The 55,681-nt window shown below is 68.8% G+C and carries 51 protein-coding genes, 1 tRNA gene, 2 pseudogenes and 1 riboswitch (2 of these 55 cut by a window edge); of the genes and pseudogenes, 16 read left to right on the forward strand and 38 right to left on the reverse strand.

What is annotated here, in order from left to right; all coding sequences use genetic code 11:
* The 6 genes from ABD927_RS08290 to ABD927_RS08315 form a co-directional block, all read right to left on the reverse strand.
* Positions 1-271, reverse strand: the beginning of a protein-coding gene (locus tag ABD927_RS08290; RefSeq protein WP_345248206.1) for an amidohydrolase family protein. 722 nt of this gene lie to the left of the window's left edge; only the first 271 of its 993 coding nucleotides appear in the window; the start codon lies at positions 269-271; the stop codon falls past the left edge of the window.
* The gene (locus ABD927_RS08295; protein ID WP_345248208.1) at positions 268-2,697 is read right to left on the reverse strand and encodes a xanthine dehydrogenase family protein molybdopterin-binding subunit; all 2,430 of its coding nucleotides are present in this window, start codon (positions 2,695-2,697) and stop codon (positions 268-270) included. Before ABD927_RS08295 ends, ABD927_RS08290 begins: the two co-directional genes overlap by 4 nt.
* 10 nt (positions 2,698-2,707) lie before the next feature.
* Positions 2,708-3,592: an FAD binding domain-containing protein gene (locus ABD927_RS08300; protein WP_345248210.1), complete on the reverse strand. Its 885-nt coding sequence runs from the start codon at positions 3,590-3,592 to the stop codon at positions 2,708-2,710.
* Positions 3,589-4,065, reverse strand: coding sequence for an SRPBCC family protein (locus tag ABD927_RS08305; protein WP_345248212.1), 477 nt, complete (start codon positions 4,063-4,065; stop codon positions 3,589-3,591). The genes ABD927_RS08300 and ABD927_RS08305 overlap by 4 nt, the downstream gene beginning before the upstream one ends.
* A 122-nt stretch (positions 4,066-4,187) precedes the next feature.
* Positions 4,188-4,703, reverse strand: a complete 516-nt coding sequence (locus ABD927_RS08310; protein ID WP_345248214.1) for a (2Fe-2S)-binding protein — start codon at positions 4,701-4,703, stop codon at positions 4,188-4,190.
* A 101-nt stretch (positions 4,704-4,804) separates the two neighbouring features.
* Positions 4,805-5,689, reverse strand: coding sequence for a helix-turn-helix domain-containing protein (locus tag ABD927_RS08315; RefSeq protein ID WP_345248216.1), 885 nt, complete (start codon positions 5,687-5,689; stop codon positions 4,805-4,807).
* 312 nt (positions 5,690-6,001) lie between these two features.
* Between ABD927_RS08315 and ABD927_RS08320 the strand changes: the two genes are divergently transcribed.
* Together ABD927_RS08320 and ABD927_RS08325 are read left to right on the forward strand one after the other, a co-directional pair.
* Positions 6,002-7,723: a thiamine pyrophosphate-requiring protein gene (locus tag ABD927_RS08320; protein ID WP_345248218.1), complete on the forward strand. Its 1,722-nt coding sequence runs from the start codon at positions 6,002-6,004 to the stop codon at positions 7,721-7,723.
* A gap of 38 nt (positions 7,724-7,761) precedes the next feature.
* Positions 7,762-8,733, forward strand: a complete 972-nt coding sequence (locus tag ABD927_RS08325) for a Bug family tripartite tricarboxylate transporter substrate binding protein (protein WP_345248220.1) — start codon at positions 7,762-7,764, stop codon at positions 8,731-8,733.
* Positions 8,734-8,743: 10 nt separating this feature from the next.
* Here ABD927_RS08325 and ABD927_RS08330 read toward each other — a convergent pair whose 3' ends face one another.
* From ABD927_RS08330 to ABD927_RS08365, 8 genes are all read right to left on the reverse strand, one after another.
* Positions 8,744-9,691 carry a Bug family tripartite tricarboxylate transporter substrate binding protein gene (locus ABD927_RS08330; RefSeq protein ID WP_345248222.1) on the reverse strand — a complete coding sequence of 316 codons (948 nt, stop codon included), beginning with the start codon at positions 9,689-9,691 and terminating at the stop codon, positions 8,744-8,746.
* 221 nt (positions 9,692-9,912) lie between these two features.
* Positions 9,913-11,349, reverse strand: coding sequence for an MmgE/PrpD family protein (locus ABD927_RS08335; protein WP_345248224.1), 1,437 nt, complete (start codon positions 11,347-11,349; stop codon positions 9,913-9,915).
* 178 nt (positions 11,350-11,527) lie between these two features.
* Positions 11,528-12,967 carry an FAD/NAD(P)-dependent oxidoreductase gene (locus ABD927_RS08340; protein ID WP_345248226.1) on the reverse strand — a complete coding sequence of 480 codons (1,440 nt, stop codon included), beginning with the start codon at positions 12,965-12,967 and terminating at the stop codon, positions 11,528-11,530.
* Positions 12,931-13,230, reverse strand: a complete 300-nt coding sequence (locus ABD927_RS08345; protein ID WP_345248228.1) for a (2Fe-2S)-binding protein — start codon at positions 13,228-13,230, stop codon at positions 12,931-12,933. Before ABD927_RS08345 ends, ABD927_RS08340 begins: the two co-directional genes overlap by 37 nt.
* Positions 13,211-14,359, reverse strand: coding sequence for an NAD(P)/FAD-dependent oxidoreductase (locus ABD927_RS08350; protein ID WP_345248230.1), 1,149 nt, complete (start codon positions 14,357-14,359; stop codon positions 13,211-13,213). Before ABD927_RS08350 ends, ABD927_RS08345 begins: the two co-directional genes overlap by 20 nt.
* 137 nt (positions 14,360-14,496) lie before the next feature.
* Entirely contained in the window at positions 14,497-15,423 is a 927-nt protein-coding gene (locus tag ABD927_RS08355) for a LysR family transcriptional regulator (protein ID WP_345248232.1), read from the reverse strand.
* A 70-nt stretch (positions 15,424-15,493) separates the two neighbouring features.
* Positions 15,494-17,239 (reverse strand): hydantoinase B/oxoprolinase family protein, encoded by a 1,746-nt coding sequence (locus ABD927_RS08360; RefSeq protein ID WP_345248234.1) that lies wholly within the window; start codon positions 17,237-17,239, stop codon positions 15,494-15,496.
* A complete protein-coding gene (locus ABD927_RS08365) occupies positions 17,229-19,277 on the reverse strand; it encodes a hydantoinase/oxoprolinase family protein (protein ID WP_345248236.1) in 2,049 nt (682 codons plus the stop codon). Before ABD927_RS08365 ends, ABD927_RS08360 begins: the two co-directional genes overlap by 11 nt.
* Before the next feature lie 322 nt (positions 19,278-19,599).
* Between ABD927_RS08365 and ABD927_RS08370 the strand changes: the two genes are divergently transcribed.
* The 3 genes from ABD927_RS08370 to ABD927_RS08380 are packed head-to-tail and all read left to right on the forward strand — an operon-like array spanning position 19,600 to position 21,921.
* Positions 19,600-20,463: a tripartite tricarboxylate transporter substrate binding protein gene (locus ABD927_RS08370; RefSeq protein WP_345248238.1), complete on the forward strand. Its 864-nt coding sequence runs from the start codon at positions 19,600-19,602 to the stop codon at positions 20,461-20,463.
* On the forward strand, positions 20,456-21,412 hold the full coding sequence (locus ABD927_RS08375; RefSeq protein WP_345248240.1) for a threo-3-hydroxy-L-aspartate ammonia-lyase: 957 nt from the start codon (positions 20,456-20,458) through the stop codon (positions 21,410-21,412). Before ABD927_RS08370 ends, ABD927_RS08375 begins: the two co-directional genes overlap by 8 nt.
* Before the next feature lie 17 nt (positions 21,413-21,429).
* Positions 21,430-21,921, forward strand: coding sequence for a RidA family protein (locus ABD927_RS08380; protein ID WP_345248242.1), 492 nt, complete (start codon positions 21,430-21,432; stop codon positions 21,919-21,921).
* On the opposite strand, the gene ABD927_RS08385 is transcribed toward ABD927_RS08380, so the two are convergent.
* The 7 genes from ABD927_RS08385 to tyrS form a co-directional block, all read right to left on the reverse strand.
* Positions 21,916-22,548: a riboflavin synthase gene (locus ABD927_RS08385; protein ID WP_345248244.1), complete on the reverse strand. Its 633-nt coding sequence runs from the start codon at positions 22,546-22,548 to the stop codon at positions 21,916-21,918. The two genes, ABD927_RS08380 and ABD927_RS08385, sit on opposite strands and share 6 nt — an antisense overlap.
* Positions 22,549-22,591: 43 nt before the next feature.
* A complete protein-coding gene (ribD, locus tag ABD927_RS08390; protein ID WP_345248246.1) occupies positions 22,592-23,737 on the reverse strand; it encodes a bifunctional diaminohydroxyphosphoribosylaminopyrimidine deaminase/5-amino-6-(5-phosphoribosylamino)uracil reductase RibD in 1,146 nt (381 codons plus the stop codon).
* Between the two features lie 12 nt (positions 23,738-23,749).
* Positions 23,750-24,235, reverse strand: a complete 486-nt coding sequence (nrdR, locus tag ABD927_RS08395) for a transcriptional regulator NrdR (protein ID WP_345248248.1) — start codon at positions 24,233-24,235, stop codon at positions 23,750-23,752.
* Positions 24,236-24,263: 28 nt separating this feature from the next.
* On the reverse strand, positions 24,264-25,508 hold the full coding sequence (gene glyA / locus ABD927_RS08400) for a serine hydroxymethyltransferase (RefSeq protein WP_345248250.1): 1,245 nt from the start codon (positions 25,506-25,508) through the stop codon (positions 24,264-24,266).
* A gap of 160 nt (positions 25,509-25,668) precedes the next feature.
* Positions 25,669-25,818, reverse strand: a riboswitch (ZMP/ZTP riboswitch).
* Positions 25,819-25,878: 60 nt separating this feature from the next.
* Positions 25,879-26,496 (reverse strand): histidine phosphatase family protein, encoded by a 618-nt coding sequence (locus ABD927_RS08405; protein ID WP_345248252.1) that lies wholly within the window; start codon positions 26,494-26,496, stop codon positions 25,879-25,881.
* A gap of 46 nt (positions 26,497-26,542) precedes the next feature.
* Complete coding sequence (locus tag ABD927_RS08410) at positions 26,543-27,172, reverse strand: YbhB/YbcL family Raf kinase inhibitor-like protein (RefSeq protein WP_345248254.1); 630 nt, start codon at positions 27,170-27,172, stop codon at positions 26,543-26,545.
* Positions 27,172-28,431 carry a tyrosine--tRNA ligase gene (tyrS, locus tag ABD927_RS08415; RefSeq protein WP_345248256.1) on the reverse strand — a complete coding sequence of 420 codons (1,260 nt, stop codon included), beginning with the start codon at positions 28,429-28,431 and terminating at the stop codon, positions 27,172-27,174. The genes ABD927_RS08410 and tyrS overlap by 1 nt, the downstream gene beginning before the upstream one ends.
* A gap of 270 nt (positions 28,432-28,701) precedes the next feature.
* On the opposite strand from tyrS, the gene ABD927_RS08420 reads away from it, so the two are divergent.
* Together ABD927_RS08420 and ABD927_RS08425 are read left to right on the forward strand one after the other, a co-directional pair.
* The gene (locus tag ABD927_RS08420) at positions 28,702-30,153 is read left to right on the forward strand and encodes a peptidoglycan DD-metalloendopeptidase family protein (RefSeq protein ID WP_345248258.1); all 1,452 of its coding nucleotides are present in this window, start codon (positions 28,702-28,704) and stop codon (positions 30,151-30,153) included.
* 35 nt (positions 30,154-30,188) lie between these two features.
* Positions 30,189-31,301 (forward strand): anhydro-N-acetylmuramic acid kinase, encoded by a 1,113-nt coding sequence (locus ABD927_RS08425; protein WP_345248260.1) that lies wholly within the window; start codon positions 30,189-30,191, stop codon positions 31,299-31,301.
* Here ABD927_RS08425 and ABD927_RS08430 read toward each other — a convergent pair.
* From ABD927_RS08430 to rplM, 6 genes are all read right to left on the reverse strand, one after another.
* Positions 31,298-33,244 carry an ATP-binding cassette domain-containing protein gene (locus ABD927_RS08430; protein WP_345248262.1) on the reverse strand — a complete coding sequence of 649 codons (1,947 nt, stop codon included), beginning with the start codon at positions 33,242-33,244 and terminating at the stop codon, positions 31,298-31,300. The two genes, ABD927_RS08425 and ABD927_RS08430, sit on opposite strands and share 4 nt — an antisense overlap.
* Before the next feature lie 163 nt (positions 33,245-33,407).
* Positions 33,408-33,776 carry an iron-sulfur cluster insertion protein ErpA gene (erpA, locus tag ABD927_RS08435; protein ID WP_345248264.1) on the reverse strand — a complete coding sequence of 123 codons (369 nt, stop codon included), beginning with the start codon at positions 33,774-33,776 and terminating at the stop codon, positions 33,408-33,410.
* 241 nt (positions 33,777-34,017) lie between these two features.
* Complete coding sequence (locus ABD927_RS08440) at positions 34,018-34,884, reverse strand: DUF6776 family protein (RefSeq protein ID WP_345248266.1); 867 nt, start codon at positions 34,882-34,884, stop codon at positions 34,018-34,020.
* The gene (gene argC / locus ABD927_RS08445) at positions 34,884-35,966 is read right to left on the reverse strand and encodes an N-acetyl-gamma-glutamyl-phosphate reductase (RefSeq protein ID WP_345248268.1); all 1,083 of its coding nucleotides are present in this window, start codon (positions 35,964-35,966) and stop codon (positions 34,884-34,886) included. The genes ABD927_RS08440 and argC overlap by 1 nt, the downstream gene beginning before the upstream one ends.
* Positions 35,967-36,164: 198 nt before the next feature.
* Positions 36,165-36,557 carry a 30S ribosomal protein S9 gene (gene rpsI, locus ABD927_RS08450; RefSeq protein WP_345248270.1) on the reverse strand — a complete coding sequence of 131 codons (393 nt, stop codon included), beginning with the start codon at positions 36,555-36,557 and terminating at the stop codon, positions 36,165-36,167.
* Positions 36,558-36,567: 10 nt separating this feature from the next.
* Positions 36,568-36,996 (reverse strand): 50S ribosomal protein L13, encoded by a 429-nt coding sequence (gene rplM / locus ABD927_RS08455; RefSeq protein WP_345248272.1) that lies wholly within the window; start codon positions 36,994-36,996, stop codon positions 36,568-36,570.
* A 364-nt stretch (positions 36,997-37,360) separates the two neighbouring features.
* Here rplM and ABD927_RS08460 point away from each other — a divergent pair, with 364 nt between their 5' ends.
* Together ABD927_RS08460 and ABD927_RS08465 are read left to right on the forward strand one after the other, a co-directional pair.
* Complete coding sequence (locus ABD927_RS08460) at positions 37,361-37,888, forward strand: hypothetical protein (protein ID WP_345248274.1); 528 nt, start codon at positions 37,361-37,363, stop codon at positions 37,886-37,888.
* A 179-nt stretch (positions 37,889-38,067) separates the two neighbouring features.
* Positions 38,068-38,490, forward strand: coding sequence for an OsmC family protein (locus ABD927_RS08465; protein WP_345248276.1), 423 nt, complete (start codon positions 38,068-38,070; stop codon positions 38,488-38,490).
* A gap of 38 nt (positions 38,491-38,528) precedes the next feature.
* On the opposite strand, the gene coq7 is transcribed toward ABD927_RS08465, so the two are convergent.
* Positions 38,529-39,209 (reverse strand): 2-polyprenyl-3-methyl-6-methoxy-1,4-benzoquinone monooxygenase, encoded by a 681-nt coding sequence (gene coq7, locus ABD927_RS08470; RefSeq protein ID WP_345248278.1) that lies wholly within the window; start codon positions 39,207-39,209, stop codon positions 38,529-38,531.
* A 280-nt stretch (positions 39,210-39,489) separates the two neighbouring features.
* Here coq7 and ABD927_RS08475 point away from each other — a divergent pair, with 280 nt between their 5' ends.
* Entirely contained in the window at positions 39,490-40,548 is a 1,059-nt protein-coding gene (locus ABD927_RS08475; protein WP_345248280.1) for a porin, read from the forward strand.
* Positions 40,549-40,872: 324 nt separating this feature from the next.
* On the forward strand, positions 40,873-41,907 hold the full coding sequence (locus tag ABD927_RS08480; RefSeq protein WP_345248282.1) for a porin: 1,035 nt from the start codon (positions 40,873-40,875) through the stop codon (positions 41,905-41,907).
* Positions 41,908-42,047: 140 nt separating this feature from the next.
* Here ABD927_RS08480 and ABD927_RS08485 read toward each other — a convergent pair whose 3' ends face one another.
* A complete protein-coding gene (locus ABD927_RS08485) occupies positions 42,048-42,995 on the reverse strand; it encodes a PDR/VanB family oxidoreductase (RefSeq protein WP_345248284.1) in 948 nt (315 codons plus the stop codon).
* A 79-nt stretch (positions 42,996-43,074) separates the two neighbouring features.
* Between ABD927_RS08485 and guaD the strand changes: the two genes are divergently transcribed.
* Complete coding sequence (gene guaD, locus ABD927_RS08490) at positions 43,075-44,397, forward strand: guanine deaminase (protein WP_345248286.1); 1,323 nt, start codon at positions 43,075-43,077, stop codon at positions 44,395-44,397.
* Between the two features lie 76 nt (positions 44,398-44,473).
* On the opposite strand, the gene ABD927_RS08495 is transcribed toward guaD, so the two are convergent.
* Positions 44,474-45,865, reverse strand: coding sequence for a chloride channel protein (locus ABD927_RS08495; RefSeq protein WP_345248288.1), 1,392 nt, complete (start codon positions 45,863-45,865; stop codon positions 44,474-44,476).
* 170 nt (positions 45,866-46,035) lie between these two features.
* Positions 46,036-47,913, reverse strand: coding sequence for a chloride channel protein (locus tag ABD927_RS08500; protein ID WP_345248290.1), 1,878 nt, complete (start codon positions 47,911-47,913; stop codon positions 46,036-46,038).
* A 72-nt stretch (positions 47,914-47,985) separates the two neighbouring features.
* Here ABD927_RS08500 and ABD927_RS08505 point away from each other — a divergent pair, with 72 nt between their 5' ends.
* Positions 47,986-48,450, forward strand: coding sequence for a MarR family winged helix-turn-helix transcriptional regulator (locus tag ABD927_RS08505; protein ID WP_345248292.1), 465 nt, complete (start codon positions 47,986-47,988; stop codon positions 48,448-48,450).
* 72 nt (positions 48,451-48,522) lie between these two features.
* Here ABD927_RS08505 and ABD927_RS08510 read toward each other — a convergent pair whose 3' ends face one another.
* From ABD927_RS08510 to ispB, 7 genes and pseudogenes are all read right to left on the reverse strand, one after another.
* Entirely contained in the window at positions 48,523-49,491 is a 969-nt protein-coding gene (locus tag ABD927_RS08510; RefSeq protein ID WP_345248294.1) for a Bug family tripartite tricarboxylate transporter substrate binding protein, read from the reverse strand.
* A 75-nt stretch (positions 49,492-49,566) separates the two neighbouring features.
* On the reverse strand, positions 49,567-50,388 hold the full coding sequence (locus ABD927_RS08515; RefSeq protein WP_345248296.1) for a TauD/TfdA dioxygenase family protein: 822 nt from the start codon (positions 50,386-50,388) through the stop codon (positions 49,567-49,569).
* Between the two features lie 167 nt (positions 50,389-50,555).
* A pseudogene (locus ABD927_RS08520) lies at positions 50,556-52,099 on the reverse strand (malonate--CoA ligase).
* 90 nt (positions 52,100-52,189) lie between these two features.
* Positions 52,190-52,405, reverse strand: coding sequence for a type II toxin-antitoxin system VapC family toxin (locus ABD927_RS08525; RefSeq protein WP_345248298.1), 216 nt, complete (start codon positions 52,403-52,405; stop codon positions 52,190-52,192).
* Between the two features lie 152 nt (positions 52,406-52,557).
* Positions 52,558-52,629 (reverse strand): annotated as a pseudogene (locus ABD927_RS24540) (hypothetical protein); the annotation flags it as partial.
* 244 nt (positions 52,630-52,873) lie between these two features.
* Positions 52,874-52,950, reverse strand: a tRNA-Pro gene (locus ABD927_RS08535).
* A gap of 239 nt (positions 52,951-53,189) precedes the next feature.
* A complete protein-coding gene (ispB, locus tag ABD927_RS08540) occupies positions 53,190-54,155 on the reverse strand; it encodes an octaprenyl diphosphate synthase (RefSeq protein WP_345248300.1) in 966 nt (321 codons plus the stop codon).
* 164 nt (positions 54,156-54,319) lie between these two features.
* On the opposite strand from ispB, the gene rplU reads away from it, so the two are divergent.
* The 3 genes from rplU to obgE all read left to right on the forward strand — a co-directional run.
* Complete coding sequence (gene rplU / locus ABD927_RS08545) at positions 54,320-54,631, forward strand: 50S ribosomal protein L21 (protein WP_345248302.1); 312 nt, start codon at positions 54,320-54,322, stop codon at positions 54,629-54,631.
* Positions 54,632-54,682: 51 nt separating this feature from the next.
* Entirely contained in the window at positions 54,683-54,940 is a 258-nt protein-coding gene (gene rpmA, locus ABD927_RS08550; protein ID WP_345248304.1) for a 50S ribosomal protein L27, read from the forward strand.
* A gap of 156 nt (positions 54,941-55,096) precedes the next feature.
* Positions 55,097-55,681 carry the 5' portion of a GTPase ObgE gene (obgE, locus tag ABD927_RS08555; protein WP_345248306.1) on the forward strand. The gene runs 591 nt beyond the window's last position, so 585 of the gene's 1,176 nt are visible here — the first part of the coding sequence; its start codon is at positions 55,097-55,099; its stop codon lies beyond the right edge, outside the window.

A 55,681-nucleotide genomic window follows, 5' to 3' on the forward strand; every position in this document is an offset into this window, starting at 1 on the left:
TGCCCTCGGCGCGCGGCAGCTCGTAGCCGAAGCTGTCGAGCCAGCCGCCGATCAGCTGGTGGTCGATGCCGTTCTTGTCCATCCACGCGCGGCGGTCGTCCAGGTCGGACAGCTTGGGCGAGATCGGCCGCGTGGGCTCGCCGTCGAGGAAGGCGATGCGCACGTTGTTGCCGTCGCGCAGCAGGTGCACGCCGGGGAATTCGGCGTGGCGGGCGTCGAAGCGCTCGAACAGCACGCGCGGGATGAAATGGGCGTGGATATCGATGATCATGACAAGCTTTTCCAGATGACGTCTTGGGTGATCGGCAGGGACAGCGCGCTCGCGCCATGGGGCGCCAGCGCGTCGTTGATGGCGCTGACGACGGCGGCCGGCGCGCCGAGATAGCCGGCCTCGCCCGATCCCTTCTGGCCGAAGGTGGTCAGCGGCGACGGCGTGCAGTGGTCGACCAGGTCGACGCTGGGCACTTCCATCGCGCTCGGGATCAGGTAATCCATGAAGGTGCCGCTGAGCAGCTGGCCGTCCTCCGAGTACGCGAACTTCTCGTACAGCGCGGCGCCGATGCCGTGCGCGATGCCGCCGTAGGCCATGCCGTGCACTACGTGCGGGTTGATCATCACGCCGCAGTCGTGGCCGCACACGTAGCGGGTGATGTGCGGCTTGCAGGTCTGCGGGTCGATCTCGACCAGCACCACGTGGGCCTCGAACGAATAGCAGGGATACATCTGGACCCGGCCGTCGGGCGTGGGCAGCGTGCCGCCGGTGGGCACCTCCCACACGAACTTGGCCTGCAGGCCGGGTTCCATGCCGGGCGGCATCTTGTGGAACTTGCGGTGGGCAATGGCCACCAGTTCCGACCACGGCAGGTTCTGCGACGGGTCGTCGGCCACCTCGATGTCGCCTTCGCGGTAGCGCAGCGCCTCGACCGGCACGCGCAGGTTGTGGGCGGCGATCTCCATCAGCCGCCGCTTCAGGATGCGGGCCGCGCCGGCCGCGGCGCCGCCCAGCATGATGGCCATGCGGCTGCCCACCGGGCTGTTGGACGGCAGCGCCGACAGCGAATCGGCGCGCACCACGCGGATGCCGTCGGGATCGCGCTCCAGCACTTCGCCGATCACGGTCGACACCAGCGTCTCGTGGCCCTGGCCGCTGCTGGATGTGTTCATCACGCCGGTGACCGAGCCCGACAGGTCGATGCGGACCAGGCAGGAGTCCATCCAGGTGGTGGTTTCGTTCTTGTTGTTGAACAGCGGCTCGAAGGCCGAGTTGCCGCCGCTGGGCTCCAGGCAGGTGGACACGCCGATGCCGGCCACGCCGCCGGCGCGGCGGATCTCGTCGCGGCGGACGACCAGCGCCTCGAAATCGACCGCGCGCAGCGTCTTGTCCAGCACGGTGTGGTAGTCGCCCGAGTCGTAGGTGCTGCCGCTCGGGATCATGTACGGAAACTCTTCCTTGCGGATGAAATTGCGGCGCCGCAATTCCAGCCGGTCGATGCCCAGGATCGCGGCGATGCGGTCCATGGTGGCCTCGATGGCGAGATTGGTGGGCGCCTGGCCGAAGCCGCGCACCGCTTCCTGCGGCGTCTTGTTGGTCATGACCGAGATCGGCTCGTACTCGACGCTGCCGATCTTGTACGGGCCGACGATGGCGCCCACCGGCTTGCCCAGCTGCAGCGGCGAGCGGCCGGCATAGGCGCCCACGTCGTCCAGCGCGCGGATGCGCAGCGACTTGACGATGCCGTCGCGGTCGAAGGCGGCCTGCACGTCGAACGCCCGGTCCGGACCGTGCATGTCGCCGCCGCGCATGTTCTCCAGCCGGTCTTCGATCAGCCGCACCGGGTAGCCCAGCTTGCGCGCCAGGTAGGCCACCAGCACCGAGTGCTTGATGCCGCGCTTGACGCCGTAGCTGCCGCCGACGTCCACGTCGAAGTGCACCCGCACCGCGTTGCCCGGCAGGCCCAGCGCCTGCGCCACCTGGTCGGGGAACTTCGGCATCTGGATCGAGGCCCACAGGTCGAGAATGCCGGTGCCGGCATTCCACTGCGCGATGGCGCCGAAGGTCTCGATCGGCACGGTGGCGTTGCGGCCCCAGCGCACGCTCAGCTCGGTCTGCAGGTCGGCGCGGCCGAAATCGCCGTCGACGTCGCCCCATACGAACTTGCGCCGGAACAGCACGTTGCTGCCGTGGTCGGGGTGGATCAGCGGCGCGGTGCCGGCGGCCGATTCCTCGGGATCGATCACGAAAGGCAGCGGCTCGTAGTCCACCTCCACCAGTTCGGCCGCGTCCTCGGCCTCGTGGCGGCTGTCGGCCACCACCGCCGCCACCCACTCGCCGGCGTAGCGCGCCACGCCGTTGGCCAGCGCGTAGCGCTTGACCAGCGGCGCGTCGACGCCGATGAAGAACGGCGTGGTGGCGGCGCACAGTTCCTCGCCGGTCAGCACGTAGCGGCAGCCGGGCGAGGCCAGCGCGGCCTCGGTGCGGATCGCGGTGATGCGGGCGTGCGGATAGGGGCTGGCCACCAGCGCCACGTGCCTGGTGCCGCGGATCTGGATGTCGGCCACGTAGCGGCCGTTGCCGGTCACGAAGCGGCGGTCTTCCTTGGGCCGGCGGTGCTTGCCGATGTACTTGAACTGCGGGCTGCCGTCCACGGCGTGCCCGGCGTGGGCGGCGGGTTGTTTCAACAGGGTCGGTTCGCTCATCGCATCCTCATCATTGCTGCCGGACCGCGCCGGAGCGTTCGCGGGCCGCGGCCAGCACGCGGGCCGTCAGTACCTTGGCCAGGTGCCGCCGGTAGGCCGCGCTGGCGTGCAGGTCGTCGCCCGGCTCGATCCGCCGCGACAGCTGGTCGGCCACGGCCTCGAACTCGGCCGGCCCCGGGCGCGAACCGACCAGTTCGCGGGCGATGTCAGGAAAGGCCAGCGGCGTGCCGTCGACGCCGGCCACGCCGAACGCGGCGCGGGTACAGCGGCCGTCGGCGTCGATCTGCAGCTGCGCGGCGGCGGCCACGATGGCGAAGTCGCCATGCCGCATGCTGGTTTCCTCGAACGCGGCGCCCACGCCGCCGCCGGCCCATACCGGCCAGCGGATCTCGACCGCGCATTCGTCGGGCTCGGTGGCGGTCTGCATGATGCCGACGAAGAATTCGCGCGCCGTCAGCGTGCGCGTGCCGCGCGCGCTGCGCAGCACGATCTCGGCCTCCAGAACCTGGGCCGACAGCGGCAGTTCGGCCGACGGGTCGGCGTGCACCAGGCTGCCGCCCACGGTGCCGCGGTTGCGCGTCTGCACGTGGCCGACCCAGTGCAGCGCGTGGCGCAGCAGCGGCACCCGCGCGGCCAGCGCGTCGTCGTCCTTGACGGCCTGCTGGCGGGCGCCGGCGCCCATCGCGATCGCGTCGCCGCGGTCTTCGATTGCCTTCAGCTCCTGCAGCCGGTTGATGTCGACCAGCACCGCCGGCCGCGCCAGCCGCATCGCCATCATCGGCACCAGGCTCTGGCCGCCGGCCAGCAGCTTGGCGTCGAAGCCGTGGCGCTCCAGCAGTTCGCAGGCGTGCTCGACCGACTCGGCGCGCTCGTACTCGAAAGGCGCGGCTTTCATTGCGCGCGCACCGCGTCGCCGCCGGCGGCGGCGCGGGCCTCGAAGTGCTTCTCGAAGGCGCGGAAGAAATCGGCGGCCAGCTTCTTGGCGACGGTGTCGATCAGCCGCGAGCCGATCTGCGCCAGCTTGCCGCCCACCTGTGCCTGCGCGGTGTAGCTGAGCGAGGTGCCTTCGGGCAGGTCGGCCAGCGATACGCTGGCGCCGCCCTTGCCGAAGCCGGCCACGCCGCCGTTGCCTTCGAACAGCAGCGAATAGGCGGTGGGCGGCTGCACGTCGGTCAGCGTGAGCGTGCCGAGGAAGCGCGCGCGGATCGGGCCGATGGCCGCGACCATCGTCACCTTGTAGCGGTCGTCGCCATCGGCCTCGATGCGCTCGCAGCCGGGAATGCAGGTCTTGAGCACCTCGGGCGAGTTGAGCGCCTCCCAAACCTCGGCGCGCGGCGCCGCGATGACCTGGGTTCCTCCGATATCCATATAGGGGGTATCCTGTAGTTGGGCCCACCCCTGCGCGGCCTGCGGCCGCACCCCCTCGAGGGGGCGGCGCTGGCGGACCGGCGAAGCCGGATCCGCGGCGCCCTGGAGAGGACCCGAGTGGTTCAAAGTATGGGGGTTGCGGCCACGCTCACCGGGGCTTGCAGCCGCTGGGCGGCCAGTTTGACGGCGTCGACGATCTGCCGGTAGCCGGTGCAACGGCACAGGTTGCCGCCGATGGCGTCGCGGATCTGTTCCTCGGTTGGGTCGGGCACGCTGTCGAGCAGCGCCTGCGCCGCCACCAGCATGCCGGGCGTGCAGTAGCCGCATTGCAGCCCGTGCGTTTCGCAGAAGGCCTCCTGCAGCACCGACAGCGCCTGGCCGCCGGGAGGCGCCAGCCCTTCGACGGTGGTGATCCGCATGCCATCGGCCTGCACCGCGAACATGCAGCAGGAGCGCACCGCGCGCCCGTCCAGCATGACGGAACAGGCGCCGCACACGCCGTGCTCGCAACCCACGTGGGTGCCGGTCAGGCCCCATTCGTCGCGCAACAGGTCGACCAGCGACAGCCGCGCCGGAACGCTGGCCTGCCGCTCGACCCCATTGACCTCGATGTTGACGACGTAGCGCCGCTCGTCCATCTGTACTCCCCTGTCAGTCCGCCCGACCGCGGGCGGAAATACTGTGGGGAGGAATGATAGGCAGGGGGTAGGGCGCGCGCCCTACCCCCCAGTCTTGAGACCTACCAGGAAGTCGGAATTTGTCGGCCGCCGTCGGGCTGGACCAGCGACACGGTGCGCCGGTACTCGCTGGGCGGAATGCCCAGGTTGCGGCGGAAGAAGCGGGTGAAGTGGTGCGGCTCGGAAAAGCCCAGGTCGTTGGCCACCACGTTGACGGTGGCCGCGCTGCCGCCCAGCGTGCGGAAGGCCGACTCCATCCGCAGCGTGTTCAGGTACAGGATGGGCGAGACGTTGGTGCACTGCCGGAACAGCGAGAAGAAATGCTGGCGCGACAGGTGGTGCATGCGGGCCAGGTCTTCGCAGTTGAGGACCTCGCCCAGGTGCTCGCCCAGGTAGCGGATGGCGCGCGTGATGCGCGCGTCGGTGCGCTGGCGCATCTGCAGCCGGTAGGTGTCGACCCAGCTGCGCCGCATGGCGTACAGATGGGTCAGCGACAGCATCAGGTCGGACAGCGCCACTTCGATGTCGCGCGAGGGTTCTTCGCCCGGGGCGCAGGACAGCATCTCGGCGATCAGGCGGTCGGCCAGCTTGCGCACCGACGGCGGCATCGCCGCGCTGGGCGAAGGGAAGAAATCCGGCATGCCGCTGCCCGACAGCTGCGAGTCGTATTCGGCCAGCCACAGCGGCTCCACGCACAGCACCAGCACCATCGAGCGTTCGCCCGCCGGCGGCTGGAACTTCAGATGCGGCTCCCAGGCGTTGACCAGCACCATCGAATCGGCCGACAGCGCCACCTTGCGGTCGCGCACCTGGTAGGCGGCGTCGGCGCCGCCGGCCTTGATCAACACGTGGCACTGCGGGTGCGCGTGAGTCATCAGGTCGTGGTCCGAGTCGAGCAGGGCGGCCCGACCGAAGGGGCCCTGGTACAGCCTGACTGCGTCGGTCATGCATTCGTCTCCACCGCAGGGCATCATCGGCCCCTGCTTGTTGGCCGCGTGGGCGGCTCGGCGCTGTGGCCGTTCGGTTCCGTATCGGACTATTCAGCATATCGGCAAAGGCCTCGCCGAACCAGGGCGGGAAGCCGCCGGAAGCGGGAACTCGTCAAGTTTTCTCACGCCGGACCGCCATCCGGGTGAATTTTCGTACCGCTCGCCGCCCGCGGGCCCGACCAGACTCCGGGGTATGGCGCCGCACCGGGCGCGCCGCCTACCATTCCTGCCCGCCGTCCGCGTACGGGCGGCGGCCTTTCCGGAGTCCCCATGCCCGATCCGTCTTCCCGTTCCACCGCCGATTTCCTGCTCGAAGGCCTGAACGAACTGGGTATCGACGTCCTGTTCTGCAACTTCGGCACCGACCACGCCCCCATCATCGAAGAACTGGCCCGCCGCCGCGCGCACGGCGAGCGCGCCCCTGCCATCGTGCGCTGTCCGCACGAAAGCACCGCCGCCCACATGGCCGCCGGCTACGCGCTGGCAACCGGCCGCGGCCAGGGCGTGCTGGTGCACGTCGACGCCGGCACCGCCAACGCCTCGATGGCCATGCACAACCTGTTCCGCAGCCGCATCCCGGTGCTGCTGATGGCCGGCAAGGCGCCGTACACCTCGTGCGGCGAACTGAAGGGTTCGCGCGACAACTACGTGCACTTCATCCAGGAACCGTTCGACCAGGGCAGCCTGGTGCGCCCCTACGTGAAGTGGGAATGGACGCTGCCTTCCGGCGTGGTGGTCAAGGAGGCGCTGCGCCGTGCCCACAGCGTGATGCACAGCGAGCCGCGCGGCCCCGCCTACCTGATGCTGCCGCGCGAAACGCTGACCGAAACCTGGGCGCCCGAGGCCGTGCCGTCCTATCCGCAGGACCGCTACGGCCCGAACGAGCCGGGCGGCGTCGATCCCGCCCTGGCCGAGCGGCTGGCCGAACGCCTGCTGGCGGCCGAACGGCCCATCCTGCTCACCGCCTACGGCGGCCGCAACGCGCGCACCTCGGCGCAGATCGAACGGCTGGCCGCGCTGGCCGGCATCCGCGTGTTCGAACCCAACGCGGTCAACAACATCGCGCACGACGGTCCCAACTTCTGCGGCTTCCAGCCCGGGCCCGCGCTGGCCCGGGCCGACCTCGGCCTGCTGGTGGACGTGGACGTGCCCTGGTTCCCGCGCGACGCCGCGCCCGCGCCCGACAGCTTCTGGGCGCAGATCGACGTCGACGTCCTGAAGGGCGAATCGCCGCTGTGGAATTTCCCTTCGCACCAGCGGCTGCAAGGCGACAGCGCACGCGTGCTGGAACAACTGGCCGACGCCGTCGAGCAGCGCCGCACCCCCTCCTTCGACGCCGCGGTCCGCGCCCGCAACGACGCCATCGCCGCCGAACGCGAAGCCGCCCGCCAGCGCGCGCGGCAGCAGGCGGAGCGGCGCGGCGAGCACGGCCAGGTCAACCCGCACTACCTGTTCGCCGAACTCGGCCGCCGCCTGGCTCCCGACGACATCGTCTTCAACGAGGCGGTGCGCAACTCCCCCGCGCTGAACGCCCAGCTGCCACGGCCGCGCCCCGGCACGCTGGTGCGCGTGGGCGGCGGCGGCCTCGGGGCCTCGGGCGCGATGGCGCTCGGCGCCCGGCTGGCCGACCCGGGCCGGCTGGCGGTGCAGGTGGTGGGCGACGGCAGCTTCTACCTGAACAACCCGTGCTCGGTGTTCGCCGTGTCGCAGCAATACGGCCTGCCGATCCTGAGCATCGTGATCGACAACGGCGGCTGGTCGGCCGTGAAGGAATCCACGCTGCGCGTCTACCCCGACGGCGCCGCCAAGGCCAGCGACGACTTCGAGGCCGCCCTGCCGGGCGCCGATTTCGCCCCGGTGGCGCACGCCTTCGGCGGGCACGGCGAACGCGTCGACGACCCCGGCGCCGTGCCGGCCGCGCTCGACCGCTGCCTGGAGGCGGTGCGCGGCGGCCGCTCGGCGCTGCTGCACGTGCGCATCAGCAGCATGTAGCGGCCGCGACCGCCAATGAACGAACAATAGGAGACGACATGAATCCGAGCCTGACCCGCATCACTTTCCGGCTCCTGGCCTGCATCCTGCCGCTGGCCGCCGCCGCACCCGCCTGGGCGCAGTCCTACCCGACCAAGGCGATCCAGATCGTCGTGCCGTACGCTCCGGGCGGCTCCAGCGATTTCGCCGCGCGCCAGCTGTCGCACCGGCTGGAGACGCGGCTGGGGCAACCGGTGGTGGTGGTGAACCGCCCGGGCGCCAGCGGCACCATCGGCGTGACCCAGGTGGCGCGCGCCGAACCGGACGGCTATACGCTGCTGCTGGGCCTGAACACCGAGATGGTGATCGTGCCGCAGCTGACGCGCAATACGCCGTACGACCTGGACAAGTTCGAGCCGATTTCGATCGTGGGCTCGACGCCGCTGGTGCTGGTGGGCAAGAAGGAGTTCCGCGCGAACGATATGCGCGGCCTGATCGAGGAGATCCGCGCGCAGCCGGGCAAGATCAATTTCGGCGGCGCGGTGGGCAGCCCGGCCCACATCAGCGGATCCTGGCTGCGGCGCGCCGCGAAGCTCGACATTGCGCACGTTCCCTACAAGGGCGGCGCGCAGGCCGCCAATGACGTGGCCGGCGGCAGCCTGGACCTCTACTTCTCCGGCATCCTGCCCGCCAAGCCGCTGATCGAGGCGGGCCGCATCAAGGCCTACGTGGTCACCGGCGAAAAGCGATCCTCCACGCTGCCCAACGTCCCCACCATGGCCGAGGCCGGCATCCCCGATTTCGTCCTGGGCAACTGGACCGCGATGTTCGCCCCCAAAGGCACTCCCGCCCCCGTCGTCGCGCTACTCAAGAAAAACGTCCGCGAAATCCTGGCCGAACCCGACTTCAGGGCCGCGATGCAAAAAGAAGGCATCGACATTCCGGCTACCGACGATCCGGCCGGCTTCCTAAAGGCCGAGCACGACAAATTCGGAAGGTTGCTCAAGGAGCTGGACATCTCCGGCAGCTAGGCGGGCAGCCCTATTCCGTCTTGGCGCCAGAACTCTCCACGACGTCGCCCCAGACCTTCATCTCCGAGAGAAGGAAGTCGCGGATCCTGGGCTGCGGCAGCGCCATGCGGACGAAGCCCAGGTCGTTCCATTGCTTCTGCACGTCGGGCATCTCCAGGACCCGCCCAATGGCGTCTTCCAGCTTGGCGACGATGTCCGGCGGGGTGCCTGCCGGCACCTGCATAATGTTCCAGCTCTGCATGTTGAACGGCACGCCCTGCTCCTGGATGGTGGGCACGTCGGGCAATTGCGACAGCCGCTGGTCGGGCGTGACACCCAGCGCCCGGATCTTGCCGGAGAGCAGCTGCGGCCGGACGACGTTGAGCACATCCGACAGCACGGCGACCCGCTCGGCCATCAGATCGGTCAGGGCGGCGGTAGCGCTGGCATAGGGCACGTGCATCAGCTTCACGCCCGCGGCGCTGGCGAACTTGGACATGATCAGGTGCTGGGTGGTGCCGGTGCCGCCGGAACCGAACAGAATCTGGCCCGGCTTTTCCCGGGCGGCCGCCACCAGCGACTGGATGTCTTTGTACGGCGAGTCCGCCGGGACCACGAAGACCTGGGGCGTCCATGCCAGCGTCGCGATCGGGATGAAGCTCTTGATGGGATCGTACTTGACCAGCGCGGGCTGCAGCGCAGGGCTGATGGCCAGCGGGCCGGTGGAGCCGAACACCAGCGTGTAGCCGTCAGGCTGTGCGCGCGCCCCGTACTCGGTGCCGATGATCGCGCCGGCGCCGACACGATTCTCGACATAGACCTGCTGCCCCAGCAGGCCGGACAGCTTGCCTGCGATGATGCGCGAGATGACGTCGGATGAATTGCCGGCGCCGAACGGCACCACGATCTTGATGGGTCTATTCGGATATTCCTGCGCATGGGCGGCGCCACAGGCCAACGCGACACAAAGGCAGGACAACAAGACTCTGATTCGATGCGACATGTGCTTCCCCTTGAAAAAGAAGTCGTTGCCTTCGCTGGCGGGACGCCGGCGGAACGCGTCGGCATCAGCAATGCAACGCCGCTCGGCCGCGGCCTTCGCCGCACAGAGGAATCAGCCGGATATGGCTGAAAGAACCGGATATCCGTGCCCCCGGGCCGTGCCGGGGTGTCGCTGGCGCCGCTCGGAAGCGAACGGGCCTACAGGAACGTCAACAGTCCGGACAGATCGGACGCGCGATCCAGCCGGGCGACCTCGGGAGGCAGGCCGCTCGCCTTGTCCCGGCTCCAGCCCGCCATTTCGGTCAGGATGTCAAACTTGCGCAGCAAGTCTTCCCGCGCCATCGGATTCTCCGGTTCGCCGGTGGGATAGTCCGCCTCGCGGGTGAAGCTGCGGCCGTCGCTCAGTTCCAGCGTCAGCGCCGTGGACCACTTGTCCGGGAAATTCTTGTCCAACTCCGCATCAGGAATGACTTCGATGCGCGCCATCATGGCGCGGATCTCGGGCCGGTCGCGGTATTGCAGCGGGTGGCGCTCGTCCAGCAGGCTCCACAGGCCTTCGCGCCCCATCTGCAGCGCCACCGCGATGTTGAAATGCAAGGAGAAACGCGTGCCCTGCAGGCCCTTGCTGCCGTCCCAGGGCACCGGATCGTTGACCAGGCCGGCGCCGGTGGAGAGAAGACGGCAAACCACCCGCTTCACGTCCTCCGGCCTGAACCCGACTTCCTTCTGCAACGCCGTGACGATATCCAGGCTGGGATGTATGTAGCGGCAACCGGAATAGGCCTTCTGCGAAACGTCCATTACGCGCCAATGCGCGCCCAGGCCGGCGGTCAGGCGTTCCGGATGCACGTTGACGCCATACAGCGCCATGAACCCGCGCCGGTTCTCCACCACGTCGGTAGGCCCGGTGAAGCCTTCGGCGGCCAGCAGGGCGGCGATCACGCCGCACTTGGCGGCATGCCCGCAATTGAAGTCCTTGGTCATGGCGCGCTCGCCCAGGTGCGCGAAATTGCCCGAGGCTTGCGCGCCGGCGTTGCCCAGCGCCCACCCCATGGCCTGCGCATCCAGGCCCAGCAGCCTGCCGGCCGCCACGGCGGCGCCGAACGGCATGAAGGTGCCGCTGGGGTGCCAGCCGCGTCGGTAGTGATCGGGCATGACCGATTCGCCGATGCGCAGCGACACCTCATAACCGGCGATGGCAGCCGCCAGGATCTCGGCGCCCGAGGCGTTCTGCCGCTCGCCCACGGCGAGCGCGCTGGCCCACAGGCTGTCGCCCGCATGCGCCATGGTTTTGCGATCGGTGTCGTCCAGTTCCATCATGTGGCCCATGGTGCCATTGACCAGGGCGGCCCATGGCGCGGCCACCGAAACGCCGGCGCCCAAGATGCGGCTTTCCGCCGGCCCGCCCATCTTGGAGGCGAACCGGATCAGGCGCTGCGCCGGATCTTCCTTGGCCACCGCGGCCACGGTGCTGAGATAGTCCAGCAGCAGTTCCTTGGCGCGCTCGACCACCGGCCCCGGAATGTCCTCGAAGCGCAGCCCGGCGGCGAATGACGCCAGTGCCCGGGTAGGCGCGCCTTGGGCCAGCGGGCCGGCGTAGATCTGGACAGGCAGGGGGGCAACAGCTTGGAGCATCGTAAGCCTCGCGTGAATTTGGAACCAGGTTTCGGCGGCGCCCGGGTCGAGGGATTGGAATCGAGTCTACGCGGCGCAAAATTGAGGGTCCATCAAGTTTTTTTTCGCGCCGAACCAGCTTTTTTCTGATCTGCACCGGCCTGCAGCGCACTGCCCCGCCATGGTGCCCGCGTCGGGTTCAGACGCCCTCCATCGGGTCATCGAGGCCGGCCAATTGGCCGACCGTGATCGGCTTGACGGGCGACCTGACCCGGTAATGGCCGATCTCGGCAACCGCCTTGCCGCGGGCTTCGGCCAACAGCCCGGCCACGGTCAGGCCGCACAGCCGGCCCTGGCACGGTCCCATCCCGCAGCGGACGAAGGCCTTCAGCTGGTTGGGCCCGGCGCATCCTTCGGCTGCCAGCTTGCGGATCTGGCCAGCCGACACCTCTTCGCACCGGCACACGATGGTATCGGGATCGGATGGCGCCAGCACTTCCCTGGCCGGCTGGTAGAGCGTGTCCAGGAAGGGCCGCACGCAAAGATGCTTCTTCAACTGCGCGCGGGCCACGGCGGCGAGCGTCTCCATCCTCGCATCGTCGATCGCGCCCAACTGCTTCGCGATGGACAGCCCCGCCAGGGTACCGCCATGCTGCGCGGCGACTGCGCCCGCTATGCCTGCGCCGTCGCCGGCGACGAAGACGCCGGGAACCGACGTTTCGCCGGAGGGCTGGAGCACGGGCCGGAAACACAGCTGCACCGGATCCCAGGCGGTTTCGCAACCGATGGAGAAGGCGAGATTCACGTGCGGCACGACCCCTTCATGCACCAGCAGCGTATCGACCGGCATGCTCCTGGCCCGGCCGCCGGCCCGGTATTCGATGCGCTCCACGCGCCGTTTCCCCACGGCGCGCAGGCTCGACGCACCGCGCTCGATGGGAATGCCGGCGCGCTTCAAGGCATGGATCATCTGCAGGCCTTTCCTCAGGTAGCCCGCCGCGGCCAGGGCACCCGGAAGATGGCGCGCCGCCCGCGCGTAGTTGGCCGGCGGCGTCGTCTCCAGAATGGCGTCGACCGCCACGCCGCGCCTCAGCAATTGCCATGCGTACAGAAACAGCAGTACGCCGGAGCCTGCCAGCACGGTGCGGCCGCCCGGCGCCAGATCCGCGCTCTTGAACAGAATCTGCGCCCCGCCGCAGCTGTGCACGCCCGGCAGGGTCCAGCCGGGGATGGGGACCGGGCGTTCGATCGCGCCGGTGGCGATGAGAACCGAACGGGCTTGCATCCGGTGGCTGCGCTCGCCATCGGACCAATAGACCGTCCTGTCTTCATCGATCCGCCATACCGAGGCGCGGGAACGGTAGCGCGCCCCGCTGTCGCGGAAGGCCCTGACGAGGTCCAGCCCCTTGGCGTAGTCCTCGCCGCACGCGGCGTAGGTCTGCGGCCGGGAGGCGGCGACCGCTTCGATCCCGCGGTAGATCTGGCCGCCGGGCGCGAACTGCTCGTCGGCCACGATGGCCGACAGCCCGCACTCGGCCGCGGCGATCGCCGCCGCCATGCCCGCCGGGCCCGCGCCGACGATGGCAAGATCACATTGTTCGTTCATGGCGAGACCGTCCTGGCGCCCATCGCGCGGCATATCCGCATCCCCTCGCGCACCTGCACCAGGCAGGCCTGCTGGTTGGGCACGCCGTCGATCTCCACCAGGCAGTCGAAACACGCGCCCATCAGACAATAGGGCATCCGCGGCGCCCCCGACACGGGCGTCGTGCGCGTGGCCTCGTCGCCGGCGGCGAGCAGGGCTGCAGCCACCGAAATGTCCGCCGCAACGGCGAGCGCCGAGCCATCGATGGTCATGTTGACCAAGGGGCGGGCGGGGCTGTCAGGCAACGGTCTGAACATCGAACCTCCTCGTGCTGAAAGAATCGAGGCCCACCAGGGCGCCCCGCGCGATCGCCGGCGCGACGTGGTAGGCGTGGGTCGCGGTCAGCGTCACGCCGCTGTGGCAGGTCACGACGAACGCGCCTGGGCATCGTTCCGATTGGTCGTAGATCGGCAAGCCGTCGGGCGACATCACGCGCAGCGCGCCCCAGGTGCGCACGATGCGCAGCGATGCCAGGAAGGGAAAGGACAGCACGGCCCGGCGGGCAATGTCCTGCAGCACGGCGGCCGACGTTCGTTCGTCGAATCCGACCTCTTCCTTGGAATCGCCGATCAGGAAGCCGCCTTCGGACATCTGGCGGATGATCCACGTGGGCAGCGACAGGAACTGCCGCGCGCGCTCCGTGATGATGATCTGCCCGCGCTGCGGCCGCACCGGAACGTTCATCCCGACCTGGGTCGCCAGGGCCTTGTTGGCGACGCCGGCGGCCAGCACCACCTTGGGCGCGCGATATTCGTCGCCGCCGGCGGAAACGGCAAAGGCATTCGGCGCCGCCGACTTGAAGACGGCCTTGGCCTGAGGCACATAGCGCACGCCCATGGCCTGCATCGAACCGTTCAAGGCGCGCATGAGCGCGAGCGGATTGGCGTCGCCGTCGTATCTGGTATAGACCCCGGCAATCACGCGCGGCCCGAGTCCCGGCACCAGCGCATCGAGTTCCGGTCGGCGCAGCACCTGGTAGTCGAAGCCCAGGTCGCCCGCTTCCGCGGCCAGCTGCCCGCAGAGCGCGATGCGCCTTTCCAATTCCGGCTCGTCGGTATAGAGCGACACGCCGCCGGGGCGCCTGAAGCCCGTGTCGACGCCGCTGCGCATCGACAGCTCGTCGGCCAGCTCCTGCCATGCATCGGCCGACCGCCGCGACAGGAAGTGATAGTCCGGACAGCCGACGCCTTTGCTTTGCGTCCAGATCAGGCCGAAACTGCCCCGCGACGTACGGAACGCGACGTCACCTTCGTCGAGCACCGTCACGGCGAGGCCGGCGCGCGCAAGACCGAATGCGATCGAACAGCCTACGATCCCTCCACCCAGCACGATTGCATCGCAAGTGCGAACCATGGCTTCGTCGACGCCTCCACTGATCTGAACCACGTTGATCCGGCCCGCGCCGCAATCGGGCGCGATATCGGCAATGGTATGAACAGGGGACGGCCGAAGCCAGCAAGTTTTTTGTCTGTCCGAGGCAACTTTTTCTTTGGCCCGGCACGCGGTCGGGCCGGCAGCGCGGCTCAGTCGAGCTGGCGGGCCAGCCTGGCGTCGAACCGGTCGCAGAACGCGCGCGCCGCCTCGCGGGCAATCGCCGAGATGGCCAGCGGCACGCCGGTCGATTCGGCGCTGGGATACAGCGCGCAGTAAGACGTTTCCGGCAGCGCCTTCAGCGTCGGAAGCACGACCAGGGAGCCGGCTTCGACGTCCTTCTGGACGACCACATTGGGTACCGCGGCGATGCCCAGTCCGGCCGATACCATGTGAATGGTGGTGGAAATCGAATTGGACGCGTGGAACGTCAGTTTGCCCGGATCGACACTGCGGAAATAGGCGTCCATGCTGTTTTGCGTGTCGATGCCCTTCGGATAGCCGATGACGGGATACCGGCACAGATCGGCAGGCGACAGCGGCACGCTGGTATCGATCCCCAGGCGCGGACTGGCCACGAATTGCATGACGAAGCTGTAGATATGCGTGAACTGCAGCTCCCTCGGCACTACATTGGGCTCGTCGCACAGACAGATATCGAGCTGTCCGTTGGTAAGGCTTTCGAACAGGCGCTGTGCCAGGTCCATCACGATCGACAGGGACACGGAGGGAAATTTGTCTCTCAGCATCCGCACCACGTAAGGGAAGATCGTCATGCTGATGGTGGCGACGACCCCGATGCGCACGTTCCCTTTCAGCTCCGCCGGATCGAGCATCCTCTGGCGCATTTCGTAGTAGGCGGGAACGATGGTATTGGCCGCCTTGATGAACTCCTCGCCGTGCTTGGTCAGCAGGAAACCCTTCTCGCTCTTGGAGAACAGGCGCACGCCCAGATCCTGCTCGATCGCGGAGATGCGGCTCGAAATCGCGGCATCGGTGATGCACAGCTTTTCCGCCGTCGCCTTGATGGTGCGGAGCCGGGCCAGCCACAACACGGTTTCGAGGAAGCGAATGTTCATGCAATCATCCTGCGGCTTCGAGCGGTGTACCGCCGAGTTTCACAGGTTTGCCTGCCGTGCCGCAATGCGGTCACCAGTCCTTGTCGTCTCCCCACAACATCGGACCGTACTCGGCTTGCGCGACCTCGCGCGAGACTTTGCCCTCGCGGATGTCGCGCGCCAGGAGCGCGGTCGCCCTGTCCGACGGCCTGCCGTATCCGGCGCCGCCGGGAGTTTCGATGCGGACCGAGTCTCCCTTTTTCAGCACCAGGTGGCTGATCTTGGAAGGCAGCGAGGCTTCCGTTTCCCGGCCCGGATTCAATATCAATCGGCCGGGCCGGCCGTCCGCCCCGCCGAACACCCCTTGGGCCACGTTCACGTGGCCGTCGGAACGCGCCGAGAAGATGGTGCCGTCCTGCAGCGCGCGGATCTGGCGGGCCAGCCCCATGCCGCCCCGCCATTTGCCTGCGCCGCCTGAATCGGCAATGAACGTGTATTCGTCGACCAGCAGCGGATACTCGTTCTCCAGCGCCTCGATGGGCAGATTGGCCGTATTGGAGACATGGACCTGGATGCCATCCATGCCGTCAATCTCATAGCCGGCGCCGGCGCCGCCGCCGAGCGTTTCCAGATAGACGTAAGTGCCCGACGCGCGGGTCAGCGCACCGGAAAACACCATGGCCGGCAACACGTCGTTGGCGGAGGCATATACCCGCTCGGGGGGCAGCAAGCCGCGGAAGGCGCCGAAGATCGCGCCGGCCACTTTCTGGCAGGTGATGCTGCGCGCGCCCACGGGCGCCGGGAACCGGGGGGAGACGATGGTACCCGGCTGCGTTTCGATCTGGACGGCATCGAAGGCGCCGCTGTTGGGCATCAGGTCCGGGTCGAGCAGGGCCTTGACGCAGTAGTAGACCGTGGCCTGGAGCGCGCTGAGCGGGATGTTCATCGCGCCCCTGGCCTGCTTGCCCGAGTTGGAAAAGTCGAAGCGGATGGTCTCGCCATCCACCTTGACCGTCACGTGCAGCTTCACGCGGCCGCCATCGCCCAGGCCGTCGTCGTCGAGAAAAGTGGCAAAGGAATGGCTACCCGGCTTCAGGGCGCGGACCCGGTTGAGCAGGCGCCGGCGCGTATACAGGATCAGGTCGTCGATCGCGCCGTGCACCTTGTCGAGCCCCATCTGTCCGATGAGCTGCCGCATCGCCAGGCCGCCACGCTGGTTGACGGCGATCTGGACCTTGATGTCCAGCGTCCGCTCCTCCGGCTCGCGGCTGTTGTGGGCAATCATGGCCAGCAGGCTTTCATCGAGTTCGCCCGCCTGCACGATACGCATGACCGGTATGCGCAGCCCTTCTTCGAAAACGCTGCGGGCACCGCCCGAAATGGAGCCGGGTACGCTGCCGCCCACATCGGAGTGATGGGCGATATTGGCGGCGAAGAACTGGACCTTGCCGTCCCAGAACACGGGTTCGATCAGCGTGATGTCCGGCATGTGGGTGCCGCCGGCAAGGTAAGGATCATTGGAGATGAAGGCATCGCCCGGCTGCATGGCGTCGAGCGCGACGGCCTCGAGCAGCGCATTGACGCCGCCGCTCAGCGACCCCAGGTGCAAGGGAATATGCGAAGCCTGCGCGATGAGGCGGCCGCGGTAATCGAACAGGCCGACCGAGCAGTCCTTGCGTTCCTTGATGTTGCTGGAGAACGAGGAGCGGATCAGATTGTTTCCCATCTCTTCGGTGATGGTCAGCAGCCGGTTGCTGAATACTTCCATCCCGATGGGATCGAAAAGGCGCTGTCCGGCGGCATCGTGGCCGGACAGCGCCTGGATTTCAGTTGACATGATTGACCTCGATAACCAAGTTGCCGATGGCGTCCACCCGGAACACGTCGCCGGGCGGAATGACGGTGGTGGAACTCATTTCGTCCACGATCGCGGGTCCTTCGATGGGCTCGTCCACGGGCAGGCGTTCGCGCGCATAGATGTCGGTCTGCACCCAGCCGTGCGATGCGCCGAAGTAGACATCGCGGCGCCCGCTGCGCGCCGCTTCGCGGCTGCCGGCCTCGACTTGGCTGAGCGGCGCCCGCGGCACCTTGCCGATCGCCTGCAGGCGGCAGTTCACGATCTCCACGGCGCGGCCCGGTATGTCGTAGCCATACTCGCGGACGTGCACCGCGCGGAACGCGTGCAGGAACGCGTCGAGCCCGCCGCCGGCCATATCGTCCACCGGCACGGATATCTCGTGGTTCTGTCCGACATAGCGGGCATCGATCGACATCCGGAACGACCGGTTCGGCGCCAGCACCTTTTCGCGCTCCAGCCAGTCTTCCCCCTCGCGTTTCATGGAAGCGAACGACTCCACGATGCCGGGCCAGATCGCGGCATTCGCTGGCGCGATCCGGGTGCGCACGAAATCCATCGTCAGGTCGGTCAGCAGGATGCCTCTTGCGCACATGGTTCCCGGCTCCTGGGGGACGATGACCAGCGGGATGCCGCACTCGGCCGCCACCTCGCATGCATGCAAGGGGCCCGCGCCACCGTAGGCGAACAGCGCGAAGTCCGCCAGGTCGTAGCCCCGTTCGGTGGAGACCGAACGGATCGCCCGGCTCATATTGGCGTTCACCACGCGCAGCACCCCGTAGGCCGCCGTTTCCGGATCCAGTCCGAGCGGCGCCGCGATCTGAGCGGCGAGCGCGGCGCGCGCCTTGGCCGCGTTGACCGGCAGCTGGCCGTCGAGCAGCGCCACGGGATTGAGGCGCTGCAGGCAGATATTGACGTCGGTTACCGCCACCCGCTCGCCGCCGCGGTCGTAGGCGATCGGCCCGGGATCGGCGCCGGCGCTGTGCGGCCCGACTTTCAGCGCGCCGGCGTCGTCGATCCAGGCGATGCTGCCGCCGCCGGCGCCGATCACCTGGACGTCGACCATCGGCGTGCGGATGGGGTGGTCGGCCACCAGCCGGCTCGACGTGAAGGCCGGCGTGCCATCCTTGATCAGCGACACGTCGGTGCTGGTACCGCCGACGTCGAAGGTGATCAGATTGCGATAGCCGCCGGCGGCGCTGACGGCCGCCGCGCCTACCACCCCTGCCGAAGGGCCCGACAGGCACGTCCGGACGGGAAACCGGCGCACGGTCTCCATGGACATCAGGCCGCCGTTCGAATGAACGGTATAGGGCTGGCGAGCCATTCCCAATTCGCCGATGCCGCGCGCCAGCCGGTCCAGATACCGCTGCATGGTCGGACCGGCATAGCTGTTGAGCGCGGTGGTCGACAGGCGCTCATATTCCCTGAACTCGGGCAGGATTTCGGAAGACACGCTGACGAAACAGCCCGGCATCTGGCGTGCGACGGCCTCCCTCGCCGCCGCTTCGTGCTCGTCGTTGCGATAGGAGTGCAGGAAGCAGATCGCCACGGCTTCCACGCCCGCCGCCTTCAGCGCGGACACGCCCCGCTCCAGGTCGTCGCGGTCGAGTTCGGCCAGGACGCGGCCGTCCGCGTCGATCCGCTCGGTCACCGGCAGCCGCATCGACCGCTCGACGATCGGCTCCGGCTTGGTCACCCGGTAGTCATACAGACTGGGGCGCGTCTGCCGGCCGATCTCCAGCAGGTCGCGGAACCCGCGGGTGGTCAGCAGTCCGCACTTCACCCCGCGCCTCTCGATGATCAGATTGGTCGCCACGGTGGTGCCATGCCCGATGAAGCCGACGTCCGCCGGGGCGATCCCGAAGCGCTCGAGCAGGTCGCCGATCCCTTGCCGTATGGCCGTGGAGGGATCCGAGGGGGTCGAGGGCACCTTGTGATAGGAAATCTTCAGCGAGCGCTCGTCCAGCAAGGTGAAATCCGTGAACGTCCCGCCTACGTCGACGCCGATTCGATACATGGTTCCTTCCGATCGCTATGCCAGTAAGGCGGAGTCTAGGCGGCGGCGAAACGGATAACCATCAAGTTTTTTTCGGGCGAGTCCATAGATTTTGCGGGCCGCGCGCCGCCGGTGCGAGCCCGGCCGGCCGAAGTTTTTTTTCGAATCGCGGCAAGAAAAATTGCGTTGTCCGCGAAGGGAACGGTGGCTAAGTTATGTCGACAACGAACGGACACGTCAGCCCTGGGGGATTTGCATGAGGAATGTCACGCGGTGTCTTCCGCTGCTGCTGCTCGCCGCTTTTCATCCGGTGGCGCAGGCCTATCCGGACAGGCCGATAAGAATGATCGTTCCCTATAGCGCGGGCGGCGCCAGCGACATCATCTGCCGCCTGCTGGCCCAGTCGCTGGCCGGCGCGATGGGCCAGGTGGTGGTGGAAAACCGCCCCGGCGCCAGCGCGATCATCGGCACCAACCTCTTGCGCCACGCGGAGCCGGACGGATACACGATCATGATGGCCGATATCGCGCATGCCGCGAACCCGGCGCTGCGCGACGACCTGCCCTATGACTCGATCCGCGACTTCCAGCCGGTCACGCTGGTGGCTACGCTGCCGACGGTATTGCTGGTCAATCCGTCGCTGCCGGCGAAATCGGTGCCCGAACTCATCGGGCTGGCGAAGGCGCATCCGAAGATCTTGAACTTCTCGTCATCGGGCATCGGCAGCTCTTCGCACCTGGCCGGCGAAATGTTCAAGACCGTCACCGGGACCGACCTGGTGCACGTTCCCTACAAGGGCGGCGGCGAATCGCTGAACGCGCTGCTGGCAGGCGACGTGCAAGTGCTGTTCACGACGCTGCCCTCGGCATTGCCGTTCATCCGCGCGGGCAAGATCCGCGCACTGGCGGTCAGCACGCAGGCGCGGATGCCGGCGCTGCCCGACGTCCCGACACTGGGGGAACAGGGCGTGACCGGCGCCGGCTCGTCGCTCTGGATGGGCGTGCTGGTGCCGGTGGGCACGCCGCCCGGGATCGTGGCCCGGCTTCACGACGAGATCGGCAAGGCGCTCGCCACCGATACCGTCCGCCAGAGGCTCGCCGACATGGGAGCGCAGCCGGTAGGCGATACCCCGGCACAGTTCTCCGAATTCATCGAGGCCCAGATCGCCCGCTGGAAGAAAGCGCTCAAGAGGAAAGACAATGAATGAACTGCCTACGTTCGAGGACGTGGCGCAGGCTGCCGCACGCATCGAAGGGCATGCCCGCCGCACGCCGGTGATGACCTCGCGCACGATCGACGAGGAATTCGGCGCCGAAGTCTTCTTCAAATGCGAGCACCTGCAACGCATGGGGGCGTTCAAGTTCCGCGGCGCGTTCAACACCCTGTCCAGGCTCGACGCCAGCCGGCGGCGCGCGGGCGTGGTCGCCTTTTCCTCGGGCAATCACGGGCAGGCGGTGGCGCTGGCCGCGCGCCTGCTGGGCATGCCGGCGACCATAGTCATGCCGCACGACGCGCCGGCCATGAAAGTGGCCGCCACGCGTGGCTATGGCGGCGAAATCATCCTGTACGACCGATACAAGGAAGACCGCGAGCGGATCGGCCGCACGCTGGCCGAGGAACGGGGCCTGACGCTGGTCCATCCCTACGACCATCCCGACATCATCGCCGGACAGGGGACGGCGGCCAAGGAACTGTTCGAGGAAGTGGGCGACCTGGACGCCTATTTCGTCGGCCTGGGCGGCGGTGGCCTGCTTGCCGGTTCGGCCCTGTCGGCCCGGGCGCTGGCGCCGGCGTGCAAGGTCTATGGCGTCGAACCCGAACTCGGCAACGACGGGCAGCGCTCGTTTCGCTCCGGCGCCATCGTGCACATCGACACGCCGAAGACCATCGCGGACGGCGCCCAGACGCAGCATCTCGGCCAGTACACTTTCCCCATCATCCGGCGCGACGTCGACGACATCCTGACGGTAAGCGACGCCGAACTGATCGAGGGCATGCATTTCTTCGCGCAGCGCATGAAGCAGGTGATCGAACCGACCGGCTGCCTGGGCCTGGCCGCGGCCAGGCAGATGAAGCATCTCCTGAAGGGCAGGCGCATCGGCATCCTGATCAGCGGCGGCAATGTCGACCTGGCCCGGTTTTCCCAATTACTTTGACGGAACGAGGCGGGGCAATGGCGACATCGGCAGAGATATTCCGGAAGGTACGGGCGCTCGGCATGCAGATACTGCCGCCGCCCGTGCCCAACGGCGGCTACGACCTGGTGAGCGTGCATCGGGGGCTTGCATACGTGAGCGGCCAGCTGCCGCGCACCGGCACCGGGCCGGAGGAACTGATGGCGGGCAGGATATTGGGCGAGGATGACATTCCGCGCGCGCAGGAAGCGGCCCGCCTGTGCCTGCTGCGATCGGTGTTCGCGCTCCACTACCACCTTGGCGACCTGGCCACGGTGAAAGGGCTGGTCTCCATCCGCGGGTTCCTCAATGCGGCGCCGGACTTCGGCGCGCACGCCAAGGTCATGGACGCCGCATCGGCCCTGGCCCGCGAGCTGTTCGGCCCGGCCGGCGGCCACGTGCGTTCGGCGCTCGGCGCCGGCAGCCTGCCATCGCAGGCCCTGGTGGAAGTCGAACTGGTCGCCGAACTCGGCGACACCCACGCCTCATAGGCCGCGCGTCGTTCCTTCCGGCATCGACATCATCCGCTCCACGTAGCGGGCAATCATGTCGATTTCCAGATTCACCGGGCTGCCCGCGCGCAGGTTGCGCAGGGTAGTCACCTGCACCGTATGCGGAATCAGGTTGATGGACACATCGGTCCCGCCGGCATGGTCGGCCACGCGGTTGACGGTCAGGCTCACGCCATTGACCGTGATCGACCCTTTGTAGGCCAGATAGCGGCTCAGCGCAGCAGGCACGGTGACGACGAGTTCGTGCGATTCGCCCACCGGCTCGAAACGGGCTACCGTGCCGATCCCGTCCACGTGCCCCGACACCAGATGCCCTCCCAGCCGGTCATTGAGCGTCAGTGCCTTTTCGAGGTTGACCTCGCCCACGGCATCGAGCCCCACCGTCCGGTCCAGGCTCTCGCGCGACACGTCCACCTCGAAACGCCCCCCCTCCAGCCGGATCGCCGTCATGCACGCCCCCTGGATCGCGATCGAATCCCCCGGCCGCACATCCTCCAGATCCAGCCCGCCGGCATCCACCGTCAGATGCACGCCGGCCTCCGGTCCCGCCCCCAGCGGCTCCACCCGCTCGATGCGCCCGACGGCAGTGACGATTCCCGTGAACATGATGTGAACTCCAGAAAATGGTATGGCAGACGCCCCGGCGCCCTCAGCGCGTGCTCTCGCACGCCAGCGCCCGCAGCGCATTCCAGCGCGCCGGCGACCGCGCCCGCACCCGCAGGTCCGCGCCCACGCACTGTACATCGAAGAACCCGAACCGCCGCGCCTGCGCCAGGTCGTCCAGCACCGGCAGGCGCGCCATGCCGACGGCATCGCCCAGCAGCACCGGCGCCAGATAGGTGATCAGCTCGTCGACGACGCCCGCCCGCAGCAGCGCCCCGTTCAGCCGCTCGCCGGCCTCCACGTGCACCTCGTTGACCTCGTGCTCGCCCAGCCAGCGCATCATGGCCGGCAGGTCGACGCGGCCGTCGGGACCCGGCAGGCAGATCAGGCGTGCGTTGCGGCCGGCCAGCTGCGAGCTGCGCACCGGGTCCTCGCGGGTGGTGAAGACCAGGGTCTCGGTGCCGTCGAGCAGCCGGGCGTCGAGCGGCAGCTCCAGCCGCGGGTCGAGCACGATCTTGCGCGGCTGGCGCAGCGTTTCCACGTAGCGCACGTCCAGCTTCGGGTCGTCGGCCAGCACCGTGCCGATGCCGGTCAGCACCGCGCAGCTGCGCGCGCGCCAGTGATGGCCGTCGGCGCGCGCGGCCTCGCCGGTGATCCATTTCGAGCGGCCGTTGCGCAGCGCGGTGCGGCCATCGAGGGAGGCGGCGATCTTCATCCACAGCCAGGGCGTGCCGCGCCCCATGCGGGCGACGAAGCCGGTGTTCAAGGCCAGCGCCTCGTCCAGGCAGACGCCGGTCTCGACTTCGATGCCGGCCGCGCGCAGCCGCGCGAAGCCGCCGCCGGCCACGCGCGGGTTGGGGTCGCCCATGGCGGCCACCACGCGCGCTGGCGCGGCCGCGACCAGGGCGTCGGCGCAAGGCGGCGTGCGGCCATGGTGGCTGCACGGCTCCAGCGTGACGTAGACGGTGGCGCCGCGCACCGATTCGCCGCGCGCATCGGCATCGCGCAGCGCGCAGACCTCGGCATGCGGGCCGCCCACCGCCTGGGTCGCGCCCTCGCCCAGCACGCGGCCGTCGCGGACGATCACGCAGCCCACGCGCGGATTGGGCGAAGTCAGATAGAGCGAGCCGTTCGCCAGCTCGAGCGCGCGCCGCATCCACCGGACGTCTTCGGGGCGTCGGCCATCGGTCATCGTGTCGGTTTCCTAGGTACGCGGACGCCGGCGCGCGGAAGGGGCCGGCGGGCCCTGCATCTCGCGCACCGCCTCGGAGAATTCGACGATGTCCTCGAAGCTCCGGTAGACCGACGCGAAACGGATGTAAGCGATCTTGTCGAGCTTCTTCAGCTCTTGCATCACCAGCTCGCCCAGCTTCTGGGTGGGCACTTCGCGCGCCCCGCTGGTGGTCAGCGTCTGCTCGATGTGCGCGATGGCAGCTTCCAGCGCGTCGGCGCTGACGGGCCGCTTGCGCAAGGCCAGCGCCATGCTGGCGCGCAGCTTGGCCGGATCGTATTCCGTGCGGCTGCCGTCGCGCTTGACGACCGCGGGCAGGTTCAGTTCGATCCGCTCATAGGTGGTGAAGCGCCGGTCGCAGTTCGTGCAGCGGCGGCGCCGCCGGATGACCACGCCCTCTTCCAGCTCCCGGGTGTCGATCACCTGGGTGTCGTCGTGGCGGCAGAACGGGCATTTCATCGCAGCGGGCCGCGGAGCGGGACGGGGGTCAGCCGTACACCGGGAACTGGGAAGTGAGGGCGTCGACCCGCGCGCGCACGGCGGCGATGCGGTCGGCGTCCTCCGGGTGGTCCAGCACGTCGGCGATCAGGTTGGCCGTGAGTTCGGCCTCGGCCTCCTTGAAGCCGCGCGTGGTCATGGCCGGCGTGCCCAGGCGCACGCCGCTGGTCACGAAGGGCTTTTCCGGATCGTTCGGGATCGCGTTCTTGTTGACCGTGATGTGGGCCTGGCCCAGCGCCAGCTCGGCCTGCTTGCCGGTCAGCCCCTTGGCGCGCAGGTCGACCAGCATCACGTGGCTTTCGGTGCGGCCCGAGACGATGCGCAGGCCGCGCTGCACCAGCGTGTCGGCCAGCACCTGCGCGTTGCGCACGACCTGCGCGGCGTACTGGGCGAAGGCGGGTTCCAGCGCTTCCTTCAGCGCCACCGCCTTGGCGGCGATGACGTGCACCAGCGGGCCGCCCTGGATGCCGGGGAAGATGGCCGAATTGACGGCCTTCTCGAACTCGGCCTTGCACATGATCAGGCCGCCCCGCGGGCCGCGCAGCGACTTGTGCGTGGTGGAAGTGACGAAGTCGGCGTGCGGCACCGGGTTGGGATAGACGCCGCCCGCGACCAGGCCGGCGTAGTGGGCGATGTCGACCATGAACAGCGCGCCGTTGGCCTTGGCGATTTCGGCGAAGCGGGCGAAATCGATCTTCAGCGAATAGGCGGAGGCGCCGGCCACGATCAGCTTGGGCTTGTGCTGTTCGGCCAGACGGGCCACTTGTTCGTAGTCGATTTCCTCTTCCGCGTTCAGGCCGTACGACAGGAAGTTGTAGAGCTTGCCCGAGGCATTGACCGGCGAGCCGTGCGTGAGGTGGCCGCCTTCGGCCAGGCTCATGCCGAGCACCGTGTCGCCCGGCTTGAGCACCGCCATGTACACGCCCTGGTTGGCCTGCGAGCCCGAGTTCGGTTGCACGTTGGCGGCGTCGGCGCCGAACAGGCGCTTGGCGCGGTCGATGGCCAGCTGTTCGACGATGTCGACGTATTCGCAGCCGCCGTAGTAGCGCTTGCCGGGATAGCCTTCGGCGTACTTGTTGGTGAGCTGCGTGCCCTGGGCCTGCATCACTGCCGGGCTGGCGTAGTTTTCCGACGCGATCAGCTCGATGTGCTGTTCCTGGCGGCGGTTTTCCTGCTCGATGGCCGACCAGAGTTCGGGATCGGCCTGGGCGATGGTGCGGTTGCGGTCGAACATGACGGGTTCCTTCCTGTGCGAAGCAAGAGGCTGGCCGGGGGGTGTTCGAGGGGGGAACCCGGCCAGCCGCTAATCGGCGCAGGCCGGCGCGGCGCCCGACCGGAACGCGCGCGGAGCGCGGACTCGGAACGGCTGCGGTGCTCGGCTTGCGAACCTGCCTAACGGCTGCCCAGGCGAACGGCGATGCGGCAGCCGCAGTACGACCGCCCGCCTGGGCGCCCGGAAAGCCGGCTGCCGCCTGACCCTGCGCTTCCTCGTGGTAGACCCACCGGGGCTTGCGCCCGCTGATTCGCCAGTTACGCAGGGCGAAGGCAATACCGCAAGTTTAGCTCAGTTATCCATCGCGGCGCGCCAAGCGCGCAGGGGCGGTTCACACATGCCCGGTTTCGGCCCAGCCGAGAATGCGCCAGCCGCCGTCGCCGATCGCCAGCCGGTTGATGCTGACGTTGGTCAGCGCATGGGGCCGCGGCGCTTCCAGCGGCACGCCGGCCGCGTGGCGGTATGCCATGTCGATCACGCCACTGTGCGTGAAGACCAGCACGCGGGCGCCGCGCCGGCGGGCCGCAATGGCCTCGAGCGCGGCCACCACCCGCCGCTGGAAGCGGCGCGGCGATTCGCCGCCGTCGGGCTCGTAGTCGGGCTGGCGCTGCAGCACGCCGGCGGCGACCTCGGGATGGCGCTCGCCCAGTTCGTCGAAGGTCAGGCCCTGGCAAATACCGTAGCAACGTTCGCGCAACCCGGCGTCGAGCGTGACCGGCAGCCCGATCCGCTCGGCCGTGGGCCGCGCGGTATCGTGGGCGCGATCGAGATCGCTGCTGTGGATCGCGTCGATGGCGGCCTCGCCGCCGTGCACGCCGGCCAGATGCTCGGCCACCATCAGCGCCTGGCGCCGTCCCACGTCGTTCAGGCCGATATTGAGCATGCCCTGCACGCGGCGCTGGCGATTCCAGTCGGTTTCGCCGTGCCGCACCAGCCAGAGTTCCGTCATCGGACGGCCCCCGCGCCGGTCTCGCCGCCCCTGGCCGCAGTCGCGCTCACGCCTTCACCGCCGGATTCAATGCGTACGTGCCGGTGAGCGCGGCCTGGTCCAGCACATGCCCTTCGATCGCCCGCCGCACGTCGGCGCCGGTGAAGCGGCCTTCCAGCGCGGCCCGGGGCACGTCGAGCGCGTACAGCGTGAACACGTAGTGGTGGACGATCGAATCGTTCCAGGGCGGGCAGGGGCCGTCGTAGCCGTAGTAGTCGCCGCGCATGTCCTGGTCTGCCGAAAACCATGCGGTGTAGTCGTTCACGCCCTGGCGCGAGCCGTGCGGCGCCGCCGGGCCCGCCTTGCCCTTGGGGGTGACGCCGTGGCTGAACTCGCCCTCGGCGATCGAGGTCGTGGCGGCCGGCAGGTCGACCAGCACCCAGTGGAAGAAGTCCACGCGCGGCAGGTCGGCCGGCACCGTGCGGCCGGCCTGGTTGACGTCGTCGCCGCGGCTCGGCACGTCGTAGTCGTGCACCAGCAGCGCGAACGACTGCGTGCCGGCCGGCGCATCGGACCACGCCAGGTGCGGGTTGACGTTGTCGGACAGCGTCACCTGCGTCTTGGGATCGGGCTTGCCGAATGCGTAACGGGCCGGAATCGGCTGGCCGTCGGCAAAGGAATTGCTCCACAGTTTCATCAGCTGCTCCTCAGGGTAACGCGCGCGAATTTGCGCTTGCCTACCTGTATGACATAGATGCCGGCGTCGAGTTTTAGGCCCTTGTCGTCGATCCGCGCGCCGTCGATCCGCACCCCGCCCTGTTCGATGTTGCGCTGGGCCTCGGCGCCGGAGGCGCACAGCCCGGCCTCGCGCAGCAGCTGCAGGACGCCCAGCGGCGCGCCGGCCACCGACACCTCCGGCATCTCGTCGGGGATCGCCTTCTGGCGGAAGCGGGCGTCGAAGTCGGCCAGCGCGCGCTCGGCGGCCCCGGCCGAGTGGAAGCGGGCCACGATTTCCTGAGCCAGCATCACCTTGACGTCGCGCGGATTGCGGCCGGCCTCGGTTTCGCGCCGCAGCGCGGCGATCTCGTCCAGCGAGCGGAACGACAGCAGCTCGAAATAACGCCACATCAATGTGTCGGAGATCGACATCAGCTTGCCGAACATGGACGACGGCTCTTCCGAGATGCCGATGTAGTTGTTCTTGGACTTCGACATCTTCTCGACGCCGTCGGTCCCTTCCAGCAGCGGCATGGTCAGGATGCATTGCGGCTCCTGGCCGTATTCCTTCTGCAGTTCGCGTCCCACCAGCAGGTTGAACTTCTGGTCGGTGCCGCCCAGTTCCAGGTCGGCCTGCAACGCGACCGAATCGTAGCCCTGCATCAGCGGGTACAGGAACTCGTGCACCGAGATCGGCACGCCGGCCTTGAAGCGCTTGGTGAAGTCGTCGCGCTCCAGCATGCGGGCCACGGTGTAGCGCGAGGCAAGCTGGATCATGCCGCGCGCGCCGAGCGGGTCGCACCATTCGGAGTTGTAACGGACCTCGGTGCGCGCCGGGTCCAGCACCAGGCTGGCCTGCGCGTAGTAGGTCTGGGCATTGGCCTCGATCTGTTCGCGGGTGAGCGGCGGGCGGGTGGCGTTGCGGCCGCTGGGATCGCCGATCATCGAAGTGAAGTCGCCGATCAGGAAGATCACCGTGTGGCCCAGTTCCTGCAGCTGGCGCATCTTGTTCAGCACCACGGTATGGCCCAGGTGGATGTCGGGCGCGGTGGGATCCAGCCCCAGCTTGATGCGCAGCGGCTTGCCGGTGGCCCGGCTGCGCGCCAGCTTGCGGCCGAACTCGGCTTCCACCAGCAGTTCGTCGCAACCCCGCCTGACGACGGCCAGGTCGCGCTCGACCTCGGGCGTGACGGGGTAGGCCTGGGCGGTGCCGGGGGCGGCGGGGCGGGAGTCGGTCATGGCGGCGGAGGCTCGGGAAATGTGTAAATTGTAATAAGTCGTATTGGCACTAGCTGTCCGCTTCTATATACTCGGCCCATTCCCGGCGACACAACCGATCTGCTCTGCCATGGGGTCCGGCCCTTCGACCCTGCCCCACGGCCTCGTTTTGCATTTGCCGGCGCGTTTGCGCCGCAATGTAACAGTCGGCCCTTCGTCCCCGGAAAAACGCCGCGTTCCGGACTCGTCCGGAGCAAATTCTAGCCCAACCGTCTTTCGGGGCCAGGACGCATGAATTTCAAGTTTTCCGGCATCGCGCACGCGGTGCTGACCCGCATTGCCGCGGCCGTCCGTCGAGTCGTCGACCGCGGCGCCGCTTCCCCCTCCCGCAACGAAGTCTCCCCCGTCACCCGCCGCGTCGTCATCGCCGCGGGCGCCGTGGGCGTGTTCGCCACCGCCGCCGCCATCGGCGTGGCGCCGCTGTCGCCCGAGACCGAACTGCCGCCCGCCACCCGCGTGGTGCAATCGCTGGCGCTGCCCGACCTGGCCGAGCGCGCGGCCACGGCCGAGGCCGCGCCGGCCGAGTTCATCCGCGAGGAACAGGTGCAGCGCGGCGATTCGGTCGCCACGCTGTTGAACCGCCTGGACGTCGACGATCCCGGGCTGGAGCGCTTCCTGCGCACGTCGCCGTCCGCCCGCAGCCTGTATCAGCTGATCCCGGGCCGCACCGTGCAGGCCGCCACCGACGCGCTCGGCCAGGTGCGCTGGCTGCGCTACATCCATACGCCCGGCACCGACGACAACGGCAAGGTGGTGTCGCGGCTGCTGCAGGTGGAACGCAGCGGCGACGGCTTCCAGGCCAGCGACCTTCAGCTCGATACCGAGCGCGAAACGCGCGCGGTGCATGGCGAGATCTACAACTCGCTGTTCGGCGCGACCGACGCGGCCGGCATCCCCGACACCGTCGCCACCCAGATCGCCGAGATCCTGTCGGGCGAGGTCGACTTCCACCGCGACCTGCGCCGTGGCGACCACTTCGACGTGGTCTACGAAATCTACACGCACCAGGGCAACTACGTGCGCGCCGGCCGCGTGCTGGCGCTGGAGTTCGTCAACGACGGCACGGCGCACCGGGCGGTCTGGTTCGACGGCCAGCCCGGCACGCCGGGCGGCTACTACGGCTTCGACGGCAAGAGCCTGCGCAAGGCCTTCCTGCGTTCGCCGGTCGAATTCACCCGGGTCACGTCGGGCTTCTCGATCCGCTACCACCCGATCCTCAAGAAGTGGCGCAAGCACGAAGGCGTGGACTACGGCGCGCCCAAGGGCACGCCGATCCGCAGCACGGCCGACGGCGTGGTCGACTTCGTCGGCGTGCAGAACGGCTACGGCAACGTCGTCGTCATCCGCCACAGCGGCCCGTACTCCACGCTGTACGCGCACATGAGCGCGTTCGCGCCCGGACTGAAGAAAGGCGACCGCGTGGCGCAGAACCAATTCATCGGCCGCGTGGGGTCCACCGGCTGGGCCACCGGGCCGCACCTGCACTACGAGTTCCGCATCGCCGGCAAGGCGGTGGACCCGCTCACCGTGGCGCTGCCGCAGGCGGTCGACCTGAACGCCGCCGGCCTGGCGCTGTTCCGCTCCGCCACCGGGCCGCTGCGCCACCAGATGGATCTGCTGGCGCGGCTGAACGAATCGGCGCCGCCCGCCGCCGAAGCGCTGCCGGTCGCCGCCAACCGGTGAGCGCGGGCGCGGCCTCTTCCATCGGGGAAGATGTCATGACCGCCGCTGGCTCTCCCGGCTTGTACATCGGGCTGATGTCGGGCACCAGCGTCGACGGCGTCGACGGCGTGCTGGCCCGGTTCGGCGACGACGCGCCTGCCATCCGGGCCGCCGCGTCGCGGCCGATACCCCCTGCGCTGCGCGCCGAACTGCTGGCGCTGAACCGCCCCGGCCACGATGAAATCGCCCGCATGTCGCAGGCCTCCCTCGCGCTGGCCGACCTGTATGCGCAAGTCGTCCGCGCGCTGCTGGACGAAGCCGGCGTGCCCGCCGGCCAGGTGCGCGCCATCGGCGCCCATGGGCAGACGGTCCGCCACCGGCCGGACCTCGGCTATACCGTGCAGATCAACGCCCCGGCCCGGCTGGCCGAAGCCTGCGGCATCCCGGTGGTGGCCGACCTGCGCAGCCGCGACGTGGCAGCCGGCGGCCAGGGCGCGCCGCTGGTGCCGGCCTTCCACGCCGCGGTATTCGGCCAGCGTGGCCCCTGCGCCATCGTCAACCTGGGCGGCATTGCCAACGTGACGCTGCTGGAACCCGGCCAGCCGGTGCGCGGCTTCGACACCGGGCCGGCCAATATGCTGCTGGATGCCTGGTGCGCGCGGCATACCGGCCAGCCGTTCGACCGCGACGGCCATTTCGCCGCCGCCGGCCGCGCCGACGCCCCGCTGTGCGACTACCTGATCGCCGGCGAACCATGGTTCGCGGCCGCGCCGCCCAAATCCACGGGGCGCGACCTGTTCGGCGAAGACTGGCTCGACAGCCGGCTGGCCGGGTGGCCCGCACCGCTCAAGCCGGCCGATGTGCAGGCCACGCTGCTGCAGCTCACGGCCCGCACGGTGTCCGACGCGGTACGCGCGCACGGCCCGGGATGCCAGCGGCTATGGATATGCGGCGGCGGCGCGCACAACCCCGCGCTGATGCGCGCGCTGGCCGCCGCTTCCGGCCTGCCGGTGGAAGCCACCGATGCGCTGGGCGTGCCGGCCCAGCAGGTCGAGGCACTGGCCTTCGCGTGGCTGGCGCAGCGCCACCTGGCCGGGCTGGCCGGCAACCTGCCGGCGGTGACGGGCGCGAGCGGCGAGCGCGTCCTGGGCGCGCTATATCCCGCCTAGCGGCGGCTTTCTAGTAGTTCCCAGCGTTCGAGCCTGGCCAGCAGGTCGGCGTCGATGTCGGCCAGCCGTTTTTCGATGCGGGCGGCTTCGGCGGCGTCGCTGCGGTAGAGCGTGCCGTCGGCCAGGCGTGCGGCCAGGGCCGCCTGCTCGGCTTCGAGGCCGGCGATGAGGTCGGGCAGGCCGTCGAGTTCGCGCAGCTCCCATGACGTCAATGCCTTTTCGGCGCGCGCCGCGCGGGGCGGGGACTTGGAGGCCGGCGCGGCCAGGGCGGCCGGAGCGGCCTGGGCTTCGTGCCGTGCGCCGGGCGCCTGCGGGGCGCCGTCGGCCTGCGCCGCGCGCGGCCGCTGGGCCAGCCAGTCCTCATAGCCGCCCACGTAGTTGCGCCAGCGCGCGTCGCCTTCGTAGGCGATGGTCTGGGTCACCACGTTGTCGAGGAAGGCGCGGTCGTGGCTGACCAGGAATACCGTGCCGGCGTAGTCCTGCAGCAGTTCTTCCAGCAGCTCCAGCGTCTCGATGTCGAGGTCGTTGGTGGGTTCGTCCAGCACCAGCACGTTGGCCGGCCGCGCGAACAGCCGCGCCAGCAGCAGCCGCGCGCGCTCGCCGCCCGACAGGCTCTTGACCGGCGAGCGCGCGCGTTCGGGCGCGAACAGGAAATCGCCCAGGTAGCTCATCACATGCTTGCGCTGGCCGTTGATCTCGACCCACTCGCTGCCGGGGCTGATGACGTCGGCCAGCGCCATCTCGTCGTCGAGCTGCGAACGCATCTGGTCGAAGTAGGCCACGGCCAGGTTGCTGCCGCGGCGCACGGTGCCGGCGTCGGGCTCCAGCTCGCCCAGGATCAGCTTCAGCAGCGTGGTCTTGCCGGCGCCGTTGGGGCCGATCAGTCCGATGCGATCGCCGCGCAGCACCGTGGTCGAAAACGCGCGGATCACCGCGCGGTCGCCGAACGACTTCGACACGTCGGTCAATTCGGCCACCAGCTTGCCCGAGCGCTGGCCCTCGGCCACATCGATCGCCACCTTGCCCACGCGCTCGCGCCGTTCGGCGCGCTGCACGCGCAACTGCTCGAGCCGCCGTATGCGGCTCACGCTGCGGGTGCGGCGGGCCTCCACGCCCTTGCGGATCCAGGCCTCTTCCTGCGCCAGCAGCTTGTCGAGCCGGGCGTGTTCCAGCCGCTCGGCCTCCAGCATCTCGGCCTTGCGCGCCTGGTAGGCCGCGAACGAGCCGGGAAAGCTCGCCAGCTGGCCGCGGTCCAGCTCGACGATGCGGGTGGCCACGGCATCGAGGAAGCGGCGGTCGTGGGTCACGATCACCGCGCTGCCCGGGAACGCGCGCAGCAACTCCTCCAGCCAGGCGATGGCTTCGAAATCAAGATGATTGGTGGGTTCGTCCAGCAGCAGCAGATCGGGGTCGCCCAGCAGCGCGCGCGCCAGCGCGATGCGCTTGCGCGTGCCGCCCGACTGCCCGGCGATCGGCGCGTCGGCGCTCAGGCCCAGGCGCTGCAGCGTGGCCTCGATGCGCGCCTGTACCGTCCAGCCGTCGTGGGCCTCCAGCTCGGCCTGCAGCGATTGCAGCCGGGCCAGCAGCGCGTCGGTATCGGCGCCCGGCGCCTGAACGGCCAGTTCATGCGTCAGCCGCTGGTACGCGCGCAGCAGGTCGCGGCCCTGCGCCAGGCCTTCGCTGACGGCATCGAACACGGTGCCGGATTCGTCGAACGGCGGCTCCTGCTCGACCGTGGCCACCTTCAGGCCGGCCTGGCGTACCACCACGCCGTCGTCGGGCTGGGTGCGGCCGTCGAGCAGTTTCAGCAGCGAAGACTTGCCCGTGCCGTTGCGGCCGATCAGGCCGATCCGTTCGCCGGGTTCGATCGAGAACCCGGCACGATGCAGCAGCGGAACATGGCCGAATGCCAGTTCGATGTCGGTCAGTGCGATGAGCGCCATGGGAATGCCGGCGGATGCCGGAAAAAACGAAGCGCCTCGAGCGAGGCGCCGGGAGGAAAGCGCCGCCGCGAGTCGGGCGGCGGCGCCATGAAGCGTGGCACGAGGGGGCCGTCGACGCCGCCCCGCAGGGTCGAACGCCGCGGCGCCGGCCCGGCGGGAAGCGTCAGACCGAGAACGACGACCCGCAGCCGCAGCTGGTGGTGGCGTTGGGGTTCTTGATGACGAACTGCGAGCCTTCCAGGCTTTCCTTGTAGTCGATCTCGGCGCCGACCAGGTATTGGAAGCTCATGGAATCGATCAGCAGCTGCACCCCGTTCTTGTCGAACGTGGTGTCGTCGTCGTTGACGTCTTCGTCGAAGGTGAAGCCGTACTGGAAGCCGGAACAGCCGCCGCCCTGCACGAATACGCGCAGCTTGAGCGCGGGGTTGCCTTCTTCGTCGATCAGTTCCTTGACCTTGGCGGCGGCCGCGTCGGTGAAGATGAGTTGAAGCGGGGGCGCTTCGAGGTTGCTTTGCTCTACGGCTGTGTTCATGAGTGCTCCTTGCATGCGGCCTGGCCGGGCGGGGCGGCTGCCCCGCGCACCGGCGGCGCGTTCGCGGCGCCATGCGGGCGCCGCGCTGCGGATTCCATCGGGAAACGGGCTATTCAACCCTCATTGGCCGCCGATTTCAACCCCGGCGGCGCCAGGGGATCTGGCAAGCCTGGGGGCACTGCGGCTTTCCGGCTACTTCCAAGATGCGGCCGGCGGGCGGGAAGTTCAAGATCCGGCATTATCACGCCGGCACGTCGACGACGCTTTGCGAACGCACCACGCCGCCCTCCAGAACGCGCACGGTCACCGTGCGCGCCACGAATCCTGGCGGAACATCGAGCGTGCCCTCGGCCCTTTGGTACTGCCGGAAGCGCAGGCCGAGCGGATCGTCGGCCGCCCCGCCCGCCGGGCCCTGTGCGGCCGCCGTGGCTGCGCCGCCCGCCGGGGCCCCGCTACCCGCCGGGCCCGTTGCCACCGCCGCGGCCAGCGGCTCCGCGGGCGGCCGCAGGTCGACCGTGACGCTGGCGCCGTCGCGCGTGCCGGACGCGGTGAATTGCAGCTGGCCGCGGAACTCGCCGGAAGGCCGGCCGCTGCGCATCAGCAGCACGCGGTAGCGCAGCGACGCCCCCTGCCGGTCGACCTCGGCCGAGCGGATGCTGACCTGCCCCTGCCGCGGATCGGCCGGGATCAGTTGCTCGAAAAAAGCCAGGTCGTTGCGCAAGCCGCCCATTTCCTTCTGCGCGGCACGCAGCTCGGCGGCCAGCTGATCCTTGGCGGCGCGCTCGATGGCCAGCTGGCCATCGGCCGCGTTCAGGCGGTTCTGCAGCCGTTCGTTGTCGGCCACCAGCCGCTGCGCCTCGCCGCGCAGCTGGGCCAGCTCGGAATGCGAAATGGCCGGCGCCAGCCCCGCCAGCCGGCGGGCGTATTCGTACAGGCCGCTGCCCAGCGCCGCGCCCAGGGCCAGCATCGACAGCAGCACCAGCACCTGCAGCGGCGGCGGCAGGCGGCGCGCCGCCGGCTGTTCCGGACGCCGGATCAGCCTGGCCAGCCCCGCCGGCGGCCGGCGCAGGCGGCGGCCCAGCGCGGGCAGCAGCGGCCGCCGCTTCATCAGGGCAGGACGGCCACCTGGCCGAGGCCGGCGTCTTCCGGCAGGCCGAACATCAGGTTCATGTTCTGCACCGCCTGGCCCGACGCGCCTTTGACCAGATTGTCCTGCACCACCAGGACCACCAGCTGATCGCCATTGTCGGGCCGGTGCACGGCGATGCGCAGCACGTTGGAGGCCCGCACCGAGCGCGTTTCGGGCGTGCTGCCGGGCGGCATCACGTCGACGAAGGGCTCGTTGGCGTAGCGCTGCTCGTACAGCGCCTGAAAGTCGACGCCGCGGGCCTCGGGCGCGATGCGCGCGTAGAGGGTGGAATGCATGCCACGCACCATCGGCGTCAGGTGGGGCACGAAGGTCAGGCCGACCGGGCCGCCGTGCAGCCTTTCGAGGTGCTCGACGATCTCGGGGTGATGGCGATGGCCCATCACGCCGTAGGCCTTGAAATTGTCGCTGGCCTCGGAGAACAGGATGTGGATCTCGGGCTTGCGGCCGGCGCCGGTCACGCCCGACTTGCAATCGGCGATCAGCGTGGAGGCGTCGACCAGCGGCTGGCCGCCGGCCCGCCCTTCGAGCAGCGGCGCCAGGCCCAGCAGCACGGTGGTCGGATAGCAGCCGGGGTTGCCGACCACGCGCGCGTTGCGGATCGCTTCGCGGTTGATCTCGACCAGGCCGTACGCCGATTCTTCCAGGATGGCCGGGCAGGTGTGGGGAATGCGATACCACTTCTCGAACGCCGCCAGATTCTTCAGGCGGAAGTCGGCCGCCAGGTCGATGATGCGCACGCCCGCGGCCAGCAGCTCTTGGGCCTGCGCCATCGCCACGCCGTGCGGGGTGGCGAAGAACACCACGTCGCACTGGTCGAGGCGGGCTTTTTCCGGCGCGCTGAAGGCCAGGTCGACCTTGCCGCGCAGGTTGGCGAACATGTCGGCCACCGGCATGCCGTCTTCCTTGCGCGACGTGATCGCCGTCAGTTCGGCGTGCGGATGCTGCGCCAGCAGGCGCAACAGCTCCACGCCGGTATATCCGGTGCCGCCGACGATCCCTACTCTCACCTTGGCGGCGCCCGCCGCCGTGCCATTGCCCATTGCCGTCTCCAGAAACACTGCACAGCCATTCCGCATGGCGACCTTGCCATGCGAATATGACCACAAAACGGGAAAAAGTGCTGACCGCCGCATCCGGCCCGGAAGCGGGCGCTTGCCGGCAGCAAAAAAGAGGGCCGCATCGCTGCGGCCCTCTTTTTTGCATGCCCCGCGCGGGGGCATGCGGACGATCGAAGCCGATCAGCGCTTGCTGAACTGCTTGCGGCGTCGCGCCTTGTGCAGGCCGACCTTCTTCCGTTCCACTTCGCGGGCGTCGCGGGTGACGAAACCCGCCTGCGACAGCGCCGGCTTGAGCGTGGCGTCGTAGTCGATCAGCGCGCGGGTGATGCCGTGGCGCACCGCACCGGCCTGGCCGTTCTCGCCGCCGCCATGGACGTTGATGTGGAAGTCGAAGGACTCCAGGTGGCCCGTCAGATCGAGCGGCTGGCGCACGATCATGCGGCCCGTTTCACGGGCGAAGTAGTCGTCGACCGGCTTGCCGTTGACGACGATCTTGCCCGAACCCTTCTTGAGGAACACACGCGCCACCGAGGTCTTGCGGCGGCCGGTTCCGTAATTCCAGTTGCCGATCATGCGCGGCTCCTCAGAGTTCCAGCAGCTTGGGCTGCTGGGCGGTGTGCGGATGCTCGGCTCCGGCGTACACCTTCAACTTCTTGATCATGGCGTAGCCCAGCGGGCCCTTCGGCAGCATGCCCTTGACGGCCTTTTCCAGGGCGCGGCCCGGGAAGCGCTGCTGCATCTTCAGGAACGTGGTTTCGGTGATCCCGCCCGGGTAGCCCGAGTGGCGGTAGTACCGCTTGTCCTGCGCCTTGTTGCCGGTCACGGCGATCTCGGCGGCGTTGATGATGACGATGTAATCGCCCGTGTCGACGTGAGGCGTGAATTCAGGCTTGTGCTTTCCGCGCAGACGGCGTGCGACTTCGCTGGCCACACGACCCAGGACTTTGCCCTTGGCGTCAATCACGAACCAATCACGCGTCACTTCCTGCGGCTTCGCGACGAAGGTTTTCATAGGAATCTCTGTGACGGTGTTGCGCAGCCGGCACGCGCCGGCGCGCTTGCGGCCCGGGAAGCCCAATGCGGAAAAATACCGCGGGCGCCCCTGACGGCCCTGCCCCGAACCCGTCCGCCTAGGCATTGTCTAGTCTGCTAGTGCGAAAGGTAAGGCAAGCTTTTGATTATAAGGGGTTTCCAGCGGCCACGGCAAGCAAAAAAAAGCCCGAAGCCGTGAGGCTTCGGGCTAATCCACCAAAGGAGGAGGGTGGAGGAGACACCGTTGGAGGTGCTTCGCGGTGCTATCCGACGATATCGAGGGGCCCGGGGCCGTGTCGACATACGAAGCGCCATCCGTTGAATCCATTATAGGAAAGCGTTTTGTGCAATGCAAGAAGTTTTTTGGCCCGCATGCCATATGCCGGCTTACCATTTCATCTTGCAAAATCCTTACGGATCAACAGGTTACGCTTGAACGTATGGCAAAAAAGACACAACCCATGCAGAGAATCATAGGCTGCTACCGCGCATGCTTCCTTGATCTGGATCAATCCGGTGTGTCTTCTGCTGCTTCGCACAAGCGGAAATTCGCCAGAACGGGCGTGGCAACGAGCAAAAAAAAGCCCGAAGCCGTGAGGCTTCGGGCTAATCCACCAAAGGAGGAGGGTGGAGGAGACACCGTTGAACGGCGCTTCGCGGGGCTATCCGACGATGCCGAGGGGCCCGGGGCCGTGTCGACATACGAAGCGTCATTCGTTGGATTCAGTATAGAGACGTTTTTTGTGCGTCGCAAGATTTTTTTGAAGTGTCTCGAATATGCCGAAAAGCGCCATGGCAGGCCTGGACAACACCACGCACTTGGCGATTTTTCGCCGTTCTGGCGCCGGTTCGACGCCGTTCGTGGCGGCTGAGCGCCCACATCCTCTTGGACATCGCTCCCGTCATCCGGTTCACGACTACCCGCCGGGCATGCGCTTTGTGCAAAGCACCATCCGGCCTCGCCAGGCCCGCCGCCGTCCGGCGCGCATGCTCGGTATCATTCGCAATAAGCGCGCCTGCACCAGGCCGCGGCACATGAAGGATTAAACCGATGGAATGCACGGTTCGCTGGGGCGGCCCCGATGGGATGCTGTTCACGGCACAGACAGGCAGCGGGCATGTCGCCGTCATGGACGGCGCGCCCGATGGCGGCGGCAACAACCTGGCCCCCCGGCCGATGGAACTGCTGCTGGCAGGCACCGGCGGCTGCACCGCCTACGACGTGGTGCTCATCCTCAAGCGCGGCCGGCATGCGGTCACGGGCTGCTCGGTGGCGCTGCAGGCCGAACGCGCCGAAACGGATCCGAAGGTCTTCACCAAGATCCATTTCGCGTTCACCGTGACCGGCAAGAACCTGCCGCCGGCGGCGGTGGAACGGGCGGTGCAGTTGTCGCACGAGAAATACTGCTCGGCCTCGGCCATGCTGGAGAAAACCGCCGACCTGACCTGGTCGGTGCAGATCGCCGAGGCCTGAGCGCGGCCCCCGCCTGCCAGGCGTGGCCGGACAGACGGTCAGATGTAATAGGCCGTGCCCGTCATGACGCGGGAGGCGGCCCGCATCGCGCCGCGCACCGGCGCCGGGAGCGGCCGCGCGCCGGCGCGTTCGGCCCGCAGGCGGTGCTGGCGCTCGTCTTCGCGCATCTGCTCCACGATCGTCAGGGAACGCACGTCGGCCGCCGGCAGCGACGCCAGGTGGCCTTCCAAGTGGCGCTCGACCTGCTTTTCCGTTTCGGCCATGAAGCCCAGGTTCCAGGCCTCGCCCGCCTTGCCGGCCAGCGCGCCGAGCGCGAAGGCCCCGGCATACCACAGCGGATTGAGCAGGCTGGTCCGCGAGCGCAGTTCGCGCAGGCGCTGCTCGAGCCATACCAGATGGTCGACCTCTTCGGCGGCGGCGTCGGCGAACAGGGCCCGCGTGGCCGGCTCGGAACATGTCAGCGCCTGGCCGCGGTACAGCGCCTGCGCGCAGATCTCGCCAACGTGGTCGACCCGCATCAGCCCCGCGGCATGCCGCCGCTCGGCCGGGGTCAGCGCCTGGTCGGCATCGGCTGCCGCGTCGGCGGCCGCCACGGTGGCCGGCCCGCCGGGCATGGGCCGGGCGCCGGCCAGCGTGCCCGAGAGCACCTGCAGCGCGCGGTCGGCCTCGGCCAGCAGGCTGTCGAACGCAGAAGACCTGCGGAAACTGGACGCAACCATCGCTCATGACTCCTTGAAACGCCAAGCCCGTCCAGTATAGGCAAGTTTCGCCGCCCGCCCTCACCCTCCGGCCCGCGGCGCGCGCCCCGCCGGCGGCACGACACTGCGCGAAGGCGGCCGGGGCAGCTCCGACTGTTGCCTGCAAACGACAAACAACCGTAAATGCCGCCGGCCCGAAGCGCCTGTAACGCAGGCCTCATGTTGCGTCTTCATTCTTGGCCTCCGTGCACGAGCAAGTCCTCATGTGCCGCAACCTGATCAAGAACTCTGGAGTACTCAATTGAAAAAGACCCTCATCGCCGCGGCTCTGCTGGCCGGTTTCGCCTCAGCCGCCCAGGCCCAGAGCAACGTCACCCTGTACGGCATCGTCGACATGGGCTATGTCAACAGCAAGAACGATGGTTCGTCGGCCACCAGCGCGCTCGACAGCGGCGTGCTCGGCAGCTCGCGCTTCGGCTTCCGCGGCAGCGAGGACCTCGGCAACGGTCTGAAGGCCAACTTCCAGCTGGAAAACGGCTTCAAGGCCGACGACGGCTCGCTGGGCACCGACAAGACCATCTTCGACCGCGCCGCCTGGGTCAGCCTGTCGGGCGGCTTCGGCGAACTGCGCCTGGGCCGTCAGGACAGCCTCGGCTTCAACTGGTTCCGCGGCGCCATCAACCCCTTCGGCAATGCCTACCTGCAGGCCCAGAGCAAGACCGTGTTCAACGGCGGCGCCCCGCTCACCGCGATCGAAGACCGCCTGAGCAACAGCGTCTTCTACTACTCGCCCTCGTTCAGCGGCTTCCAGGCGGCGGTCGGCTACAGCTTCAATCCCAACGCCGGCGAAACCGTGGGCAACGACGGCGACACGCCGGTCGTCTCGCTGGGCGCCCGCTACCAGGCCGGCCCGCTGCTGGCCGTCGTGACCTACGAACAGAAGAACGCCGCCGACGTGGCCGTCGCTCCGGCCAACAGCGACATCAAGAACCTGCAGGTCGGCGCCACCTACGACTTCGGCGTGGCCCGCCTGCACGCCGGCTACGGCCGCCTGACCAATGCCCGCTTCAACTCGGCCTCGGACGACGAAAACACGTATCTGATCGGCGTGTCGGTGCCGTTCGGCGCCAGCACCATCCTGGCCAGCTACCAGCGCAACGACAACGCGAACCGCAACGCCGGCCGCAACGACAAGGCCATCGACGGCTTCGGTCTGGCCTACAACTACTCGCTGTCGAAGCGGACCACGCTGTACGCGATGTTCGACACCTTCGGCGACTCGATCCTGCGCGCCGGCAGCACGACCGGCGCCACCGGCGACCGCCGCGAACTCGCGGTGGGCGTGCAGCACAAGTTCTGATCGTCCTCGACCTCCGGTACGCGCCCGCGTACCGGCCGCGCGGCCGGCCCTCCCCGGGCCGCCGCCTGCGCGTTCATCCCGCCGTCAGCGTTGGTAACTTCCAACCACGGACGTAAGTATTGGTAAAAACACCGGCTTTGCAAGCGTTGCAGTTTGGTGTGCGCCCCCCTTTTTTGATGGAATAGCTCCTAACTTCCACCCGGAAGTACCGAAGACCGACGCGATAGGCTGGCGCTGCGACACCCCGAGTTCTCCAAGCCGCCCCATCGCGCCCCCAGCCAGGTTCACGCCCGGTCGACGGTCAAATTTGGAGATCCGAACATCATGAAAAAAACCCTGATTGCCGCCGCCGTGCTGGCAGGGCTGGGCGCCGCCGGCGCCGCCCAGGCCCAGAGCTCGGTCACCCTGTATGGCTTGATCGACGCAGGCTATTCCTGGTCGAAGGTCGAAGGCCAGAAGTCCCGCAACGCGATCGATAGCGGCCTGGCGAGCGAATCGCGCTTCGGCCTGCGCGGCACCGAAGATCTCGGCAACGGTCTGAAGGCCAACTTCCTGCTGGAAAGCGGCTTCGGCGTCGACGACGGCTCGACCTCGTCGTCCAACTTCTTCAGCCGCCAGTCGTGGGTGGGCCTGTCGTCGGACAGCTTCGGCGAACTGCGCCTGGGCCGCCAGTTCATCCTCGGCACGTCGTTCTTCACCGGCATCGATCCGTTCGGCACCACGTTCCGCCAGGCGGCCATGGGCTCGACCTTCATCGCTGCCGACCAGATCCGCGACAGCAACATGGCCATGTACTACACCCCGACCTGGAGCGGCTTCCAGGCGGCCATCGGCTATAGCTTCAACCGCTCGAGCAACGAAGTGCCGCGCACCGGCGCCAACAACCGCGCCATCACCTCCGGCCTGCACTATGCCAACGGCCCCCTCGAAGCCGCGCTGACCTACGACCAGGTCGAGCCGGCCACCGGCGGCGGCGTGGGCAAGTCCACCCAGCTGGGCGCCGCCTACGACTTCGGCGTGGTCAAGCTGCACGCGGCCGTGGCCGACCAGCGCAACGTCGCGGTCAACGTCGGCGATGCGCCCACCGGGCTCACCAACCGGATCTTCAGCGACAAGACGATCTCGTGGATGGTCGGCGCCTCGGCCCCGATCGGCAACGGCTCGCTGTTCGGCTCCTACCAGAAGGCCAAGGACTGGGACATCAAGGGCTTCAGCGTGGGCTACACCTACGCGCTGTCGCGCCGCACCGATGCCTACGCCTTCTACAGCGACATCGACAACGTCGACAACATCGGCCGCAGCGCGGCTTCCGACATCTCGTCGAAGCAGCTCGGCGTCGGCCTGCGCCACAGGTTCTAGGCCTACCCCTGGGCGGCCCTTACGGGCCGCCTCCCCTCGAGGGGCGGCGCTGGCGGACCGGCAGAGCCGGATCCGCGGCGCCCTGGATGGAGCCGGTGCCTTGCATCGGCTCTTTTTCTTTTTGGCGTATCGCCCCCGCGTCAGAGATCGAGCACCAGCATCGGCGTCTTCGAGCGCGAGCAGCACGGCAGGAACTGGTCGTTGGCGTCGTGCTCGGCGTCGGTCAGGTACAGGTCGCGATGGTCGGGCACGCCTTCCAGCACGCGGGTCAGGCAGGTGCCGCACACGCCCTGTTCGCACGAGGTCAGGACTTCGACGCCGGCGGCGGCCAGTGCTTCCGTCACGGTCTGGTCGGGGGGAATCACGACGATCTGGCCGGTGCTGGCGATCTTCACCTCGAAGCTGCCGTCTTCGGCGGTGGCGGCCGGGGCCGCCGAGAAATATTCGCGATGCACGTTCTGCTCTGGCCAGCCGGCGGCCTTGGCGGCATTCAGCACGGCGTCGATGAAGCCGCCGGGGCCGCATACGTACAGGTGCGTGCCGGCATCGGGCTTGCCCAGCACCGCGGCCAGGTCGATCCGCTTTTCGGGCGGTTCGCTGTCGTGGTAAAGATGGGCCTTGCCTTGCAGGTCGGGCTCGGCCAGCCGGTCGCGGAAGGCGGTGCGCTCGGGCGAGCGGGTGCAGTAGTGGAATTCGAACGAGGCGCCGATGTGCGCCAGCCGCTCTGCCATACAGAGGATGGGCGTGACGCCGATGCCGCCGGCCAGCAGGATCGAATGGCGCGCCTCGGCCGCCAGCGGGAAATGGTTGCGCGGTTCGCTGATCTCGACCTCGTCGCCCTCGCGCAGCGCGTGCATGGCCACCGAACCGCCGCGCGACACCGGGTCGCGCAGCACGCCCAGCATGTAGCGATGGCGGTCGTTGGGGTTGTTGCACAGCGAATACTGGCGTACGAGCCCGTTGCCGAGATGGACATCGATATGCGCGCCGGCCGAGAATGCCGGCAGCGGCGTGCCTTCGGGATCCGCGAGCTCGAAGGCGCAGATGTCGGTCGCGGTCTCGAATTTCCTGGTAATCCTGACTTTCATTCCTGCCTTCCCTGAAAGATAGCCGCTCTTTTTAGCATATCGCCGGGCCGGGCCCGGCACCAGGCCGTGAGGATGCGCCATGCCCGATACGCCTTCAGTCCGCGCGCTGCGCGGCCCCGCGCTGAGCTTCCGGGCCGATCCGTTCGAGGCGGGCGACGACCTGGCCATGCATCACGAGCCCGATGCGCTGGTGATCATCGAGAACGGCCGCATCCGGGATTTCGGCGACTACCGCGCGCTGCGCGGCCGCCTGCCCGCCGGCGCGCCCGTCGCGCACTATCCCGACGCGCTGATCCTGCCCGGCTTCATCGACGCCCACGTACATTATCCGCAAACGCAGATCATCGGCGCCTACGGCCGCCAGCTGATGGACTGGCTGGGCGACTACACCTACGCGGCCGAACAGCGATTCGCGGACCCGTCCCATGCGCGGGCGGTGGCGCGCCTGTTCCTGCGTGAAACGCTGCGGGCCGGCACCACGACGGCCGCGGTGTACTGCACCGTGCATCCCGGTTCGGTCGACGCCTTCTTCGACGAGGCGCTGCAGGGCGGCCGCCGGATGATCGCCGGCAAGGTGCTGATGGACCGCAATGCGCCGGCCGCGCTGACCGATACCGTGCAGCGCGGCTACGACGAATCGGCGCGGCTGATCGACGCCTGGCACGGCCGCGGGCGGCTGGCCTATGCGGTCACGCCGCGCTTTGCCGGCACCAGCACGCCGGCGCAGCTGGAGGCGGCCGGCGCGCTATGGCGCGAACGGCCCGGCACCTACATGCAGACGCACATCGCGGAAAACCGCGACGAGATCGCCTGGATCAGGCAGCTCTATCCCGAGCGCCGGCATTACCTCGACATCTACGACCACTACGGGCTGACCGGCCCGCGCGCGCTGTTCGGCCACTGCATCCACTTGTGCGACGACGAATGGCAGTGCCTGCGCTGCACCGGCTCGGCCGCGGTCCACTGCCCCACCTCCAATCTGTTCCTGGGCAGCGGCCTGTTCCGCATCGACCGCGCCAAGGGCGGCGCTGCGCCGCTGCCGGTGGCGCTGGCCACCGACGTCGGCGCCGGCACCAGCCTGTCGATGCTGCGCACGATGGGGGCCGCCTACCAGGTGGCGCAGCTCGGCGGCACCGCGCTGTCGGCGCCGCAGGCCTTCTACCTCGCCACCCGCGGCGCGGCGCAGGCACTGCATCTGGAACATGCCGTCGGCTCGATCGCGCCAGGGCTGGAAGCCGACCTGGTGGTGCTCGACCTGCGCTCGACGCCGCTCATCGCATTCCGCATGGAACGGTGCAAGGATCTGGCCGACGCGCTGTTCGTGCAAATGACGATGGCCGACGAGCGCGCCACGCGGGCCGTGTACGTGGCGGGCGAACTGGCCTACGAACGGCCCGCCTGACGCGACGATGCCGCCGGCCGCTGGATCGCCGGCGCGGCGCGAGCGCGGCCGGACCCGGAACGAGCGGCGCCGCGCCTCAGTGCGCCGCCGCGGCCGCCCGGCCGACTTCCACCTGCGCCTGCCGGCGGAAACGCCCCGCGGCCAGGTGGTAGAAGGGCTGCGGGCAGAACTGCCGCGACACGACCGAGGCGGTGAGCGAACCGGCCAGCAGCCAGAACAGCATCGGCTGGCTGCCGGTCATTTCCATCACGACCACGCTGGCGGTCAGCGGCGCCTGGGTGGCCGCGGCCAGGAAAGCCGCCATCGACAGCAAGACCAGCACGCGGCTATCGACGCCAGCGCCGGCCCAGTGCGCGATCTGCTCGCCGATGCCGGCGCCGGTGGTCAGCGCCGGCGTGAAGATGCCGCCCGGGATGCCCGCCCAGTACGACGCCACCGTGGCGGCCAGCTTGGCCAGGCCGAAGCCTCCCGGCACCGCGTGCTGGCCCGACAGCAGCGCGGCCGCGCTCTGGTAGCCCGTGCCATAGACGGCGCCGCCGGTGAGCGCGCCCAGCACCGCCACGCCCAGTCCCAGCGCGCCGGCGGCATAGACCGGATGGCGGCGGATCCACGCGCGCCAGGCGTGCGGCGCCGCGCCGGCGGCGCCGATGCCGAGCAGGCGGGCGAAGATGCCGCCCAGCGCGCCGTTGAGCGCGCCGCAGGCCAGCACCCAGCCCAGCATGCCGTGCGCCAGCGGCGCGCCGGCGAAAACGCCGAAGTAGGGATTGTTGCCGGCCAGCGCGACCACCAGGAAACCCGCCGCCAAGACGCCGATCAGCACCAGCCGCTGCCAGCGCAGGGCCGTGTCGCGGCCCAGCTCCTCGATCGCGAACACCACGCCGGCCAGCGGCGCGTTGAACGCGGCGGCCAGGCCGCCGGCCGCGCCGGCGGCGATCAGTTCGTTGGCGTGGAAGCCCTTGAGCGGCACGCCGCGCGCCTCCCAGAAACGGCCCCAGGCCAGCATGACGGCGGCGCCGACCTGCACCGACGGCCCTTCGCGGCCGATCGAGGCGCCGGCCAGCATGCCGCCGAAGGTAAGCGGGATCTTCCACAAGGTTTGCCGCAGCGACACCAGCGTCGCCTGGACCTGTCCCGCAGGCAGGGACAGGCTGCCGATTACCTGCGGAATGCCGCTGCCCGAGGCGTAGAAGGCCAGCCGCAGCGTCAGCCAGCGCAGCGCGGCCAGACCGCAAGGCAGCACCAGGAAGGCCAGCCAGCCGTGGGCGGAGGTCCACGCGGCGTTCCATGCCAGCGCGCGATCGGCCATTTCGGCAAAGGCCAGCGACACGAGCGCCACCAGCGCGGCGCCGCCCAACAGCAGCCCGACGCGCAGGCTCTTGCGGGAAAGGCGCGCGGCCTGGCGGAATTTGCGGCGCGCGAGGCGCCGCGCGCCGACCAGCCAGCGGTGCGCCGGGAGATGCTGATTCATCGCGGAAACGGGATGGCGGGCGCCCGCGGGCCGCCCGCTTCAAGGACTATGCGAAGGCGACACTATAGCGGAACGGCTCCGGCCGGCGCGGACGGGCGCCACCGGCCCGCTCCGCGCCCCCTCCTTCGCTCCCTGCGGCGCGGCCGGGGCTGGCGGATGCCGGCGCCGTCCTACGGCCGTCCGGCCGCCTGCCGGCGCACGCCGTCCCAGGGCCGGAAAGCGCGGCGGATGCGTTCTTCTTCCAGGCGCTGCGCGCGCACGCGCATCAGGTCCTTGCGGCCCACGATGCCGGCCAGGCGGCCAGTGGCGCGGTCGACGACGGGCAGGCGGCCCACGCCGGATTCGGCCATGCGGTCGGCCACGGCGCCGGTCAGTTCGTCGGGATAGGCCCGCAACGGCGGAGCGCCGGATACGGCGTCTCCCACGGCAGCGCCGTGCAGCTCGGGCCGGCCCAGCCACGCCAGGCAGTCCGCGCGCGTGACCATGCCGACCACCACGCCGGTTTCGTCGACCACCGGCAGCGCGGTATGGTGCGGCCCGGCCGTCGTGAAGCGGCCGATCGCCTGCCCCACCGTCGCATCGGCGGGCAGGGTGTCGACCTCCCGCGTCATGACCGCATCGACCCGCACCAGCTGGAACGGGTCGACGTGATATTCGCGCGCCACGTGGTGGCCGCGCCGCGCGATCTTCTCCGTCAGGATGGAACGCTTGAGCAGCAGCACCGTCACGCCATAGGCGAAGGCGCAGGCGGTGAAGGCCGGCAGCAGCAGGTGCAATTCGCCGGTCAGTTCCACCGCGAACAGGGTGGCCGTCAGCGGCGCGCGCATCGTGCCGCCCATCATCGCGGCCATGCCCAGCGCCGCCCACAGGCCTGGATCGGCAGACGGCAAGAGGCCGCCCGCCAGCGCGCCCAGCGCGCCGCCGAAGATCAGCAGCGGCGCCAGCACGCCGCCCGAGGTGCCCGAGCCGAGCGCGATGGCCCAGATCACGCTCTTGACCGCCAGCAGCGACACGATCGACGACGCCGGCAGGTCGCCCGCCAGCAGATGCCGGATGTTGTCGTAGCCGACGCCCAGCGCGGCGGGCTCGATCAGGCCGCCCACGCCGATCGCCAGGCCGCCGACGGCCGGCCACCACATCCAGTGCAGCGGCAGCTTCTGGAACAGGTCTTCGGCGCCGTACACCATGGCGGTGAGCACGCCGGAGCCCAGCCCCGCCAGGATGCCGATCGCGGCCCAGGCCGGGAATCCGCCGCCGGCGCCGCCCGACAGCATGGCGGCCAGGCCATCGCCCGCGAAGGCGCGGCCGGCATAGGGCAACGCGGCCGCGACGTGGTAGGGAAACAGGGGCGCCGGGTCCAGCAGCAGCGTGCGGCCGGCGGCCGCCACGGCGGCGGCCACGGCCACCGGCAGGAAACTGCGCGGCTTCCATTCGAACAGCAATAGTTCGACCGCCAGCAGCACCGCCGCCAGCGGCGTGCCGAACACCGAGGTCATGCCGGCCGCCGCGCCGGCCACCAGCAGCGTCTTGCGCTCGGCCGAGGTCATGTGGAACAGCTGCGCGAACAGCGAGCCGATCGCGCCTCCCGTCATGATGATCGGCCCTTCGGCGCCGAACGGGCCGCCGGTGCCGATCGACACGGCCGACGACACCGGCTTGAGCAGCGCCACCTTGGGCTGGATCCGGCTCTGCCCGATCAGGATCGCCTCCATCGCCTCGGGAATGCCGTGGCCGCGGATCTTTTCGGACCCGTAGCGGGCCATCAGGCCGATCAGCAGGCAGCCGGCCACCGGCACCAGCACCGTCCACGGGGCGGGCGAGGCCGGCAGCGGCAGGGCGGCGGCGGTGAAGCGGCCGTAATAGGCGATGTTGGTGCACAGCGCGATCAGCCGCAGCAGGAACCAGGCGGCGCCGATGCCGGCGGCGCCCACCACGGCCGCCATGGCCGTCAGGCGCAGCACGCTGAGGTCGGTGGTGAAATCGCCGAGGCGCGGCGCCTGCGCCGGTGGCGCGACCGGCGCGGGCGCCGGGACGGAGGAAGGTTTCATGAAGGCAGGAGGACGGGGGACAATGATCGTTCGGATTTTCTATTAATATCGTATCACGATATATTTGCCGACATGCCCTCTCCTGCCACGCCGAGCCGCCGCGCCGGCGCCCGCCTGACCCACGACGATTTCGCCGCGCTCGCCTCGCTGCGCTACGAACTGCGCCGCTTCACCGCGTTCAGCGAAACGGCCGCCGCCGAAGGCGGCCTGACGCCGCAGCAGCACCAGGCGCTGCTGGCCATCAAGGGCAGCCCCGACGAGCGGCTGACGGTGGGCGGGATCGCCGAGCGGCTGCTGCTGCGCCATCACAGCGCGGTCGAGCTGGTGGACCGGCTGGCGAAAATGGAACTGGTCGCGCGCACGCCCGACACGCAGGACCGGCGCCGCGTCCAGGTGACGCTGACGCCGCTGGCCGAGCAGCGGCTGGAAGTGCTGTCGCACGCCCACCTGGAGGAATTGCGCGCCCTCGGTCCGTTGCTGCGCGCCCTGCTGGACCGCATCGGCGAAGAGGACGGCGCGCGGGGACGGGGGGGCTGAAGCGTCCCGAGGCCGGCGGGCCGCCACGCCGCGGCCGAAGACCCGCGGCGCGGCCCGAAGGCCGGGCCGGACTCACTGCTCGACGCGGATATCCGCCTTGCGCGCCACCTCGCGCCACTTGTCCATTTCGCGCCGCACCAGCCGGCCGAAATCGTCCGGCGTACCGGGCGCCGGATCCGCGCCCATGGCCTGCAGCGTGGCCCGCGTTTGCGGATCGTTCAGCGCCTTGACCAGATGTTCGTTGAGATAGGCGATGGCCTCGGGCGGCGTCTTGGCGGGCGCCTGCAGCCCGAACCAGTTGTAGGCCTCCAGCTGCGGCAGCCCCACTTCGGCCATGGTCGGCACCTCGGGCATCAGCGGCGAGCGCTGCGGATTGCCGAGCGCCAGCGCGCGCAGCTTGCCGGCCTGCACCGGCTGGATCAGCACCGGCACCTCGGTGAACAGCAGCTGGATCTGGCCCGAGATCGTATCGGTGGTGGCCGGCCCCGTCCCCTGGTAGGGCACGTGGACCATCTTTACGCCGGTGACCTGCTGGAACAGTTCGCCGATCAGGTGGGTCGACGCGCCCACGCCCGACGAGCCGTAGCTGAGCTTGTTGGGATGCGCCTTGCCGTAGGCGATCAGGTCGTTCACCGACTTGACCGGCAGTTCGGGGTTGACCACCAGCAGCTGCGCCATGTCGACCATGTTGCCGACCGGCGTGAAATCCTTCAGCAGGTCGTACGGCAGCTTGTCGCGCAGAACGGCGTTGAGCACCGAGCCACCCAGCGAGAACATCACCATCGTGCTGCCGTCGGCCGGCGCGCGCGCCGCCGCGCTCATGCCTATCGTGCCGGTGGCGCCGGGCCGGTTCTCCACCACCACCGGCACGTTCATGGTCTTGCCCATCTGCGTGGCCACCACGCGCGTGACCACGTCGCTGGGGCCGCCGGCGGTGTACGGCACGATGACCTTCACCGCGCGCGGCGGCGTGAACTGGGCGGCGGCGGGCAGGCAGAAGCAGGCCGCGGCCAGCGCCGCGACGGCATACGATCGTTTCATGGTGTCTCCGTTGCGTTGTAGTTGTCGTCATGCTGGGCGGCGGCCGCTTCTGCGGGCGGCCTGCCGCCGCATCGCCTACTGCTCCATGATGGTGGAGCGCCAGTGGATGCGTTTCTGGTCGAGCGGATAGCCGCCGGCGGCGGCGTGGATCAGGCAGCGGTTGTCCCAGATCACGTAGTCGTACTGCTTCCATTGATGGCGGTACTGGGCGCCGGGCTGGAACAGGTACTCGAACAGCTCCTCGGCCAGCGCGTCGCTCTCGGCCCGCTCCATGCCGACGAACTCCAGGAAGTGCACCGGATTGATGTACAGCGAGCGGCGCCCCGTTTCGGGATGCACCTTGACGACCGGATGCACGGCGGGCGGCAGGTCGCGGTCTTCGGGGCTGAGCAGTGCCACGCGCCGCGTGCGGCCGCCGTAGACGAAGCGCGCGTCCAGGCCGTCGATCCGCGCGCGCAGCGATTCCGGCAGCGCCTCGTAGGCGGCCTGCATGTCGGAGAACAGGGTATCGCCGCCCACCGAGGGAATCTCCAGCCCGTACAGCTGCGTTGCCTTGCAGACCTCCTGGTCCCACGGGCCGTCGGTATGCCACGCATCGCCGCGGCCGTACACGGCCTGGTTGACGGTGCCCCCCGACGTCTTGGTTTCCAGGCCCATCCGGGTCAGCTCGGGGTAGTCCGGGTGGCGGGTCTTGCGCACGCGGTGCGGCTTGAGGCGGCCGAAGCGGCGGCCCAGGCCCAGGAACTGCTCGATGTCGAAATGCTGGCCCCGCACGGCCATGACCTTGGCGTCGAGCCAGGTCCGGTACACCTGGGCCCACTCCTCTTCGCCGAGCCGGTTGAGGTCGATGTCGCTGACGATAGCGCCGATGCCCGCATCGGCCCGCTCGATTCTCATGCCTGCGTCTCCTTCGTCTCTGCCTGATTGGTCGTTCCATTTAACAGAACGAACGGTCTATTTTTAATCGATGATAGAGAGCAGCCGACAAGACTGTCAAGCTGGAGAACAGGGGAGGGCCAGGAACAGGTCGATAAAGAGAACTTCCGTTCTCTTTTATCCGGCCGTCAGAATGAGGCGTATTGCTGCCGCAGCACGTTTTTCTGCACCTTGCCCATGGTGTTGCGCGGCAATTCGCCGGCGACATGGATGCGCTTGGGCACCTTGAAATTGGCGATCATGCCCTTGAGCCTGGCGATCATGGCGGCCTCGTCGAGGCCGGCCCCCGGCCGGGGCACGACCACGGCCACCACGGCCTCGCCCAAGTCGGGATGCGGCACCCCTACCACTGCGCTTTCGGCCACCCCGGGCATCTCGTCGATGAAGCCCTCGATTTCCTTCGGATAGACGTTGAAGCCCCCGGAGATGATGAGATCCTTGCTGCGGCCCACGATGGACAGATAGCCGTCGGGCACCTCGCGCCCGCCGGCCTGGCCGCCCCACCGGCCCACGTCGCCGGTCTTGAACCAGCCGTCGGCGCTGAACTCCTGCCGGGTCTTCTCCGGCATGCGCCAATAGCCCTGGAACACATTGGGGCCACGCACTTCGATATTGCCGATCTCGCCCGGCGCGCAGGGCCGGCCGGCGTCGTCCACCACACGCACCGATACGCCGGGCAGCGGCATGCCCACGGTGCCGCCCAGGCGTTCGCCCTGGGCCGGGTCGTAGGGATTGGACACCAGCATATTGGTCTCGCTCATGCCGTAGCGTTCGAGGATGGTATGGCCGGTACGCTCGCGAAAGGCGTTGAAGGTTTCCATCAACAGCGGCGCCGAGCCGGACACGAACAGGCGCATGTTGCGGCAGGCCGCGCGGCCGAAGCCGGGCTCGGCCAGCAGGCGCACGTAGTAGGTGGGCACGCCCATCATCACCGTGCAGCGCGGCAGCAGCCGCAGCGCCGCGGCCACGTCCAGGCGGGGCAGCCATATCATCCGGGCGCCGGCCAGCAGCGCGCCCTGCGCCGCCACGAACAGGCCGTGCACGTGGAAGATGGGCAGCATGTGCAGCAGCACGTCGTCGCCGCGCCAGCCCCAGTACGCATGCAGCACCTTCACGTTGGCGGCCAGGTTGCCGTGGCTCAGCATCGCGCCCTTGCTGCGCCCGGTGGTGCCCGAGGTATAGAGGATGGCGGCCAGGTCGTCTTCCGCGCGGGGAACGATCGGCGCCTCGTCGGCGAACGGCGCGGCGGCGTCGAGCAGCGAGCCGCCGATGTCGTCGTTCAGCGTGTAGACGTGGCCGGTGCCGGCGCGCCGGGCTGCCTGCTCCACCCAGGCCAGGTTCGCGTCGCCGCACACCACCACCGCGGGCTCGGCATCGCCCAGGAAGTAATCGATCTCGGCTTCGCGGTAGGCGGTGTTGAGCGGCAGGTAGACGTAGCCGGCGCGCAGCGTGGCCAGGTACAGCATCAACGCTTCGGGCGACTTCTCCACATAGGCCGCGACCCGGGCGCCTTCGGGCAGGCCCAGCGAACGCAGCAGATTGGCGATGCGGGCGCTGCCGCGGGCCATGTCGTTCCAGGTGTGTAGCAGCCCGAGCCCGGCGCTTCGATGCACGGCGTATCGCGGTCGGCGGGGAAACCCGATTCGAGCAAGGCGTAGAGATTGGCGTTCATGAAGTCCTGGCTGGCCTGGGAAGGATGGCGCCAGGGTAAAGGGCAACGCCGGCCGGCACAAGGCGCGTCATCTGCCCGTAGGCCCGTGAATCAAACCTTGCGTACGGGGCCGGGGTATTCGCTCACCCGCTCATCGGCCGTCACGACGTAGCCGTTGTCGAGCAAAGCCCTGCGCAGCAGGCGGGGATCGACTTCGAAATCCTGCCGCCCCAGGCCAAGCTTGATGGCAATTTCCCGCAGGCTCGCAACACTGAACAAGAGCGTGTTGTCGGCATCTTCGATCAGGCGCCGCGCCGCCTCGGACAATCGACGGGATCGCCGGCCGCCCACAGCAATAGGCGGGTATCCAGCAAGAGCTTCACGTGTTGCCGCCGAAGGGTTGCGATTTCATCCTCGCCCATGAGATCGAAATCGTCCGGCACCTTGATCTGGCCGGCCATGAAGCCAAGACGCCTGGCCTAGCCACGCGCGGCAGCATCCACCGCGACGACCTTCACCATCGGCTTGCCAGCCTTGGCGATGATGAACGACTCGCCTTTGGCCGCCCGGTCGACGAGGCGGGATAGATGGGCTTGGCTTCGTGTATGTTGACGGTTTCCACGGCACGCTCAAGGTTTTTTGAACTAAGTCCGCTTAGTTTATCTACGACCGAAGCACGGACGCCACACGCGCTGCACGCAAAAAAGCCGGCATCGCTTGCGCAATACCGGCCTCGGCGTAGAGTGCGACCAACGGCAATGCCGCTGCCACCCAGGTGTTCCTATCAGCGAAAAGTGGTCGGGGCGAGAGGATTCGAACCTCCGACTCCTGCGTCCCGAACGCAGTACTCTACCAGGCTGAGCTACGCCCCGACTTGATCCGCTGCCCCGGCGCGCAACCCGCCGCACCGGCCTTCGCATTTAATGCGAAGAAAAAGATTCTAGCAGGTAATCCCCCAATATGAAAACCACCACCCCCAACAGCCCCCCGCATCCAGGATGCGGCGGATCCGGCTCCGCCGGTCCGCCCGCATCGCCCCCTTGAGGGGGTGCGGCCGCAGGCCGCGCGGGGGTGGGCCCTCCCTCCGGGGCGCGCGAAGCGCGCAGGGGGGCTACCGATCCCTCGAGACGGCGAATGCGGCGAACTGGCGCAGCAGATCGAGGAATTCCGACTCTGGATAGCCCGCCAGCGCCTGCGCCGCGGCGTCGGCCTCGGCCGCGGCGCGGGCGCGGGTGTAGGCCAGCGCGTCGGTGGCGCGGATCGCCGCGCCCACCGCGGCGAAATCTCCCTCGCCGTGCTCGATCGCGTTGCGCACCAGCGCCTGCTGCGCCTCGGTGCCCGTTTCCAGCAAGCGGATCAGCGGCAGCGTGGGCTTGCCCTCGCGCAGGTCGTCGCCCAGGTTCTTGCCCAGCGCCTCGGCCTCGCCGCTGTAGTCGAGCACGTCGTCGATCAGCTGGAAGGCGGTGCCCACGCGCCGGCCGAATTCGGCCGCGGCGGCTTCCTGCTCCGGCGTGGCGCCGGCCAGCACCGCCGCCAGGTGCGCCGAGGCCTCGAACAGCCGCGCCGTCTTGTAGCGCACCACCTGCAGGTAGCGCTCCTCCGTGACGGCCGGGTCGTGCACGTTCAGCAGCTGCAGCACCTCGCCCTCGGCGATCACGTTGGTGGCGTCGGCCAGGATCTGCATCACCCGCACCGAGCCCGTCTCGACCATCATCTGGAACGACCGCGAGTGCAGGAAATCGCCCACCAGCACGCTGGCGGCGTTGCCGAACACCGCGTTGGCGGTGGCCCGGCCGCGCCGCAGGCTGGATTCGTCGACCACGTCGTCGTGCAGCAGCGTGGCGGTATGGATGAACTCGATCACCGCGGCCAGCAGGTGGTGGTGGCTGCCCCGGTAGCCCAGCGCGCGCGCGATCATCAGCAGCAGCGCGGGCCGCATGCGCTTGCCGCCGCCCCCGATGATATAGTCGGCGATGGTGCGGATGAGCGGCACGTCGGAATCGAGGCGCGCCCGGATCACGCCGTCGACGGCTTGCATGTCGTCGGCGAGGGGGGCAAACAGAGTCGGCAGGCTCAAGTGGGATCCGTGGACGAACTGGCCGCCCGGCGGCCAGGGGTAGGGAAACGGAATTATACGGGGCCTGGAAGCAACAACGGTGGCAATTGACGCCACGCTCGTGTTGTTGTTATAGTCTATGGTTCAGCCCCCAACTGGGGGATTTGCCATTCAGAGGTAATCCCATGTACGCGGTCATAAAAACCGGCGGCAAGCAGTATCGCGTCGCCGCCGGCGAAAAACTGAAGATAGAACAGATACCGGCAGACATCGGGCAAGACATCACGCTGGACCAGGTTCTGGCAGTAGGCGAAGGCGACCAGCTCAAGGTCGGCGCCCCGCTGCTGTCGGGAGCGGTCGTCACGGCGAAGGTTCTTGCACATGGCCGCCACGACAAGGTCCGCATCTTCAAGATGCGCCGGCGCAAGCACTACCAGAAGCGCCAGGGCCACCGCCAGAACTACACCGAGATCCAGATCTCGGCCATCAACGCCTGACGGCGCGGCGGTCAATCCGCAGCCCGTCCAGCCTCAAGCAGGAGCGCAAACATGGCACAGAAAAAGGGCGGCGGTTCCACCCGGAACGGCCGCGATTCGGAAGCGAAACGCCTGGGCGTCAAGGCCTTCGGCGGTGAATTGATCAGCGCCGGTTCGATCATCGTGCGCCAGCGCGGCACCCGTTTCCACCCCGGCGTCAACGTCGGCGTGGGCAAGGACCACACGCTGTTCGCGCTGGCCGAAGGCCGCGTGCAGTTCGCGGTCAAGGGCCCGCTGCGCAAGCAGATCGTCTCGATCGTCCCCGCCTGATCCCCCTGCCGGCGAAGCCCGCTTCGCCGGCGCGGCGGCAGGCGCGGCCGGTACGCATCCCAAGTCCTGTCGTTCGCGCGGCAGGACTTTTGTTTTTTCCGGGCCCCCCGGCCCGGGCGGCATCCCGCCGCACCCGCCCCTGAGGCCTGATCCATCATGAAATTCGTCGACGAAGCCACCATCGAAGTCATTGCCGGCAAAGGCGGCAACGGCGTGGCGAGCTTTCGCCGCGAAAAATTCATCCCCATGGGCGGCCCCGACGGCGGCGACGGCGGCCGCGGCGGCACCGTCTACGCGGTGGCCGACCGCAACATCAACACCCTGATCGACTACCGCTACGCCCGCGTGCACCGCGCGCAGAACGGCGAGCAGGGCAGCGGCTCCGACCGCTACGGCGCCGGCGGCAGCGACATCACGCTGCGCATGCCGGTCGGCACCATGGTGTACGACGCCGACACCGGCGAGCTGCTGTTCGACCTCGCCGCGCACGGGCAGAAGGTGGTGCTGGCCGCGGGCGGCGCCGGCGGCCTGGGCAATCTGCACTTCAAGTCCAGCACCAACCGCGCGCCGCGCCAGTTCACCCACGGCCGCCCCGGCGAACACCGCCGGCTGCGCCTGGAACTGAAGGTGCTGGCCGACGTCGGCCTGCTGGGCATGCCCAACGCCGGCAAGTCCACGCTGATCCGCAAGCTTTCCAACGCGCGGCCCAAGGTGGCCGACTACCCTTTCACCACGCTGCAC

The sequence above is a fragment of the Pigmentiphaga soli genome (assembly GCF_039541095.1).
GTDB lineage: Bacteria > Pseudomonadota > Gammaproteobacteria > Burkholderiales > Burkholderiaceae_B > Pigmentiphaga > Pigmentiphaga soli.

What these genes read in the sequence shown, in the direction of transcription:
- ABD927_RS08295 (WP_345248208.1), bottom strand. Translation starts at nt 2,697, where the DNA reads ATGAGCGAACCGACCCTGTTGAAACAACCCGCCGCCCACGCCGGGCAC.
- ABD927_RS08300 (WP_345248210.1), bottom strand. Translation starts at nt 3,592, where the DNA reads ATGAAAGCCGCGCCTTTCGAGTACGAGCGCGCCGAGTCGGTCGAGCAC.
- ABD927_RS08305 (WP_345248212.1), bottom strand. Translation starts at nt 4,065, where the DNA reads ATGGATATCGGAGGAACCCAGGTCATCGCGGCGCCGCGCGCCGAGGTT.
- ABD927_RS08310 (WP_345248214.1), bottom strand. Translation starts at nt 4,703, where the DNA reads ATGGACGAGCGGCGCTACGTCGTCAACATCGAGGTCAATGGGGTCGAG.
- ABD927_RS08315 (WP_345248216.1), bottom strand. Translation starts at nt 5,689, where the DNA reads ATGACCGACGCAGTCAGGCTGTACCAGGGCCCCTTCGGTCGGGCCGCC.
- ABD927_RS08320 (WP_345248218.1), top strand. Translation starts at nt 6,002, where the DNA reads ATGCCCGATCCGTCTTCCCGTTCCACCGCCGATTTCCTGCTCGAAGGC.
- ABD927_RS08325 (WP_345248220.1), top strand. Translation starts at nt 7,762, where the DNA reads ATGAATCCGAGCCTGACCCGCATCACTTTCCGGCTCCTGGCCTGCATC.
- ABD927_RS08335 (WP_345248224.1), bottom strand. Translation starts at nt 11,349, where the DNA reads ATGCTCCAAGCTGTTGCCCCCCTGCCTGTCCAGATCTACGCCGGCCCG.
- ABD927_RS08340 (WP_345248226.1), bottom strand. Translation starts at nt 12,967, where the DNA reads ATGCCGCGCGATGGGCGCCAGGACGGTCTCGCCATGAACGAACAATGT.
- ABD927_RS08345 (WP_345248228.1), bottom strand. Translation starts at nt 13,230, where the DNA reads ATGTTCAGACCGTTGCCTGACAGCCCCGCCCGCCCCTTGGTCAACATG.
- ABD927_RS08355 (WP_345248232.1), bottom strand. Translation starts at nt 15,423, where the DNA reads ATGAACATTCGCTTCCTCGAAACCGTGTTGTGGCTGGCCCGGCTCCGC.
- ABD927_RS08360 (WP_345248234.1), bottom strand. Translation starts at nt 17,239, where the DNA reads ATGTCAACTGAAATCCAGGCGCTGTCCGGCCACGATGCCGCCGGACAG.
- ABD927_RS08365 (WP_345248236.1), bottom strand. Translation starts at nt 19,277, where the DNA reads ATGTATCGAATCGGCGTCGACGTAGGCGGGACGTTCACGGATTTCACC.
- ABD927_RS08370 (WP_345248238.1), top strand. Translation starts at nt 19,600, where the DNA reads ATGATCGTTCCCTATAGCGCGGGCGGCGCCAGCGACATCATCTGCCGC.
- ABD927_RS08375 (WP_345248240.1), top strand. Translation starts at nt 20,456, where the DNA reads ATGAATGAACTGCCTACGTTCGAGGACGTGGCGCAGGCTGCCGCACGC.
- ABD927_RS08380 (WP_345248242.1), top strand. Translation starts at nt 21,430, where the DNA reads ATGGCGACATCGGCAGAGATATTCCGGAAGGTACGGGCGCTCGGCATG.
- ABD927_RS08385 (WP_345248244.1), bottom strand. Translation starts at nt 22,548, where the DNA reads ATGTTCACGGGAATCGTCACTGCCGTCGGGCGCATCGAGCGGGTGGAG.
- ribD (WP_345248246.1), bottom strand. Translation starts at nt 23,737, where the DNA reads ATGACCGATGGCCGACGCCCCGAAGACGTCCGGTGGATGCGGCGCGCG.
- nrdR (WP_345248248.1), bottom strand. Translation starts at nt 24,235, where the DNA reads ATGAAATGCCCGTTCTGCCGCCACGACGACACCCAGGTGATCGACACC.
- glyA (WP_345248250.1), bottom strand. Translation starts at nt 25,508, where the DNA reads ATGTTCGACCGCAACCGCACCATCGCCCAGGCCGATCCCGAACTCTGG.
- ABD927_RS08405 (WP_345248252.1), bottom strand. Translation starts at nt 26,496, where the DNA reads ATGACGGAACTCTGGCTGGTGCGGCACGGCGAAACCGACTGGAATCGC.
- ABD927_RS08410 (WP_345248254.1), bottom strand. Translation starts at nt 27,172, where the DNA reads ATGAAACTGTGGAGCAATTCCTTTGCCGACGGCCAGCCGATTCCGGCC.
- tyrS (WP_345248256.1), bottom strand. Translation starts at nt 28,431, where the DNA reads ATGACCGACTCCCGCCCCGCCGCCCCCGGCACCGCCCAGGCCTACCCC.
- ABD927_RS08420 (WP_345248258.1), top strand. Translation starts at nt 28,702, where the DNA reads ATGAATTTCAAGTTTTCCGGCATCGCGCACGCGGTGCTGACCCGCATT.
- ABD927_RS08425 (WP_345248260.1), top strand. Translation starts at nt 30,189, where the DNA reads ATGACCGCCGCTGGCTCTCCCGGCTTGTACATCGGGCTGATGTCGGGC.
- ABD927_RS08430 (WP_345248262.1), bottom strand. Translation starts at nt 33,244, where the DNA reads ATGGCGCTCATCGCACTGACCGACATCGAACTGGCATTCGGCCATGTT.
- erpA (WP_345248264.1), bottom strand. Translation starts at nt 33,776, where the DNA reads ATGAACACAGCCGTAGAGCAAAGCAACCTCGAAGCGCCCCCGCTTCAA.
- ABD927_RS08440 (WP_345248266.1), bottom strand. Translation starts at nt 34,884, where the DNA reads ATGAAGCGGCGGCCGCTGCTGCCCGCGCTGGGCCGCCGCCTGCGCCGG.
- argC (WP_345248268.1), bottom strand. Translation starts at nt 35,966, where the DNA reads ATGGGCAATGGCACGGCGGCGGGCGCCGCCAAGGTGAGAGTAGGGATC.
- rpsI (WP_345248270.1), bottom strand. Translation starts at nt 36,557, where the DNA reads ATGATCGGCAACTGGAATTACGGAACCGGCCGCCGCAAGACCTCGGTG.
- rplM (WP_345248272.1), bottom strand. Translation starts at nt 36,996, where the DNA reads ATGAAAACCTTCGTCGCGAAGCCGCAGGAAGTGACGCGTGATTGGTTC.
- ABD927_RS08465 (WP_345248276.1), top strand. Translation starts at nt 38,068, where the DNA reads ATGGAATGCACGGTTCGCTGGGGCGGCCCCGATGGGATGCTGTTCACG.
- coq7 (WP_345248278.1), bottom strand. Translation starts at nt 39,209, where the DNA reads ATGGTTGCGTCCAGTTTCCGCAGGTCTTCTGCGTTCGACAGCCTGCTG.
- ABD927_RS08480 (WP_345248282.1), top strand. Translation starts at nt 40,873, where the DNA reads ATGAAAAAAACCCTGATTGCCGCCGCCGTGCTGGCAGGGCTGGGCGCC.
- ABD927_RS08485 (WP_345248284.1), bottom strand. Translation starts at nt 42,995, where the DNA reads ATGAAAGTCAGGATTACCAGGAAATTCGAGACCGCGACCGACATCTGC.
- guaD (WP_345248286.1), top strand. Translation starts at nt 43,075, where the DNA reads ATGCCCGATACGCCTTCAGTCCGCGCGCTGCGCGGCCCCGCGCTGAGC.
- ABD927_RS08495 (WP_345248288.1), bottom strand. Translation starts at nt 45,865, where the DNA reads ATGAATCAGCATCTCCCGGCGCACCGCTGGCTGGTCGGCGCGCGGCGC.
- ABD927_RS08500 (WP_345248290.1), bottom strand. Translation starts at nt 47,913, where the DNA reads ATGAAACCTTCCTCCGTCCCGGCGCCCGCGCCGGTCGCGCCACCGGCG.
- ABD927_RS08505 (WP_345248292.1), top strand. Translation starts at nt 47,986, where the DNA reads ATGCCCTCTCCTGCCACGCCGAGCCGCCGCGCCGGCGCCCGCCTGACC.
- ABD927_RS08510 (WP_345248294.1), bottom strand. Translation starts at nt 49,491, where the DNA reads ATGAAACGATCGTATGCCGTCGCGGCGCTGGCCGCGGCCTGCTTCTGC.
- ABD927_RS08515 (WP_345248296.1), bottom strand. Translation starts at nt 50,388, where the DNA reads ATGAGAATCGAGCGGGCCGATGCGGGCATCGGCGCTATCGTCAGCGAC.
- rplU (WP_345248302.1), top strand. Translation starts at nt 54,320, where the DNA reads ATGTACGCGGTCATAAAAACCGGCGGCAAGCAGTATCGCGTCGCCGCC.
- rpmA (WP_345248304.1), top strand. Translation starts at nt 54,683, where the DNA reads ATGGCACAGAAAAAGGGCGGCGGTTCCACCCGGAACGGCCGCGATTCG.